51 protein-coding genes, 1 tRNA gene and 2 pseudogenes (1 of these 54 cut by a window edge) are annotated in these 56,491 nt (G+C 68.8%); 35 read left to right on the top strand and 19 right to left on the bottom strand.

Translation table 11 applies throughout. The features are described 5' to 3' along the window. On the top strand, positions 1-678 hold the 3' portion of the coding sequence (locus WC493_RS02810) for an SDR family oxidoreductase (RefSeq protein ID WP_373062294.1). 198 nt of this gene lie to the left of the window's left edge; 678 of the gene's 876 nt are visible here — the last part of the coding sequence; the start codon falls outside the window, past its left edge; the stop codon is at positions 676-678. Between the two features lie 63 nt (positions 679-741). Here the strand turns inward: WC493_RS02810 and WC493_RS02805 are convergent, their stop codons facing one another. Beyond that, positions 742-1,788, bottom strand: a complete 1,047-nt coding sequence (locus WC493_RS02805; protein WP_373062292.1) for an alpha/beta hydrolase — start codon at positions 1,786-1,788, stop codon at positions 742-744. A gap of 40 nt (positions 1,789-1,828) precedes the next feature. Continuing rightward, a complete protein-coding gene (locus WC493_RS02800) occupies positions 1,829-2,488 on the bottom strand; it encodes a TetR/AcrR family transcriptional regulator (protein ID WP_373062290.1) in 660 nt (219 codons plus the stop codon). A 241-nt stretch (positions 2,489-2,729) separates the two neighbouring features. Here WC493_RS02800 and WC493_RS02795 point away from each other — a divergent pair, with 241 nt between their 5' ends. From WC493_RS02795 to WC493_RS02785, 3 genes are read left to right on the top strand one after another with little or no spacing between them, the layout of a single operon-like run. Next, positions 2,730-5,210 (top strand): mechanosensitive ion channel domain-containing protein, encoded by a 2,481-nt coding sequence (locus tag WC493_RS02795; RefSeq protein ID WP_373062288.1) that lies wholly within the window; start codon positions 2,730-2,732, stop codon positions 5,208-5,210. Then, positions 5,207-5,719, top strand: coding sequence for a PaaI family thioesterase (locus WC493_RS02790; protein ID WP_373062286.1), 513 nt, complete (start codon positions 5,207-5,209; stop codon positions 5,717-5,719). The genes WC493_RS02795 and WC493_RS02790 overlap by 4 nt, the downstream gene beginning before the upstream one ends. Beyond that, on the top strand, positions 5,712-6,200 hold the full coding sequence (locus WC493_RS02785) for a PaaI family thioesterase (RefSeq protein ID WP_373062284.1): 489 nt from the start codon (positions 5,712-5,714) through the stop codon (positions 6,198-6,200). Before WC493_RS02790 ends, WC493_RS02785 begins: the two co-directional genes overlap by 8 nt. Here the strand turns inward: WC493_RS02785 and WC493_RS02780 are convergent. From WC493_RS02780 to WC493_RS02770, 3 genes are read right to left on the bottom strand one after another with little or no spacing between them, the layout of a single operon-like run. After that, entirely contained in the window at positions 6,191-6,673 is a 483-nt protein-coding gene (locus tag WC493_RS02780; protein ID WP_373062282.1) for a disulfide bond formation protein B, read from the bottom strand. The genes WC493_RS02785 and WC493_RS02780 overlap by 10 nt on opposite strands. Then, entirely contained in the window at positions 6,670-7,272 is a 603-nt protein-coding gene (locus WC493_RS02775) for a DedA family protein (RefSeq protein WP_373062280.1), read from the bottom strand. The genes WC493_RS02780 and WC493_RS02775 overlap by 4 nt, the downstream gene beginning before the upstream one ends. Before the next feature lie 49 nt (positions 7,273-7,321). Next, positions 7,322-8,251 (bottom strand): TraB/GumN family protein, encoded by a 930-nt coding sequence (locus WC493_RS02770; RefSeq protein WP_373062278.1) that lies wholly within the window; start codon positions 8,249-8,251, stop codon positions 7,322-7,324. 123 nt (positions 8,252-8,374) lie between these two features. Between WC493_RS02770 and WC493_RS02765 the strand changes: the two genes are divergently transcribed. The 10 genes from WC493_RS02765 to WC493_RS02720 all read left to right on the top strand — a co-directional run bounded on the left by WC493_RS02765 (position 8,375) and on the right by WC493_RS02720 (position 21,013). Beyond that, a tRNA-Leu gene (locus WC493_RS02765) sits at positions 8,375-8,460 on the top strand. A gap of 174 nt (positions 8,461-8,634) precedes the next feature. Next, entirely contained in the window at positions 8,635-8,724 is a 90-nt protein-coding gene (gene kdpF, locus WC493_RS02760) for a K(+)-transporting ATPase subunit F (RefSeq protein WP_373062276.1), read from the top strand. Between the two features lies 1 nt (position 8,725). Then, positions 8,726-10,429: a potassium-transporting ATPase subunit KdpA gene (kdpA, locus tag WC493_RS02755; protein WP_373062273.1), complete on the top strand. Its 1,704-nt coding sequence runs from the start codon at positions 8,726-8,728 to the stop codon at positions 10,427-10,429. Between the two features lie 10 nt (positions 10,430-10,439). Then, entirely contained in the window at positions 10,440-12,479 is a 2,040-nt protein-coding gene (gene kdpB, locus WC493_RS02750; RefSeq protein ID WP_373062271.1) for a potassium-transporting ATPase subunit KdpB, read from the top strand. Between the two features lie 14 nt (positions 12,480-12,493). Next, positions 12,494-13,063, top strand: a complete 570-nt coding sequence (gene kdpC / locus WC493_RS02745) for a potassium-transporting ATPase subunit KdpC (RefSeq protein WP_373062269.1) — start codon at positions 12,494-12,496, stop codon at positions 13,061-13,063. Between the two features lie 15 nt (positions 13,064-13,078). After that, positions 13,079-15,772, top strand: a complete 2,694-nt coding sequence (locus WC493_RS02740; protein WP_373062267.1) for an ATP-binding protein — start codon at positions 13,079-13,081, stop codon at positions 15,770-15,772. Next, positions 15,765-16,457 carry a response regulator gene (locus WC493_RS02735; RefSeq protein WP_373062265.1) on the top strand — a complete coding sequence of 231 codons (693 nt, stop codon included), beginning with the start codon at positions 15,765-15,767 and terminating at the stop codon, positions 16,455-16,457. Before WC493_RS02740 ends, WC493_RS02735 begins: the two co-directional genes overlap by 8 nt. A 138-nt stretch (positions 16,458-16,595) precedes the next feature. Next, positions 16,596-18,359, top strand: coding sequence for an ABC transporter ATP-binding protein (locus WC493_RS02730; protein ID WP_373062263.1), 1,764 nt, complete (start codon positions 16,596-16,598; stop codon positions 18,357-18,359). A gap of 1 nt (position 18,360) precedes the next feature. Further along, positions 18,361-20,223 carry an ABC transporter ATP-binding protein gene (locus WC493_RS02725; RefSeq protein ID WP_373062261.1) on the top strand — a complete coding sequence of 621 codons (1,863 nt, stop codon included), beginning with the start codon at positions 18,361-18,363 and terminating at the stop codon, positions 20,221-20,223. A 76-nt stretch (positions 20,224-20,299) separates the two neighbouring features. Continuing rightward, positions 20,300-21,013, top strand: coding sequence for a TetR/AcrR family transcriptional regulator (locus WC493_RS02720; protein WP_373062259.1), 714 nt, complete (start codon positions 20,300-20,302; stop codon positions 21,011-21,013). On the opposite strand, the gene WC493_RS02715 is transcribed toward WC493_RS02720, so the two are convergent. From WC493_RS02715 to WC493_RS02705, 3 genes are all read right to left on the bottom strand, one after another. Beyond that, positions 20,961-21,800 carry a universal stress protein gene (locus tag WC493_RS02715; protein WP_373062257.1) on the bottom strand — a complete coding sequence of 280 codons (840 nt, stop codon included), beginning with the start codon at positions 21,798-21,800 and terminating at the stop codon, positions 20,961-20,963. The two genes, WC493_RS02720 and WC493_RS02715, sit on opposite strands and share 53 nt — an antisense overlap. A 214-nt stretch (positions 21,801-22,014) precedes the next feature. Then, positions 22,015-22,677, bottom strand: coding sequence for a phosphoribosyltransferase (locus WC493_RS02710; RefSeq protein WP_373062255.1), 663 nt, complete (start codon positions 22,675-22,677; stop codon positions 22,015-22,017). Positions 22,678-22,718: 41 nt separating this feature from the next. Continuing rightward, positions 22,719-23,156, bottom strand: a complete 438-nt coding sequence (locus tag WC493_RS02705) for a universal stress protein (protein WP_373062253.1) — start codon at positions 23,154-23,156, stop codon at positions 22,719-22,721. A 210-nt stretch (positions 23,157-23,366) separates the two neighbouring features. Between WC493_RS02705 and pncA the strand changes: the two genes are divergently transcribed. Further along, on the top strand, positions 23,367-23,999 hold the full coding sequence (gene pncA, locus WC493_RS02700) for a bifunctional nicotinamidase/pyrazinamidase (protein WP_373062251.1): 633 nt from the start codon (positions 23,367-23,369) through the stop codon (positions 23,997-23,999). A gap of 14 nt (positions 24,000-24,013) precedes the next feature. On the opposite strand, the gene WC493_RS02695 is transcribed toward pncA, so the two are convergent. Continuing rightward, on the bottom strand, positions 24,014-24,733 hold the full coding sequence (locus WC493_RS02695) for an aspartate/glutamate racemase family protein (protein WP_373062249.1): 720 nt from the start codon (positions 24,731-24,733) through the stop codon (positions 24,014-24,016). Between the two features lie 292 nt (positions 24,734-25,025). Here WC493_RS02695 and WC493_RS02690 point away from each other — a divergent pair, with 292 nt between their 5' ends. The 6 genes from WC493_RS02690 to WC493_RS02665 all read left to right on the top strand — a co-directional run bounded on the left by WC493_RS02690 (position 25,026) and on the right by WC493_RS02665 (position 30,949). After that, positions 25,026-26,078, top strand: coding sequence for an ABC transporter substrate-binding protein (locus tag WC493_RS02690; protein WP_373062247.1), 1,053 nt, complete (start codon positions 25,026-25,028; stop codon positions 26,076-26,078). Positions 26,079-26,151: 73 nt separating this feature from the next. Further along, a complete protein-coding gene (locus tag WC493_RS02685) occupies positions 26,152-26,997 on the top strand; it encodes an ABC transporter permease (protein WP_373062245.1) in 846 nt (281 codons plus the stop codon). Further along, positions 26,961-27,788: an ABC transporter ATP-binding protein gene (locus tag WC493_RS02680; protein ID WP_373062243.1), complete on the top strand. Its 828-nt coding sequence runs from the start codon at positions 26,961-26,963 to the stop codon at positions 27,786-27,788. Before WC493_RS02685 ends, WC493_RS02680 begins: the two co-directional genes overlap by 37 nt. Further along, positions 27,785-28,630, top strand: coding sequence for a carbon-nitrogen hydrolase family protein (locus WC493_RS02675; RefSeq protein ID WP_373062241.1), 846 nt, complete (start codon positions 27,785-27,787; stop codon positions 28,628-28,630). Before WC493_RS02680 ends, WC493_RS02675 begins: the two co-directional genes overlap by 4 nt. An 11-nt stretch (positions 28,631-28,641) precedes the next feature. Then, positions 28,642-30,180: an amidohydrolase family protein gene (locus WC493_RS02670; protein WP_373062239.1), complete on the top strand. Its 1,539-nt coding sequence runs from the start codon at positions 28,642-28,644 to the stop codon at positions 30,178-30,180. A 25-nt stretch (positions 30,181-30,205) separates the two neighbouring features. Further along, positions 30,206-30,949 carry an aspartate/glutamate racemase family protein gene (locus WC493_RS02665; protein ID WP_373062237.1) on the top strand — a complete coding sequence of 248 codons (744 nt, stop codon included), beginning with the start codon at positions 30,206-30,208 and terminating at the stop codon, positions 30,947-30,949. 8 nt (positions 30,950-30,957) lie between these two features. On the opposite strand, the gene WC493_RS02660 is transcribed toward WC493_RS02665, so the two are convergent. Then, positions 30,958-31,686: a GntR family transcriptional regulator gene (locus WC493_RS02660; protein WP_373062235.1), complete on the bottom strand. Its 729-nt coding sequence runs from the start codon at positions 31,684-31,686 to the stop codon at positions 30,958-30,960. 119 nt (positions 31,687-31,805) lie between these two features. Here WC493_RS02660 and WC493_RS02655 point away from each other — a divergent pair, with 119 nt between their 5' ends. From WC493_RS02655 to hydA, 3 genes are read left to right on the top strand one after another with little or no spacing between them, the layout of a single operon-like run. Further along, on the top strand, positions 31,806-33,137 hold the full coding sequence (locus WC493_RS02655; RefSeq protein WP_373062233.1) for an amidase: 1,332 nt from the start codon (positions 31,806-31,808) through the stop codon (positions 33,135-33,137). Continuing rightward, entirely contained in the window at positions 33,131-34,396 is a 1,266-nt protein-coding gene (locus WC493_RS02650) for an allantoate amidohydrolase (protein ID WP_373062231.1), read from the top strand. Before WC493_RS02655 ends, WC493_RS02650 begins: the two co-directional genes overlap by 7 nt. Beyond that, positions 34,393-35,838: a dihydropyrimidinase gene (hydA, locus tag WC493_RS02645; protein WP_373062229.1), complete on the top strand. Its 1,446-nt coding sequence runs from the start codon at positions 34,393-34,395 to the stop codon at positions 35,836-35,838. The genes WC493_RS02650 and hydA overlap by 4 nt, the downstream gene beginning before the upstream one ends. 5 nt (positions 35,839-35,843) lie before the next feature. On the opposite strand, the pseudogene WC493_RS02640 reads toward hydA, so the two are convergent. Continuing rightward, positions 35,844-36,208: pseudogene (locus WC493_RS02640) on the bottom strand (acyl-CoA dehydrogenase family protein); the annotation flags it as partial. Positions 36,209-36,327: 119 nt separating this feature from the next. On the opposite strand from WC493_RS02640, the pseudogene WC493_RS02635 reads away from it, so the two are divergent. The 3 genes and pseudogenes from WC493_RS02635 to groL all read left to right on the top strand — a co-directional run. Then, positions 36,328-36,633: pseudogene (locus tag WC493_RS02635) on the top strand (transposase); the annotation flags it as partial. Between the two features lie 177 nt (positions 36,634-36,810). Further along, positions 36,811-37,854: a fatty acid desaturase gene (locus WC493_RS02630; RefSeq protein WP_373062227.1), complete on the top strand. Its 1,044-nt coding sequence runs from the start codon at positions 36,811-36,813 to the stop codon at positions 37,852-37,854. 64 nt (positions 37,855-37,918) lie between these two features. Continuing rightward, entirely contained in the window at positions 37,919-39,523 is a 1,605-nt protein-coding gene (gene groL / locus WC493_RS02625; protein WP_373062225.1) for a chaperonin GroEL, read from the top strand. A gap of 15 nt (positions 39,524-39,538) precedes the next feature. Here groL and mgtA read toward each other — a convergent pair whose 3' ends face one another. The 3 genes from mgtA to WC493_RS02610 all read right to left on the bottom strand — a co-directional run bounded on the left by mgtA (position 39,539) and on the right by WC493_RS02610 (position 43,519). Next, positions 39,539-42,103, bottom strand: a complete 2,565-nt coding sequence (gene mgtA, locus WC493_RS02620) for a magnesium-translocating P-type ATPase (protein WP_373062223.1) — start codon at positions 42,101-42,103, stop codon at positions 39,539-39,541. Positions 42,104-42,168: 65 nt separating this feature from the next. After that, entirely contained in the window at positions 42,169-43,164 is a 996-nt protein-coding gene (locus tag WC493_RS02615; protein ID WP_373062221.1) for a CapA family protein, read from the bottom strand. A 40-nt stretch (positions 43,165-43,204) separates the two neighbouring features. Next, complete coding sequence (locus tag WC493_RS02610) at positions 43,205-43,519, bottom strand: exopolysaccharide biosynthesis protein (protein WP_373062219.1); 315 nt, start codon at positions 43,517-43,519, stop codon at positions 43,205-43,207. Between the two features lie 207 nt (positions 43,520-43,726). On the opposite strand from WC493_RS02610, the gene WC493_RS02605 reads away from it, so the two are divergent. Further along, positions 43,727-44,611, top strand: a complete 885-nt coding sequence (locus tag WC493_RS02605; protein WP_373062217.1) for a transglutaminase N-terminal domain-containing protein — start codon at positions 43,727-43,729, stop codon at positions 44,609-44,611. A 119-nt stretch (positions 44,612-44,730) separates the two neighbouring features. Here the strand turns inward: WC493_RS02605 and WC493_RS02600 are convergent, their stop codons facing one another. The 5 genes from WC493_RS02600 to WC493_RS02580 all read right to left on the bottom strand — a co-directional run bounded on the left by WC493_RS02600 (position 44,731) and on the right by WC493_RS02580 (position 49,079). Beyond that, on the bottom strand, positions 44,731-45,030 hold the full coding sequence (locus tag WC493_RS02600) for a hypothetical protein (RefSeq protein WP_373062215.1): 300 nt from the start codon (positions 45,028-45,030) through the stop codon (positions 44,731-44,733). 32 nt (positions 45,031-45,062) lie between these two features. After that, positions 45,063-45,332, bottom strand: coding sequence for a hypothetical protein (locus WC493_RS02595; RefSeq protein ID WP_373062213.1), 270 nt, complete (start codon positions 45,330-45,332; stop codon positions 45,063-45,065). A gap of 14 nt (positions 45,333-45,346) precedes the next feature. After that, positions 45,347-45,484 (bottom strand): hypothetical protein, encoded by a 138-nt coding sequence (locus tag WC493_RS02590; RefSeq protein ID WP_373062211.1) that lies wholly within the window; start codon positions 45,482-45,484, stop codon positions 45,347-45,349. A gap of 957 nt (positions 45,485-46,441) precedes the next feature. Further along, positions 46,442-48,031, bottom strand: coding sequence for a gamma-glutamyltransferase family protein (locus tag WC493_RS02585; RefSeq protein WP_373062209.1), 1,590 nt, complete (start codon positions 48,029-48,031; stop codon positions 46,442-46,444). Between the two features lie 25 nt (positions 48,032-48,056). Further along, positions 48,057-49,079: an alcohol dehydrogenase catalytic domain-containing protein gene (locus WC493_RS02580; protein ID WP_373062207.1), complete on the bottom strand. Its 1,023-nt coding sequence runs from the start codon at positions 49,077-49,079 to the stop codon at positions 48,057-48,059. A gap of 190 nt (positions 49,080-49,269) precedes the next feature. On the opposite strand from WC493_RS02580, the gene WC493_RS02575 reads away from it, so the two are divergent. The 7 genes from WC493_RS02575 to WC493_RS02545 all read left to right on the top strand — a co-directional run. Continuing rightward, entirely contained in the window at positions 49,270-49,605 is a 336-nt protein-coding gene (locus WC493_RS02575; RefSeq protein WP_373062205.1) for a hypothetical protein, read from the top strand. Next, positions 49,602-51,857, top strand: coding sequence for a N,N-dimethylformamidase beta subunit family domain-containing protein (locus WC493_RS02570; protein ID WP_373062203.1), 2,256 nt, complete (start codon positions 49,602-49,604; stop codon positions 51,855-51,857). The genes WC493_RS02575 and WC493_RS02570 overlap by 4 nt, the downstream gene beginning before the upstream one ends. A gap of 26 nt (positions 51,858-51,883) precedes the next feature. Further along, positions 51,884-52,573, top strand: coding sequence for a GntR family transcriptional regulator (locus tag WC493_RS02565; protein WP_373062201.1), 690 nt, complete (start codon positions 51,884-51,886; stop codon positions 52,571-52,573). A 100-nt stretch (positions 52,574-52,673) separates the two neighbouring features. After that, positions 52,674-53,354, top strand: coding sequence for a TenA family protein (locus WC493_RS02560; protein WP_373062199.1), 681 nt, complete (start codon positions 52,674-52,676; stop codon positions 53,352-53,354). A gap of 70 nt (positions 53,355-53,424) precedes the next feature. Next, positions 53,425-54,927, top strand: coding sequence for an aldehyde dehydrogenase (locus WC493_RS02555; protein WP_373062197.1), 1,503 nt, complete (start codon positions 53,425-53,427; stop codon positions 54,925-54,927). Between the two features lie 286 nt (positions 54,928-55,213). After that, positions 55,214-55,972, top strand: coding sequence for an ABC transporter ATP-binding protein (locus tag WC493_RS02550; protein ID WP_373062195.1), 759 nt, complete (start codon positions 55,214-55,216; stop codon positions 55,970-55,972). Beyond that, positions 55,969-56,491 (top strand): ABC transporter permease (locus WC493_RS02545; protein ID WP_373062193.1); only part of this gene is annotated, 523 nt, incomplete at its 3' end. The genes WC493_RS02550 and WC493_RS02545, both read left to right, overlap by 4 nt.

Here is a 56,491-nt window from a genome sequence, read left to right as displayed (position 1 = left end):
GACATCCGCGTGCCGGCCGCGATCGACGAGGCGCTGGACCAGCTCTGGACCACGCGGGGCCCGCTCGACGGCCTCGTCAACAATGCCGCCGGCAATTTCATCAGCCGGACCGAGGACCTGTCGCCCCGCGGTTTCGACGCCATCGCCAATATCGTCTTCCACGGCACCTTCTATACGACGCTGGCCTGCGGCAAGCGCTGGCTGGCCGAGGGGCGCCCGGCGTCCGTCGTCTCGATCCTGACCACCTGGGTCTGGACCGGCTCGCCCTATGTCGTGCCCTCGGCCATGTCGAAGGCCGGCGTCGCCGCCATGACCAAGAGCCTGGCGGTCGAATGGGGGCCGCGCGGCATCCGCCTCAACGCGATCTGCCCCGGCCCCTTCCCGACCGAAGGCATGTCCAAGCGCCTGCTGCCGATCGACGGGCTGAAGGACGCCGGCCGTACCGTGCCGCTGCGCCGGATCGGCGAACTGCCCGAACTCGCTAATCTGGCCGCCTTCCTGATGGCCGACGAAGTCCGCTACATCACGGGCGAAGTGATGGCGATCGACGGCGGGCAATGGCTCACCGGCGGCGGCACCTTCAGCGCCCTCGACGCGGTGACGGCCGAGCAATGGGGCATGATCCGCGACATGATCAAGGCGACCAACGACCGCGATAAAGCTTCGCGAAGCGCCTGATCGCAGAAAAGACCAGGGCGGAATGAACGTTCATTCCGCCCTGACCGGCAGCTTCTTTTTCGATCAGACCGCGAGGCCGCGGCGGATTTCGCCGGCGATGTCGGACAGCGCCCGGTCGGCGGCGTCGACCACGCCGGGCAGCGAGATCATCCCGTGGATCAGCGTGTCGCAGGCGATCAGCTTGACCGGCACGCCGGCCGCGCCGAGCTTTTCGCCGTAAGCCCGGCCTTCGTCCTGCAGGGGGTCGAAACCGGCGATCACCAGGGTCGCGGGCGGCAGGCCGGAAAGATCGGCGACCGCCCCGGGCGACACCCGGGGATCGGCCATGTCGGTCCCGGCGGGCAGGAATTTGGCCATGAACCAGGTCATCAGCTCGGCCGTGAGCAGGAAGCCTTCGCCATAGGTCTTGTGCGAGGGCCAGTCCCGCGTCATGTCGGTGACCGGATAGATCAGCAACTGATGCCGGGGCAGCGGCAGGCCCAGGACTTTCGCCTGCTGCGAGACGACGGCCGAGAGATGGCCGCCCGCACTGTCGCCGCCGACGCCGATACGGGCGGGATCCGCGCCATAATCGCCCGGCATGGCCGTGACATGGCGCCAGACGGCGATGCAGTCGTCGATCGCGGCCGGGAATATATGTTCGGGCGCCAGCCGGTATTCGACCGAGAGCACGAGGCAACGCGCCTCGTCCGCCAGACGGCGGCAAGGCAGGTCGTAGGCTTCGCGGTCGCCGATCACGAAACCGCCGCCGTGGAAGAAGACGAGCAGCGGTGCCGGCCCGGCCGGCAGATTCTCCGGCACATAGAGGCGGGCGGGAATGTCGCCGCCGGGGCCCGGGATGCGGCGTTCCTCGACCCGGGCGACGCGGCGCGCGCGACCGCCGAAACTATAGGCCATGTCGCGGTAGACCTGGCGCGAGTCTTCGACCGGCAGATGGTCGAGAGGCGGGCGCTTGGCCGCCAGGGCGAGCAGGAACTGCACCTGGGGATCCAGCGTCTTGCCCTCGAGCTGCCAGGCCGGCCGGCCCGACAGGCGCACCAGCCACGAGCGGGGCAGGCGCATGAGCAGCGTCACCAGCCATTTTTCCAGAAATCGGCGAATCTTACCCACGGTCCGGCTCTCCTCGTGTGGCCCGGTGTGCCCCGGCGCTTCAGGTCCTGGTGCGGTCCGCGACGGCGGCACAGGCCCCGGCCACGCCCCCGATCAGCAGCCCGGCGGCGAAACGCGCGGCCCGTTCGACGTCGTTGTCGCCCGTCTCGATCATGCGGCCGGCCAGATTGACGGCGATGCCGTGGACCGCCAGGGTCAGGAATTCGACGTCGGTCCCCGCCGGCAGCAGGCCGCGCACGACCGCGTCCGCCACATCCTCGCGCAATTCGTCGCGCCCTTCGGCCAGTTCCGGGCTCTCGAACACCGAAGCGATGGCGGCGACATTGCGGCGGATCAGGTCGTAGGTCGGCCGATCCTCGACGACATAGCGGAAATAGGTGGAATAGGCCTGGAAGCAGAATTCGTCGAAGCTCCGCGCGGAGCGGCGTTCGGCGCGCAAGCGCTGGCGCAGGTGGCGTGCACTCTCTTCGACCACGGCGCGGAATACCGCCTCCTTGGTCGGGAAGTAATTGTAGAAGGTGCCGGAGGCGAGCGAGGTGCGCCGGATGATGTCGCGCACCGTGGTCGCCTCGTAGCCGAGTTCGGCGAAGACTTCGCGCGCAGCGGCCAGAATCTGCGAGCGATTCATCGCCTTGGTCTGGGCCCGCTTGCCGGCGGGCACGCCGTCGCCCGGCTCGCCGTCGACGGCGTCCTCGGTCATCGCCCGGTCCCCTTGCCGGGGATCGGCCGTCCCCGCCATCGCCGCGCGGAGGCCGCGTGCCTCGATATCCACCCTGTCGCCCTCAAGATCCACCGTCTCACCCCCGATGCGCGCCCATCATCACGAAAATGACGCCGTCGTCAAACGCCACGCAGGTCGGCACCCACGCGGCTTGTCGCGCGGGCGGGCGCTCGCTAGTGTCCGCACTCGATCTTCTTCCGTCGGGCCCATGATCCACCGTTTGCGTCGTCCCCTTCTGGCCCTCGCCCTGGCTGCCGCGGCGCTGGTCGCAGCACCGGCCAGCGCCCAGGACAGCCCCAGCCAACCTTTGGCCGGCGCCCCCCTGCCGACGGACGGCCGTCAGGTAACGAGCCAGATCACGACCTGGACCGGAGCCCTCGACAAGCTCGAAACCGCGCTGGCCGTCACCGGCATTTCCGACGAGGACCTGACGGCGGCGCGCAGCCAGCTCGAAAAGATCCGGAACGACGCCAAGGCGCTGTCCGACGCGGCCACGTCGAGCGTGAACGACAAGCGCCAGCTCCTCGACGCGCTCGGCCCGCCGCCCGCCGACGACACGGTGAAGGAAGCGCCCGAACTGGCCCGCCAGCGCGCCAGCCTGAACGCCGACATCGCCGATTACGACGGCCGCGCCAAGCGGGCCCAAGTGATCACCGCCCGGGCCGAGGCCCTGATGACGATTGCGACCGAAACCGCGCGCCAGCGGATCGCCGCCAAGGTGATGGCCAAGGAGACGTCTCCCTTCTCGCTCCAGCTCTGGCGCGACGGCATTCCCCAGGCGGCCGAGGCGCTGGCCGCCCTGGCCGCCGCCCCCGCCCTCTGGTGGCAGACCGAGGGCACGCCGGAGAAAGTGGCCAAGGCCTGGCCGACCGTGCTGCTGGTCAGCGTGGTCGCCACCATCCTGGGCTGGCCGATCCGGCGCTGGCTGCTGCGCCGGGGCGGACCGCGCAGCGACATCGAGGCGCCGACCTACGGCCGCCGCGTGCTCGCCGCCAGCGCGGCCGGCCTCGCCTCCTCGGCCATTCCGGTGCTGGCGCTGGTCTCGGTCTATGTCTCGCTCGAAGCCCACGGGCTCCTGTTCGGCGATCTCGAGACGATCCTGCGCGGCTTCGTCGTCGGGCTTTCGATCTTCTTCGTGATCGGCGGCTTCGCCCATGTCGCCCTGCAGCCCCATCTGCCCGCCTGGCGCGTCGCCCGCCTGACCGAGGACAGCGCCGACCGGCTCGACTCGCGGCTTCAGTTGCTCGCCGTCATGCTGGGCATCAACGGCTTCGTGTGGATCGCCTTCCACATTCCCGACGCCGACGACGCCTTCCGCGCCCTGGTCAATCTGTTCGCCAATTCGACCGTGGCCTTCGGCCTGTGGCCCCTGCTGGGCGACCGCGCCTGGCTGCGCGACGAGACCCCGGCCGAAGGCGAGGAAGAAGAGAGCGATGCCCGCGATCCCCGCCTCTATGTCGTCGCCCGGCGGCTGATCCGCCTGCTCGTCCTGGCGATACCGATCGCGGCGCTGGCCGGCTATTACAACCTGTCCGACTATATCACCCGGAACATCATCCTCGCGGGCGCCCTGTTCGGCGTCTTCTCCGCCCTGTCGACCGTGGTCGGCGAAATGACCTGGGCCATGATCGGGGCGCAGCAAGGGGCGCTGCGCCAAGTCCGCAAGGCGATCGGGCTGTCCGAGGATTCGGGGCGGATCGCACAGTTCTGGATCGCCGGTTTCTTCAACGTCGTCCTGGCGATCGTCCTGTTCCTGGTCTTCCTGCCTTCGGCCGGCGTGCCGGAAGAGGATATCGCCGATTTCCTGAGGACCGGCATCTCCGGCCTGAAGATCGGCAATTTCACCATCTCGCTGACCGACATTTTCCTCGGGATCGCCGTCTTCATCCTGGCGCTCCGCCTGACCCGCATGGTCCAGCGCCTGCTGGAGAAGCGGATCCTGCCGCAGACCCGTTTCGACCCCGGCGTGCAGAATTCGATCAAATCGGCCGCCGGCTATGCCGGGGCGACCATCGGCGTGGTCATCGCCGTCTCGGTCGCCGGCATCAATTTCTCCAATATCGCGATCATCGCCGGCGCGCTCTCGGTCGGTATCGGCTTCGGCCTGCAGAACATCGTGAACAATTTCATCTCCGGCCTGATCGTGCTGGTCGAACGGCCGGTCAAGGTCGGCGACTGGGTTGTGATCGGCGGCGCCGAGGGCACGGTGAAGCGGATCAACGTGCGCGCGACCGAGATCGAGACCTTCAAGCGCGCCACCGTGATCGTGCCGAACGGCGAGCTGATCTCGCAGTCGATCGTCAACTACACGCTGCGCAACAAGCTCGGCCGGATCGACATTCCCGTGGGCGTCGCCTATGGCACCGAGCCGCTGGAAGTCGAGAAGGTGCTGCTCGAACTGGCGGCCGGCCACAAGGCCGTGCTGTCCTTCCCCAAGCCGCGTGTCTTGTTCCAGAGCTTCGGCGCGAGTTCCCTCGATTTCGAGCTGCGCTGCTTCATTGCCAACATCGAGGACGGGCTCACGGTGCGTACCGAACTCATGTATGCGATCGAGAGCGCCTTCCGCGAGCGCAACATCGAGATTCCGTTCCAGCAGTCCGAGGTCAACTTCAAGACCCGCGACCTCGAGAAGCTCGAAGCGATCCTTCAGCGCATCCTCGATACGCGCCACCATGACGAGAAGAAGGAGCCCGAGGCATGAGCGACGGTGGCGAGGCCGAACGGCCCAAGGTGATCGGCGAAATGATCGGCGAGAACAAGCATATGCTGCTCGCCGCCATCCCCTTCGCCGTCGCCGTGGGCATGGAAGTGGTCGACGTCGGCCCGGCGCGCGCCACGCTGCGCCTGCCCTGGCGCGAAGACCTGGTCGGTAACCCCGAGACCGGGGTGCTACACGGCGGCATCATCACCGCCCTGATCGACAATGCCTTCGGCACCGCCACTGTCTGCGCCCTGACCACCCTGACCAGCGTCGCCACGCTGGACCTTCGGATCGACTATCTGAAGCCGGCCAAGCCCGGGCTCGCCGTCATCGTCGAGGCGGAATGTTATCGCATGACGCGCAGCATCGCCTTCCTGCGCGGCCTCGCCCATCACGGCGACCGGGACGACGCCATCGCCCATTCGGTCGCCACCTTCATGGTCGGCGCCAACCGGGCGGGCGGGCCCCGTCCCCCCGCTGCCGCGCGGAAGGAGCAAGCCCATGGCTGAGCAGGAAGCGCCCCCGAACCGCCTGCCGATCGCCCAGCCGATGGATGCCGACAGCCTGCGCCGCCTGATGCAGGCGATTCCCTTCGCCCGCTTCCTGGGCGTCACCGGCGCGCTGGACGACGGCGGCCGGATCGTCGCCCAGATGCCCTTCGCCGAACAGTTGATCGGCAATGCGCGGCTGCCCGCCCTGCACGGCGGCACCATCGGCGCCTTCCTGGAAATGACCGCGATCGCCCAGCTGATCGCCGACATGGCCGAGCCGGGCATTCCGAAGACGATCGACATCACGATCGACTACCTGCGTTCGGGCCGGCCACGCGACACCTTCGCCCGCGCCGTCGTGGCCAAGCACGGGCGGCGCATCGCCAATGTCCGCGTCGAAGCCTGGCAGGAGGATCCGGCCCGGCCGATCGCCACGGCCCATGGCCATTTCCTGCTGCCCGGCGGCAGCGACGCGGAAACGCCGACCGATCAGGCCTGACGGCGCCCGAACAGCACGGCGGCGAGCGCCAGGGCGGCCGAGATCAGGGCGTTCCAGGCCGCCATCGAAAGGCCGAGGAAGGACCAGGCGGCGTCGCCGCAACGCACCACCGGCGCCACCTCCAATTGGGCCAACAGGTCGGCCACGCTGGCCGCCGGACCGCTCGACCCGCCGCAGGAGGCGAGGCCCTGCCACCAAGTCTGCTCCACGCCGACGTGGAAGACCGCGATCCCGGCACTGGCGACGAGGCCGAGCACGCCGAGACCAAGGCCGATCCAGCCGAGCCGGCGCGGCAGCACGAACGCGACCATGGCGCTGGCGATCGCGCCGCCATGGGCCCAGCGTTGCCAGACACAGAGTTCGCAGGGCGCGAGCCCGCCGAAAATCTGAAAGGCGAAGGCCCCGCCCAGCAGTGCCGCGGAGCCGGCGATGACGAGCAGTGCACCCTGCCGATAAGTCCGGCCGCGCCTCACGACAGGCGACTCCGGCGCAGGCCGACCCAGGCCAGGACGAACAGGGCCAGGGCGGCGAAGAAGATGCCGGCCGCCGGCTCCAGATTCCGTTCGATCACGTTCCAATGCTCCCGCAACACGAAACCGAGCCAAGCGAGCCCGGTGACCCAGATGGCCGAGCCGAGGCCGGACCACAGAACAAAGGGCACGACGCCCATGCCCGCGAGGCCGGCAGGCACCGAGACGAAGGCGCGCAGGCCCGGCACCAGGCGCCCGAAACAGACAAAGAGGACGCCGTAACGCTCGAACCAGGCAACCGCAGTGGTGACATTGGCCGGGCGCAGCAGGAGATAGCGGCCGTGGCGCGCCGTGACTTCGGCCAGCCGTTCGGCACCCAGGCGGCGCGCGGCCAAATACCAAGGCAGATTACCGAGGGTGGTGCCGGCGATCGCCAGCAGCACCACGGTGACGAAGTCGAGCTGCCCCTTGGCCGCGGCAAAGCCGGCCAGCGGCATGATCACTTCGGAAGGCAGGGGCGGAATCAGGTTTTCCGCCACCATCAGCCAGAACACGCCGGCATGGCCGAAATCGGCCATCACACCGGCGATCCACTGTTCCATCTGCCCGGGCCCTCGAGAGCGGCGCCATGCCGCATCGCAACGATTGTTCCTAGTATCTTTCCGCCTGCAAGCCAAGCGGCGCCAGCATCGACTGCACGCTGTCCGGCCCGACCAGATGGGCCGTCCCGACGGCGATGAAACTGGTACCATGGCCTTCCGCCAGCAGGCCCTGAATGCGCTCGGCCCAGGCATGGTTCCGCCGGCGCAGCAGGGCGTCGTACAACGGACTGTTCTTGGGCGGCAGTTCGGCCGCGAGAAGGCCCTGCAGCGCCTCGACGTCGCCGGCACTCCAGGCCAAGGCGAGGGCGCGAAGGTCGCTGCCGCCTGCCACCTGCCCCTCTGGCGCCTGCCCCTCCACGGCCTGTCCCGCCGCCTCGACGGCACGGTCGATCGCCTCGCGCAGCATCGCGAGCTCGTCGGCTTCCGGCAGGTCGGCGAAAATGCGGAGCTGCTCGCTCATGGTCTCCAGCCGGCGAACCGGCTTGCCGAGCCTATGCGCCTCGGCCTCGAGCGAGACGTCGACCCCGGACGCCGCATCGAAGCCGTCGCGCTTCACCGGCGCGATTTCGAGCATGGTTGCGGCCAGCCAGGGCCGCAGGTGTTCGAGCGAGCGGAGATCGAGGCCGAGGTTCTGGGCCAGCATCGCCAGCTTCAAGGCGTAATCCGGGCCGAGCCGGGCCGAAAGCGGCGCCGACAGCGAGACGCCGTAGCGCAGCAGGGAAACCGTCGAAGTCAGGCCGAGGCTGGTATCGGTTTCGACCCAGAGCGTGTCGGCCCCGGCGAAGACCGCATCGATTCGCGCCGAACGCCAAGTGATGTCCTGCGGCAGCAGATGCACCGTGCCGAACAGATAGACCGTGGCATCGCCCTGGCGCACGACCCAGAGCGGCGGCTCGGCCCGCGCCGGACCGAACCACAGCAGCCACGCCAACGCCAAAGCCCCGAGCCGCCCGGCGATCCTGATCCCGATCCCGCTCATCGCGCCTCCACCGGTATCGAACCGGCTATAACAGCCCTGACGAGAGGCGCCAAGATCATTGACCGCCGGCCCGCGCCCGCTATCATCCCACCCTCGCCAGCCGGCCCCCGCCGGTCAGGCCACGCGGGCGTGGCGGAATGGTAGACGCAGCGGACTCAAAATCCGCCGTCCTTACGGACATGTCGGTTCGAGTCCGACCGCCCGCACCACCTCTTCGGTGTTCTCCCAATCTCATAGCGCGCCTTTAGGTTCCTCCAACCTAGCCTGCAGGCCTCAATCCAGGAGACCGGTCATGGATCTGTTCTTCGTCGGGGTGGCGCTCGCCTTTTTTGGCGTCTGCGTCGCCTATACCTATGCCTGCGACAGGCTTTGAGGGCGCGGTCATGGAAACCGATTTCGTCCTCGGCGGTGTCTTTGCCGCCTTCCTCCTCGTCTATCTCGTGATCGCCCTGATCAGGCCCGAAAGGTTCTGACATGACCCAGAACGGCTGGCTGCAGATCGCCGTCTTCTGCGCCCTCGTCCTCGTGCTCGTTCGCCCCCTCGGGGGGTACATGGCCCGTCTCTTCACGGGCGAGCGCGTCTTCCTTTCCCCCGTCCTCGGCCCGGTGGAGCGCGTGCTCTATCGCGCATCCGGCATTTCCGCGACGCAGGAACAGAGCTGGATCGCCTATGCCCTGTCCATGCTCGCCTTCAACCTGGCCGGCTTGCTGGTCACCTATGTCGTGCTGCGCTTCCAGGACGTGCTGCCCTTCAATCCGCAAGGGTTGCCGGCGGTGCCGCCCGACCTCGCCTTCAACACCGCGGTGAGCTTCACCACCAATACCAACTGGCAGGCTTACGGCGGCGAATCGACCATGAGCTATTTCAGCCAGATGGTCGGCCTCACCGTGCACAACTTCACTTCGGCGGCGACCGGCATCGCGCTGGCCATCGCCTTCATCCGCGCCTTCTCGCGCGCCTCGGTGAAGTCGCTCGGTTCCTTCTGGGTCGACCTGACCCGCTGCACCCTCTACGTCCTGCTGCCGATCGCGCTGGTCTTCGCCCTGGTGCTGGTCTGGCAGGGCATGCCGCAGAATCTCGATCCTTACGTCGCCGCGACCACGGTCGAGGGCGCGCAGCAGACGATCGCCCAGGGACCGGTGGCGTCCCAGGTCGCGATCAAGATGCTGGGCACCAACGGCGGCGGCTTCTTCAACGCCAACGCGGCCCATCCTTACGAGAATCCGACTCCGCTCTCGAACCTGCTGCAGATGGTGGCGATCTTCGCGCTCGGCGCGGGGTTGACCAATACCTTCGGCCGCCTGGTCAAGGACGAGCGCCAGGGCTGGGCCATCCTGGCCGCCATGGGCGTGATGTTCCTGGCCGGCGTCGCCATCGCCTATGGCGCGGAAGCCGGCGGCAACCCGCTGATGGCCGCGATGGGCATCGACGGCGGCAACATGGAGGGCAAGGAGGTCCGCTTCGGCATCGCCAATTCGGCCCTTTTCGCGACCGTGACCACCGATGCCTCCTGCGGTGCCGTCAACTCGATGCATTCGAGCTTCATGCCCTTGGGCGGCCTCGTGCCCCTGATCAACATGCAGCTCGGCGAGATCATCGTGGGCGGCGTCGGTGCCGGCTTCTACGGCATCCTGCTCTTCGTCGTGCTGGCGGTCTTCATCGCAGGCCAGATGGTCGGGCGCACGCCCGAATATCTCGGCAAGAAGATCGAGAGCCGCGAGGTACGCCTGGCATTCCTGGCCCTCCTCGTGCTGCCGCTCGCCATGCTGGGCTTCACCGCGATCGCCTCGATCCTGCCCGAAGCGCAGAAGAGCTTGGCCAATGCCGGCCCCCACGGCTTCTCCGAGTTCCTCTATGCCTATACGTCGGCCGGTGCCAACAACGGCTCGGCCTTCGCGGGGCTCTCCGCCAACACGCCCTTCTTCAACCTGACGCTGGGCCTGACCATGCTGATCGGCCGTTTCCTGATGATCGTGCCGATGCTGGGCGTCGCCGGCTCGCTGGTGGCGAAGAAGCGCCTGCCCCCTTCGGCCGGCACCTTCCCGACCCATACCCCCCTGTTCGTCGGCCTGCTGGTCGGCGTCATCCTGATCGTCGGCGGGCTCGAATTCATGCCGGCCCTGGCCCTCGGCCCCGTGGTCGAACATTTCGCCCTCGCCGCCGGCCAGACCTTCTGAGGAACCCCCCATGTCCATTACACACGACAACCGCAGCCGTTCCATGCTGGACGGCGCCATCGTGGTCCGGGCGCTGGGCGACAGTGTCCGCAAGCTCGACCCACGCACGCTGATCCGCAACCCGGTGATCTTCACCGTGGAGGTCGTCTCGGTGCTGGTCACCGTGGTCTTCCTGCGCGATCTCGCCGGCGGCGGTCCTGCCGGCTTCAGCGGCCAGATCGCCGCCTGGCTCTGGTTCACCGTGCTGTTCGCCAATTTCGCCGAAGCGGTCGCCGAAGGGCGCGGCAAGGCGCAGGCGGATTCGCTCCGCCGGACGCGGTCGGAGACGGTGGCCAAGCGGCTCGCCGACGACGGTTCGGTCGAACGCGTGCCGGGCACCAAGCTCCGCGCGGGCGACGTGGTGCTGGTCGACGCGGGCGACATCATCCCCTCCGACGGCGAGGTGATCGAAGGCATCGCCTCGGTCGACGAGAGTGCGATCACCGGCGAATCCGCCCCCGTGATCCGCGAATCCGGCGGCGACCGTTCGGCCGTCACCGGCGGCACCCGCGTGCTCTCCGACCAGATCAAGGTGCGCATCACCGCGGCACCGGGCAACACCTTCCTCGACCGCATGATCGCCCTCGTGGAAGGCGCCAAGCGGCAGAAGACGCCGAACGAGATCGCGCTCTCGATCCTGCTCGCCGGCCTCACCATCATCTTCGTGATCGCCACGGTGACGATCGAACCCTTCGCCCTCTATGCCGGCGGCACCGTCTCGATCGTGCTGCTCGCCGCCCTCTTCATCACCCTGATCCCGACCACCATCGGCGGGCTCCTGTCGGCGATCGGCATCGCCGGCATGGACCGGCTGATCCGCTTCAACGTGCTGGCCACCTCGGGCCGCGCGGTCGAGGCGGCGGGCGACGTCGACACCCTGCTGCTCGACAAGACCGGCACGATCACGCTCGGCAACCGGGTGGCGACCGAATTCATCGCCATGCCGGGCACCGACCTCTTCGACCTCGCCTCGGCGGCGCAGCTCGCCTCGCTCCGCGACGAGACGCCCGAGGGCCGCTCGATCGTCGTCCTGGCCAAGGAGAAATACGGCATCCGCGCCCATGAGATGAGCGAGCTGCACGCCCGTTTCGTGCCCTTCACCGCCCAGACCCGGATGAGCGGCGTCGACCATGGCGACGTCTCGATCCGCAAGGGCGCGGTCGACGCCATCCAGGCCCTGGTCGACGGCACCGCCGTGCCCAAGGAATGGTCGGTCGCGGTCGAGCGCATCGCGCGTTCCGGCGGCACGCCGCTGGGCGTCGCCCGCAACGGCAGGCTGCTCGGCGTCATTCACCTGAAGGACGTGGTGAAGGGCGGCATCCGCGAGCGTTTCGCCGAACTCCGCGCCATGGGCATCCGCACCGTGATGATCACGGGCGACAATGCCCTGACCGCTGCGGCGATCGCGGCCGAGGCCGGCGTCGACGACTTCCTGGCCCAGGCGACGCCCGAGAACAAGCTCGACCTGATCCGCCAGGAACAGGGCCAGGGCCGCCTGGTCGCCATGTGCGGCGACGGCACCAACGACGCCCCCGCCCTCGCCCAGGCCGACGTCGGCGTGGCCATGAACACCGGCACCCAGGCCGCGCGCGAGGCCGGCAACATGGTCGACCTCGACAGCGATCCGACCAAGCTGATCGAGATCGTCGGCATCGGCAAACAGATGCTGATGACCCGCGGCAGCCTGACCACTTTCTCGATCGCCAACGACGTCGCCAAATATTTCGCCATCATCCCGGCGATGTTCGCGGCGACCTATCCCCAGCTCGGCGCCCTCAACGTCATGGGCCTGGCCACGCCCGAGAGCGCCGTCCTTTCGGCCATCATCTTCAACGCGCTGATCATCATCGCGCTGATCCCGCTGGCGCTCCGCGGTGTGCGCTATCGGGCCGTCGGGGCGGCTTCGCTGCTCCGCCGCAACCTGGCCGTCTACGGCCTCGGCGGCGTGCTGCTGCCCTTTGCCGGGATCAAGGCGATCGACCTTCTGGTCACCGCCCTCGGCCTCGCTTGAGCAAGGAGGTAACCATGCTCTCGATTCTTCGTCCCGCCCTCGTGCTGGTCGTGGCCCTGACCGCGATCACCGGCGTTCTCTATCCCGCCGTGGTCACCGGCATCGCCGGGGCGGCCTTCCCCGACCAGGCCCATGGCAGCCTGGTGGCCGACGCCAAGGGCCAGGTCATCGGCTCGCGCCTGATCGGCCAGGGCTTCGCCGGTGCCGCCTATTTCCATTCCCGCCCCTCGGCCGCGGGTGCCAACGGCTGGGATGCCGCGGCCTCCTCGGGCTCCAACCTGGGGCCGACCTCGAAGCCCCTGATGGACCGCGTGAAGCAGGGCGTCGACGCCCTCCGTGCCGACGCCGAAGGGCCGATCCCGGTCGATCTCGTCACCACTTCGGGCTCGGGCCTCGACCCCGACATTTCGCCCGCGGCGGCCTATTTCCAGGCCGCCCGGGTGGCCCACGCCCGCGGCCTGGACCAGGCCCGGGTGCGCGAGTTGATCGCGGCCCATATCCTGGGCCGGCAGTTCGGCGTGTTGGGCGAGGCGCGTGTCAATGTGCTGGAGCTGAACCTCGCCCTTGATAAGATGGCGCCCTGATCCCAGGAGCCCATCTTGCAGGACGAAGACGCCCGCCCGGCCCCGGAAGCCTTGCTCGCCGAAGCGGCGGCCGAGCGGCGCGGCAAGCTGAAAGTCTTCCTCGGCGCCGCCCCCGGCGTCGGCAAGACCTACGCCATGCTGGAGGCGGGCCATGCCCGCCGCCGCGACGGCGTCGACGTCGTCGTCGGCGTGGTCGAGACCCATGGGCGGCGTGAGACCCTGGCCCAGCTCGCCGACCTCGAAGTGGTGGCGCGCCGCCAGGTCGACTACCGCGGCCGCATGATGGACGAAATGGATCTGGACGCCGTCCTCGCACGGCGTCCCCAGCTCGTCCTGGTCGACGAGCTGGCCCATACCAATGTGCCGGGATCGCGCCATCCCAAGCGTTACCAGGACGTCCAGGAACTGATCGCGGCCGGGATCGACGTCTATACCACGGTCAACATCCAGCACCTGGAGAGCCTGAACGACATAATCGCCCAGATCACGCGGATCCGGGTGCGCGAGACCCTGCCCGACAGCGTGCTGGAAAAGGCCGACCAGATCGAACTGGTCGACCTCACGCCGGAAGACCTGCTGAAGCGGCTCCGCGAAGGCAAGGTCTATCTGGGCGACCAGGCGAGCCGGGCGGTCCGCCATTTCTTCTCGCCCGGCAATCTGACCGCGCTCCGCGAGTTGGCGCTGCGCCAGGCGGCGGCCCGGGTCGACGACCAGATGGTCCATTACATGCGGGCGCATGCGATCGCCGGGCCCTGGCCGGTCGGCGAGCGCCTCATGGTCTGCGTCGGGCCGAGCCCGTCGTCCGCCCGCCTGATACGCGCCGCGGCCCGCATCGCCGAGCGGCTGCACGCCCGCTGGTTCGCCGTCCATATCGAGACCCCGGGCAGCGAACGGATGGACGATGCCGCGCGCGACCGCCTGGCCGAAACCCTTCGCCTGGCCGAGCAGCTCGGCGCCGAGGCGCTGTCGCTCCCCGGCACCGATGCCGCGGAAGCCCTGGTCGCCGCCGCGGCCGAGCGCAATGTGACGCGCATTGTCATCGGCCAGTCGCAGCGCAGCCGCTGGAAGGCGCTCATCTCCGCCTCGCCGGTCTCGCGCCTGCTGCGCATCGCCGGCCCGATCGAAATCCATGTCCTGCCCGACCTCGAGGCGAGCGAGAAGCCGGCCGCGCCGAAGCCCCGCGAACGCCGGGCCATCGATCCACGGCCCTATGCCTGGAGCGCGCTGATGGTCGCGGGCGTCACCGGCGCCGCCCATCTGGCCTCCGGGGTCAGCGAGAATTCCAATTCGATCCTGTCCCTCGTCTTCATCGCGGCGGTGATCGCGGCCGCGTTGAATTTCGGCCTGCTGCCCTCGCTCGCCACCGCCGTGCTGGCGACACTGGCCTTCAATTTCTTCTTCATGCCGCCGCTCTACCGCTTCACGGTGGCGGACCCGGCCAATATCGTCACCCTCTTCGTCTTTCTCGGCGTCGCCGTGCTGCTCTCGGGCCTCGCCGCGCGCAGTCGCCTGCTGGCCGAGACGGCCCGGAAGCGCGAGGCCGCGGCTTCCGCCCTCTATTCCTTCGCGCGGAAACTGGCGGGGGTCAGGGCGCTGGACGACCTGCTCTGGGCCGTCGTCTATCAGCTCGCCATGATGCTGAAGGTCAAGGTGGTGATCCTGCTGCCGGACGAGACGGGTTCGCTGACCATCCGTTCCGGCTATCCGCCGGACGACCACCTGACCGAGGCGGAACGCGCGGCGGCGCAATGGTCGTGGGACCATGGCCGTCCCGCCGGCAAGGGGGCCGACACGCTGCCCGGCGCCGAACGCCTGTTCCTGCCGTTGCAGACCGCTTCCGGCCCGGTCGCGGTGATCGGCATCGAGGGGGAGGAGTCGGGGCGGGCGCTGTCGGCCGACATGCGGCGCCTGGTCGACGCCCTGTGCGACCAGGCGGCGGTGGCGATCGAGCGGGTCGCCCTGGTCGACGAATTGGACGAGGCGAGCGTGAAGGCGCAGTCGGAACACCTGCGTTCCCTCCTCTTCGCCTCGATCAGCCACGACCTGCGCACGCCTCTCGCCTCGATCCTGGCGGCGGCGACCACGCTCCGCCGCGACCACGACAAGCTGGAGCCGCTGGTGCGCGATGAATTGCTGGCGACGGTCGAGGAAGAGGGCGAGCGGCTGAACCGCTTCGTCGGCAATCTCCTGGACATGACGCGCCTCGAAGCCGGCGTCCTGGAGCTCAAGCGCGACTGGACCTCGATGGCCGACGTGGTGGGCACCGCCTTCCGCCGGGCCGGCCAGATCCTTCGCCATCACAAGGTGGCGATCGACATCGAGCCCGGGTTGCCGCCGCTCCGCCTCGACCATGCGCTGATCGAGCAGGTGCTGATCAACCTTCTCGACAACGCCCGCAAATATTCGCCCGAAGGCAGCCTGATCACGGTCGCCGTCACCCGCGCGGGCGATTTCGTCGAGACCGCGGTGACCGACCAGGGCAGCGGCATCCCGGAAGGCGAGCGGGACCTGGTGTTCGACAAATTCTACCGCGCGCGGGCGGGCGACCGGCAGGTCGCCGGCACCGGCCTCGGCCTCGCCATCTGCAAGGGCTTCGTCGAAGCCCATGGTGGCCGGATCGAGGCGCTGGCGGGGCCCGGCGGAGTCGGCACCCGGCTCTGCTTCGCCCTGCCGATCGAGCCCTTGGCGGAGGCGCCGGCGGATGACTGAGCCGACCGTCCTGGTGGTCGACGACGAGGTACCGATCCGCCGCACGCTACGCACGGTTCTCGAGACCCACGGCTACCGGGTGCTCGAAGCGGCGACGGCGGCCGACGCGCTGCGCCGCCTCGGCGCAGAGCGGCCCGATCTCGTGCTGCTCGACCTCGGCCTGCCGGACCGCGACGGCATCGAGGTTCTGCGCGAGCTGCGCGCCTGGTCCGCCGTTCCGGTGGTGATCCTTTCGGCCCGGGGCGACGAGGCGGCCAAGGTGAAGGCCCTCGACCTCGGCGCCGACGATTACGTGATCAAGCCCTTCGGCACCGGCGAATTGCTGGCGCGGCTCCGCACGGCGCTGCGCCACCGGGCGCAGAGCGCGCCCGAGCCCGTGTTCGAGAGCGAGAATCTGCGCATCGACGCCGCCGCCCGCACCGCCACGGTGAACGGCCAGGCGGTGAAACTGTCCCGGCGCGAATGGGATGTGCTGCGTGTCCTGGTGATGGATGCCGGCAAGGTGCTGACTCACCGCCAGATCCTGCTCAAGGTCTGGGGTCCGGCGCAGGAGGAACAGACCCAATATCTCTGGGTCTATATCGGCCACCTGCGCGACAAGCTGGAGCCCGATCCGGCGCGGCCGCGCTATATCCTGACCGAACCCGGCATCGGCTATCGCCTGGTCCGGGCCGAAGAGGGCTGAGGCCGGCGGTCGCATTCCGCCGCGGGCAGGATAATATGGGCAGGGCCGTTCCATCCCCGCCACCGGCCGCCTTTCGGAGCCCGCCTTGAGAAGCCTCGCGATCCACCCGCCGACCTCGCCGATCAACGGTGGCTCGCCATGGCGGTGATCGCGGCGGTGCCTGAGGGCCGCCTCGCCCTGTGGTGGCGGCTGTGGGCGCCCTATCGGGGCGCGCTCGTCCTGCTTCTTCTCTGCCAGGTGGTGCAGGCACTGGCCGCCCTGACCCTGCCGACCCTGAGCGCCCGTGTGATCGATCTGGGCATCCTGCGCCACGACGGCGCCTATGTCCTGCGCAGCGGGGGCCTGATGCTGCTGGCCGCCCTGGTCCAGATCCTGTTCTCGGTCGCGGCAGCCTGGGCGGGCGCCCGGATCGCCATGGGTTTCGGCCGCGATCTCCGCTCCGCCGTCTTCGCCCGGGTGCAGGATTTCTCGCTGCACGAGATGCGGCGCTTCGGCACGCCCTCGCTGATCACCCGCAGCACCAACGACGTGCTCCAGGTCCAGAGCTTCCTGGTCATGGTGCTGACCACCATCACCACGGCGCCCATCATGGGGATCGGCGGCATCGTCATGGCGATCCGCCAGGACGCCGGCCTGTCCGACATCCTGGTGGTCAGCGTGCCGGCGCTGGCCGTCATCGTCGGCGTGCTGCTGAGCGCGGCCCTGCCCCTCTTCGCCCGGATGCAGGGCCAGATCGACCGCATCAACCAGATCGTGCGGGAGCAGATCCTGGGCCTTCGCGTGATCCGCGCCTTCGTGCGCGACGATTGGGAGCACCAGCGTTTCGCCGGTGCCAACGAGGCGTTGACGGGAACGGCGCGCAGGGTCGGGCGGATCATGGCACTCAACATGCCGCTCGCCCATCTGGTCATGCATCTCTCGACCATCGCGCTGGTCTGGTTCGCGGCGCGGCGGATCGCGGCCGGTACCCTCGAAGTGGGCGCCCTGGTCGCCTTCCTCGCCTATATCATGCAGATCCTGATCTCGGTCATGATCGCCTCGATGCTGATCGTGATGGCGCCGCGCGCCCTGGTCAGCGCAGGCCGCATCCGCGACGTCCTGCTGAGCGCGCCCGGAATCGTCGAGCCGGCCGCCCCCGCGGCCCTGCCGGCTCGGCCCGGCGGCGGGGTCGAGATCGAATTCCGCCATGTCGGCTTCGCCTATCCGGGGGCGGAGCGGCCCGTGCTGGACGACGTGAATTTCCGCCTGGAGCCGGGCAAGACGGTCGCCGTGATCGGCGCCACCGGCTCGGGCAAGACCACGATCGTCAACCTGATCGCCCGCCTGTTCGACGTGACCACGGGTGCGGTGCTGATCAACGGCGTCGACATCAGGACGCTGCCGCTGGCCACCCTCTGGTCGCTGATCGGCTTCGTGCCGCAGGAGAGTTTCCTGTTCTCCGGCACGATCGCCGACACGCTCCGCTACGGCCGGGCGGAGGCGAGCGACGACGAGTTGTGGCAGGCGCTCGAGGTCGCCCAGGCGCGCGATTTCGTCGCCGCCCTGCCGCTCGGCCTGGCGGCGCCGGTCGCCCAGGGCGGCGGCAATTTCTCCGGCGGCCAGCGCCAGCGCCTGGCGATCGCCCGCGCCCTGGTCCGCCGCGCCCCGCTCTATCTCTTCGACGACAGTTTCTCCGCCCTCGACTATGCGACCGACGCCCGCCTGCGCGCGGCGCTGCCCGGCCACCTGGGGGCGGCCGCCGTGCTGATCGTCGGCCAACGGGTGAGCAGCCTCCGACACGCCGACCTGATCCTGCTGCTCGACCAGGGCCGGGTCGCCGCCGCCGGCAGCCACGAGAGCCTGCTGCGCGACAGTGCCGCCTATCGCGAGATCGTCGCCTCCCAACATGCGGAGGAAGGCTGACATGGCCGGCCGCGACCTTTCCGCCGGCTCGGCGCCATTGCCCGGCCCGCAGCCCCTGCCCGGCCCCCGCGGCGGCATGCCCGGCCTCGGCGCTGTTGCCCGGGCGCGCGACCTGAAGGGTACCCTGACGCGCCTGTTCCGCCTGATCGGTGCGCATCCCGTCGCCATCACCGCCACGCTGGCCTGCACCGTCGCCAGTGTCGCGGGCTCGAGCCTGGTGCCCTGGCAGCTCGGCCGGGCGACCGACTATGTGATCGGCGCGGTCGCCGCCGGGGTGCCGGTCGAGCTGTCGGTGCTGACCCGGCGCCTCGGCCTCGCCGCCGGACTGCTCCTCGCCGGTGTCCTGCTCAATATCGTGCAGGCCTGGCTCAGCAATGCGATCGTGCAGGCATTGAGCCGCAACCTGCGCGACCAGGCGGCCCTGAAGCTGGCCCGTCTGCCGCTCGCCTGGTTCGACCGCCAGCCCCATGGCGAGGTCCTGAGCCGGATCACCAACGACATCGACAACGTGAGCCAGAGCCTGCAGCAGCTCCTGAGCCAGCTCCTGATGTCGGCCCTGCAACTGGTCGCCGTGCTGGCCCTGATGTTCGCGCTCTCGCCTGCGCTTGCCGGCATCGCGGTCGTCTCGCTCGTCCTCTCCGTTCTGCTGTCGCGGCTGCTCGCCGCCCGCTCCCGGCCTCATTTCGTCGAGCAGTGGCGGCGCACCGGCACGCTCAACGCCGACGTCGAGGAGGATTACAGCGGCCACACCCTGATGAAAGTGTTCGGCCACCGCGAGCGGGCGCGGGCGGTTTTCGAGGACGACAACGAGGCCCTGCGGGCCAGCGCCTTCAAGGCGCAATTCCTCTCCGGCATCATCCAGCCGGTCATGCTCTTCGTCGGCCAGCTCGGCTTTGTCGCGGTGGTGGCGGGGGGCGCCCTGCTGATCCTGGCGGGCGGCCTGTCGATCGGCGTGCTGCAGTCCTTCATCCAATATATCCGCCAGATCAACCAGCCGATCGGCCAGATCGCCGGCGCCGCCTCGGTGCTGCAATCGGCCTCCGCCTCGGCGGAGCGGGTGTTCGAACTGCTCGACGCGCCCGAGATGAAACCGGACACGGCGGCGCCGGCCAAGCTGGCGGCGCCGCAAGGCCATGTCGTCTTCGACCATGTGACCTTCCGCTACGAGCCCGGCCGGCCGCTGTTCGAAGACGTCAGCCTGGAGGCGAGGCCGGGCCAGACCGTCGCCGTGGTCGGGCCGACCGGCGCCGGCAAGACCACGCTGGTCAACCTGCTGATGCGCTTCTACGAGATCGACGGTGGCGCCATCCGGCTCGACGGCGTCGATACCCGCGACCTGACGCGGGCGGACCTGCGCCGCCATTTCGGCATGGTGCTGCAGGATTCCTGGCTGTTCAGCGGCACCATCCGCGAGAACATCGCCTACGGCAAGGACGGCGCCAGCGAGGCCGAGATCCTGGAAGCCGCCCGCGCCTGCCATGTCGACGGCTTCGTGCGCAAGCTGCCGGAGGGTTACGACACGCTGGTGGACGAGACCGGCGGCGTGCTCAGCACCGGCCAGAAGCAGCTCCTGACCATCGCCCGCGCCTTCGTCGCCCGGCCGAGCGTGCTGATCCTCGACGAGGCGACCAGTTCAGTCGACACCAGGACCGAACTCCTGGTCCAGCGCGCCATGGCGCGGCTGCGCGAGGGGCGCACCAGCTTCGTCATCGCGCATCGCCTGTCGACCATCCGCGACGCCGACCTGATCCTCTACATGGAAGACGGCAACATCCTGGAAGCGGGCGACCATGCCGCCCTGATGGCGCGGCGGGGCCGCTACTGGCAACTCTACCAATCCCAGTTCGGCGCGCCGGAGAGCTGACGGCGGGGCATCCCACGGCGGCGCTTTCCCGCTATGCTGGGGAGGGACAGCGTGCAGCCAGCGAGGGGGATCCGCCATGCCCGATCAGTCCGCCCGGGGTCCGGGACGGCCCCGGGTCCTGTCCCGCGAGGAACGCCGCGCGATCATCGTCGAGGCCGCCGAGGCCCTGTTCCTGACCCGTGGCTACGGCGAAACCTCGATGCTGGACATCGCACACGCCAGCGGCATGTCGAAGCGCACGGTCTACGAAATGTTCGAGACCAAGGAAGTGCTGTTCTCCGCCATGGTCCTGGCCCAGCACAGTTTTGCACCGTCCTTCGCGCCGCCGCTGCCGGGGGGCAGCGCGGCCGGGGATCTGGCCGCCGTGCTGACAAGGATGGGCGATTTCGTCCTGGCACCGACCCAGCTCGCGGTGATCCGGATCGTCATCGCCGAATCGGCCAAGGTGCCGGAACTCGCCCGCGCCTATTACGAGCAGGGGGTGGCACGCGCCCAGGCGGTCCTGGCCGAGAGTATCGCCGTCCTGGCGAAGCGCCACGGGCTCGCCGTCGACGATCCGCTGGAGACGGCGAATTTCCTGTTCGGCGCCGTCTTCTGCGAGACCTTGCTGTTGTCCCTGGTCGGCTGCGCCGAGGCGCTGCCGGAGGGTGTCCTGGCCAAGGGCGTCCTGGCCGGGCGGATCGAGCGCGTGCTGGCGGTCATGGGGCCCGGCCTCGGCATCGGCGGGGCCGGGTCACTCAATGGGCGATCAGCAGGGGCACCGGGCTCGAGCGGATCAGCGAGCGGGTGACGCCACCGAACACCACTTCAGTCATGCGCCCGCGGCCATAGGCGCCGAGCGCGATCAGGTCCGCGCGAAGCGCCACCGCGGCATCGGCGATCACGTCCGCGACCTTGGCGCCGTCGGAGCCGAGGCGCAGCACTTCGGCCGTCACGCCGTGGCGGCCGAGGAAAGTGGCGAGATCTGCGCCCGGCTCCTCGCCGTGGAATTCGCGCTTCTCGGCATCGACCACCAACAGGGTCACCAGTTCGGCGGCGCGGAGCAGCGGCAGAGCGTCGGACACCGCGCGCCGTGCCGCCCGGCTGGCGTTCCAGCCGAGCAGGATGCGGCGCGGCGCTTCCGCCCGCCAGCCGTCCGGCACCAGCAGGAAGGGGATCCCGGTCGACATCAGGAAGACATCGGCGGCCCCGCCCTCCGGCAAGCCGTTCAGACGGCCGGCGCCGACCACGATCAGGTCGGCATGTAGGACATGGTGGCGGACCTCGGCGAGCGAGACGCTCTCGCGCAGGACACGGCATTCGTGGGGCACGCCGGCCTTCGCGCACAGGGCCTCCATCGCCTGCCGGGCCTCGGCCGCCGCGGCTTCCTCCCGCTCGTCCTGGCGGCGGATCAGGCCGTCGATGGCGGCCCGGCCGATGGCCAGGGTTTCCGCCGGATCGGTGGCCTCGAAGGGGGGCAGCACCAGCAGACCGACCAGGCGCGCCTGCTGCGCCTCGGCCAGGGCGACACCATAGGCGAGGCGCGCGGCCCCGGCCGGCGTGGCGTCCAGGAACACGGCGATGGTCTTGACGGACATGATGCTCATCCTGCCGCGACGGCGGTGCGCCGGTGCAGCCGCAGCGGCTGCCCGTCCTGCAGCGATCGGCTGTCACGCACCCGGATCGTCGCCCCTCAATAACGGTACTAACAAGTTTCCTTATTTGAATACTGCTTTGCCCCGCCCGTCAAGCGCAGGTGCCGATGTCGCCGGCCAGCGGCCGGCTCGACGGTCGATCCAGGGTGGTTTCCCCTCAGTCCTTCACCCCGGCGGGGGCCGAGAAACGCGCCATCGTCTCGATCACCGCCGCATCGGCGAGCTGGTCGAAACGATCGTAGAAGCGCCCGATGGCGTCGAAGGGCGACGGCGTCGACAGGCAGACCACGGCATCGACCTCGCGCGCCAAGTCGGCCAGCGTCTCGGCCGGGGCGACAGGCACCGCCAGCACCAGCTCCCGGGGCTCGCGGCGCGCGACGGCACGGAGAGCCGCCTTCATGGTCGCCCCGGTGGCGATCCCGTCGTCGACCACGATCGCCACCCGGCCCGCCAGCGGCACCGGCGGCCGGGTGCCGAGATAGCGCTGGCGGCGGCGCTCGATCTCGGCGAATTCGGCGGCGCTGGCGCGTTCGAAATCCTCCGCCGTGATGTCGCAGGCGCGGATCACGTCCTCGTTCCGGACCACGATCGGCGGCGTGCCGGCGACCACGGCGCCCATGGCGACCTCGGGCTCGAAAGGCACCCCGACCTTGCGCACGATCAGCAGGTCGAGCGGCGCGCCCAGGGCCGCGGCGACCTCGGCCGCGACCGGCACGCCGCCGCGCGGCAGCGCCAAGACGACGGCATCCTGGCCGGCATAGCGGGCTGCCAGCACGGCCGCCAGCCGGCGCCCGGCATCGCTCCTGTCGGCGAAACGCATGACGCTAGCCCCTTTTTACCGTCCCCATGCGGGGCCTCCGGTCACCGATAGACCAGCACCGGCAGGCTCGAATGGGTCAGCACCTTGGTCGTCTGGCTGCCCAGCAGCACGGCGGCGACGCCGCGCCGCCCGTGGGAGGCCATGGCGATCAGGTCGCAGCCCGCCCGGCCGGCGACATCGATGATCGCCCGATAGGGTTCCTGCCCCTCGGCCAGGACAGTATGGCAGGCGACACCGGCGGCCTTCGCCTTCGCCTCGACCTCGGCCAGGATGCCGGCCGCTTCCTCGCGGGCGCGGCGGTCGTGTTCCGCCTTGCTGCGGCCGATCTCGTCGCTGTCGGCCCAGAACAGATGGAAGGGCTCGGCCGCGGTGACGACGGTGACCTGCGCCCCGGTCTCGCGGGCGAGATCGAGGCCCTTGTCGACCGCACCGTTCGCCAGGGGCGAACCATCGGTGGACAGAAGAATGTGACGAAACATGATTTTCTCCCCTTGGCCGGGCCGACCTGCGGCGCGGGCGGTCTCGACGCCGATCGGCCTTCGGCGCCCGCCTCTTTTTTTGGCATGCCGACAATACGACCGGACCGCCAGGGATGCCTTGACCTCGGTCAAACAAGCACCGCCGATCCCTGCTTTGACCGCCGCCGCAACGGCCTGCATCATGCAGGCGGCGACGACGGGGACAGGCCCATGCTGGAAATCCATCCCGAGACCGACCTCCTCCTGGTGGTCGACGTACAGAATGATTTCTGCGAAGGGGGCCGGCTGGCGGTGCCCGGCGGGAGCGAGATCGTCGCCACGGTCGGCCGGCTGATGGACGCCTTTCCCCATGTCGTGCTGACCCAGGACTGGCACCCGCCCGGCCATCTCTCCTTCGCCTCGTCCCACCCCGGCCGCCAGCCCTTCGAACAGATCGAGGTCGCCTATGGGCCGCAGACCCTGTGGCCGGATCACTGCGTCCAGGACACGGCGGGCGCCGCCTTCCATCCGGGGCTCGATACCGCCAAGGCGGACCTGGTGCTGCGCAAGGGCGCCGACCCCGCGCTCGATTCCTATTCCGCCTTCGTCGAGAACGACCGCCGGACTCCGACCGGCCTCACCGGCTATCTGCGCGAAAAGGGTGTCGAGCGGGTCTTCCTGGCCGGTCTCGCCTTCGACTATTGCGTCGCCTGGTCGGCCGAGGATGCGCGGCGCGAAGGCTTCGCCGCGGTGGTGATCGAGGACGCCTGCCGGGCCATCGACCTGGCGGGCTCGGCCGCCGCCGCCCGCGACCGCCTGTCGGCCGCCGGCGTCCGGCTGATCCGCGCCGCCGCCCTGGTCTGAACCGCCGCCTTGCCTCAGCGACCGGCGAGCAGGCGCCCCCAGCCGGGCACGCCCGTCGTGACTCCGGCGATCCGGAACGACGACCAGAGGGCGGTCAGCACCGAATCATAGATCGGCAGGCCCAGTTCCGCCTCCAGCCGGGCGACCAGGGGTGCCGCCTTCATATTGGTGCAGATGACCGCGACGGCGTCGGGCCCGGCCGCGGCGACGCGCCGGATCATGCCCTCGATGGTGCCCGCCTCGATCCCGGCGAAGGCGTGGTTGACGGTCAGGCCGCAATGTTCCTCGGCCACGCAGGCAATGCCCTGGCCCTCGAAGGCGGCGACGATGGCGGTCTGCACCGGGTCCTCGTAAGGCGTCACCAGGCCGAGCCGGCGGTGCCCGGCGCCCGCCAGGATCTCGTCGAGGGCGAGCATCGAGGTGGTGGCCGGAATGCCGGTCTCCGCCGTGATCGCCCGGCACAGCGCGCGGTCGCTGTCGAGCCCGAGCCAGCCGGCCGAGGTGCCGTTCCAGCAGATCACGTCGACCTTGGCATCGGCGAGCAGGCGCGCCGCCGCCAGCATGGGGGCCGGATCGAACTGGCCGAGGGCCCGGGGCTTCAGGGAAATCTCGGTCACCGGGACCCGGGCGAAATGGACCGAGACGCCGTCGAGCGGCACCGTGACGGCGGCGCAGACGGGCTCCAGAACGGTGTTGGACGAGGGCGTGATCATGCCCAGGCGGCGGTTGGTCATGGCTTCTCCTTCGCAGCGAAACGGCGCATCCGGCGCCGCCAATTATTGTGCACAATAGCATATGAATTGTGCACAATGCCCAAATCCTATGCCACCGCAATCGGCAACCCGTTACCCCGAATTTAACCAACCCATTGTTTTTCCTGAATTTCCGGATCTGGCACGATGCCTGCTATGACAAGAGGTGAGGCGGCGCGCCGGCAGAGACCGGCAGTCGCCGCCGCTGAACCGTCGGAACGGCGGAACCAGGTTCACGAGGCCGCGCGGCGAGAGGCGCGGAACGGAGGCTTAGATGTGTGATCGGAATGGTACCTTCTATCGCGACTTCTCGCGCCGGAGCTTCCTGCGGACCGGGGCCAAGGCGGGCACCGCGATCGCCCTGACCCCGGCGCTGGCCGCCCTTCTGAAGCCGCAGGGCGCCTTTGCCGCCACCACGGTGAAGGCGACCCACGGCACGGGCTTCTGCAACCTCGGCTTCTTCCTGGCCAAGGAACGCCACCTGGCCCAGGTCGAGGGCGTCGACATCGACTTCGTGGTGACGCCGTCCAATGCCGACATCGCCACCCTGTTCGGCGCCGGCATCGTCGACATGTCGATGATCCCCTATTCCAACTTCATGACCCTCTATGACGCCGGCGCTCCGGTGCGCATCGTCGCCGGCGGCGGCGTCGAGGGCTGCATCATCCTGGGCCGCGAAGGGATCAAGACGCCGGCCGACCTCAAGGGCAAGACCTTCGGCACCTTCCAGGCCGACACGCTGGAAGTCCTGCCCTTCGACTGGCTGAAGAAGGCCGGCATGAGCTTCAAGGACGTCGACGTCCGCTACATGAACACCTCGCCCGAACTGGCTCAGGCCTTCATCGCCGGCGCCCTCGACGCGATCTGCCATATCGAGCCCTATGCCACCCAGGCGCTCGAGTCGACCCCGGGCTCGACCCTGCTCTCGGACGGTACCGACGTCTACGGCAAGGGCTATTCGGACTGCGTTCTGGCCGTGCGCACGCCGCTGCTCGAAGAGAACCCGGGCGCCGTCAAGGCGGTGATCAAGGCCCTGTTCGAGGCCCAGGCCTCGGTCGAGGCCGATCTCGACAGCGCCCTGAAGGAAACCGTGGGCAGCTACTACAAGACCACCTTCGATGCCGCCAAGAAGGCCTCGATCCGCCAGCCGGTGGTGGTCGACCAGCGCAACCAGACCGATTTCATCGTCGCTCGCGGCGAGTCGATGAAGGAACTCGGCTACGTGAAGAAGCTGCCCGACGCCAAGGCCTTCGACTGGGGCCCGCTCGAAGCGGTGATCGCGGAAAACAAGGACCTCTATGGCAAGCTGAAGCGGAAGTCGGCGTAACACTCCCCGCCGCGTCAGACGGGGTGCCGGGGCATGGAGCCGCCGGCACCCCGAAGCCAAGAAGTGAGGTTCGATGTCGCTCAATCGCAGGGTCGCGGCCGCCGCGCCGGCCTTTCTCTGGGGGGTCGTCTCGGTCGGCATCTTCGCCGGTCTCTGGGAACTCGCCTGGGCTCTCGGCTATGCCAATCCCTTGCTGCTGCCGCCGCCGCATATCTTCCTGTCCGACATTCCGGGCACGCTCAGATATTTCGACACCACCAATACGGTCGGTTCCAATGCGACCGGGGGCGGCCTTGTGGCGCTCGCCACCACGATCGGCTGGACCACGCTCCGCGTCGTCCTCGGGCTCGCCATCGGTTTCGTGCTGGGGGTCGGCTCGGGCGCGCTGATCGGCTATTTCGCGCCCTTCCGCAATCTCATGCTGCCGCTGGTCACGCTGCTGGCGCCGGTCTCGCCGGTCGCCTGGCTGCCGGTCGCGATCTTCCTGTTCGGCATCGGCGACGTGCCGGCGATCTTCCTCGTCTTCATCACGGTCTATTTCGCCATCGTGCTGTCGACCATCGCCCAGATCGAGAGCGTGCCGGTCAACTATCTCCATGTCGCCCGCATCATGGGGGCGACGCGCTGGCAGAGCTTCTACCGGGTTGTGCTGCCGTCGGTCCTGCCGGCCCTGTTCATGACCCTGCGCCTCAACCTCTTCGCCGCCTGGATGGTGGTGCTGATCGCCGAGGCGATCGGCGTCGGCTCCGGCCTCGGTCAGATCGTCTCGGTCGCCCGCTCGACCTTCAACGCCAAACTGGTCTTCTTCACCATGGGCATCATCGGCGTCGCCGGCTTCCTGTTCGACTATGCGCTGCGCCAGGTGCAGCGGAAGGTCCTGTGGTGGATCTCGACCAACAGCTCGAAAGCTGCGCTATGACCCCGGCGATCTCCTGCACCCGAGTCGGCAAGATCTGGCGGTCGGCCGACAGCGCCAATGATGTCGAGGCGCTGCGCAACATCAGCTTCACCGTGATGCCGGGCGAATTCGTCGTCCTGCTCGGCCCGTCGGGCTGCGGCAAGAGCTCGCTCCTCTACATGATCGCCGGGCTCGAACAGCCGACCGAGGGAACCCTGCTCGCCCACGGCCGGCCGGTCGCCAGTCCCGACGCCGACCGCAGCCTGATCTTCCAGGACGCCTCGCTGTTCCCCTGGCTCACGGTCGGCGAGAATGTCACCTTCGGCCTCTCGCTCCGCCGCGAGAGCAAGGCGAAGCGGCGCGAAGTGGCGGACGAGATCCTGCGCAAGATCGGCCTCGCCGACGCCGCCGACAAGCGGCCGGACCAGCTCTCCGGCGGGATGCGCCAGCGCGTGGCGGTGGCCCGGGCGCTGGCCATGCGGCCCTCGATCCTGATGATGGACGAGCCCTTCGCGGCGCTCGACGTGCAGACGCGGGCCAAGATGCAGGACTTCCTGCTCACGGTCTGGAAGGACAGCGGCGCCTCGGTGATGCTGGTCACCCATTCGATCGACGAGGCGATCGCCCTGGCCGACCGGGTCCTGGTGTTCACCGCGCGCCCGGGCAAGATCAAGACAGAGGTGCCGATCGACCTGGAACGCCCGAGGTCGCCCCGCGACCCGCGCTACCGCGAACTGCACGACCTCTTCGCCGACCTCCTGGCCGACGAGGTCGACCGCGCCTTCGAGCAGCAGGAGGCGGCGGCGGAATGACCGCGGCCCTGGCCGTCGCCGGCCTGCATCTGCCGCCGGCGCAGGCGGACGGCGGCCCCGACCTCGCCCCCGCCACCACGGCGATCGAGGCCGCGGTGGCCGAGGGCGCCCGCCTCGTCCTGCTGCCCGAACTCTTCGCCTGGCCCTGTTTCACCGGCGAGGCGCCGGGCGCCTGGCGCCATGCCGCCGAGACCCTGGCGGGGCCGACGGTCACCTGGGCCGCCGCCCTGGCCGACCGGCTGGAGACCGCCCTGCTGGTGCCCCTGGCGCTGGCCGAGGGTGATGGCGTCTTCAATGCCGCGGTGCTGGTGCGGCCCGGCCGCGCCCCCGTGGTCGCCGCGCGCAAGATCCACCTGCCGCCCCCCTCGCCGGGCGACGGCTTCGGCGAGGCCGATCATTTCGTCCCCGGCCCGGCCGAAGTCGCCTGTTTCGACCTCGACGGCTTCCGCATTGCCAGCTTCATCTGCTTCGACCGCCGCTTCCCCGAGAGCTGGCGGGCGGCGCGGGCGGCGGGCGCCGATCTCGTGCTTTGCCCGGTAAACGGCCCGGCGGACGAGCCGGACGACTTCTTCCTGTGCGAACTCCGCACCCATGCGCGGGAGAACGGCGTCTACGCCCTCACCGCCGGGCGGAGCGGCATGGAGTACCTGCACGGCCGGACGATCGCCCACATGGCGCCGACGGCCCTGGTCGGACCGGACGGCGGCACCATCGCCTGCCGGCTCTCGGACGCCCCGCCCGGCCACGTCATCCACACACTGACGCGCGACGGCCTGTGCCGCCTGCGCGCCTCTTCCCCTTTCGAGCGGCGCCGGGCGATTGCCGGCACCGTGATCTGCTGAAGGACTGAATCATGGCCGAATTGATCGTTCAGGCGAAATGGATCGTGCTCGGGGTCGTGGACCGCCATTCGGTCGACATCCTGGAGGACGGCGCCATCCTGCAACGCGATGGCATCATCGTCGCGACCGGGGCACTCGCCGAATTGCAGAAGCTGGCGCCCACGGCCGAGATCCGCCGCTTCCCGCACCACATGATGCTGCCCGGCTTCGTCAACAGCCATCACCACGTCGGCCTGACGCCCTTGCAGCTCGGCTCGCCCGATCATCCGCTCGAAATGTGGTTCGCCAGCCGGATCCCGGCGCGTTCCGTCGATCTCTATCTCGACACGCTCTATTCCGCCTTCGAGATGATCGCCTCCGGTATCACCACGGTGCAGCATATCCATGGCTGGATGCGCGGCGGCTTCGACGCGATCGAGGGCGGCGCTTCCAAGGTGCTCGCCGCCTATCGCGCGATCGGCATGCGCGCCTCCTATTGCTTCGCGCTGCGCGAACAGAACCGCATGGTCTATGAGGACGACGCCGCCTTCTGCGCCCGCCTGCCGGGTGACCTGGGGAGCCGCCTGGCCGCCCACCTGAAGGCCCAGGTCTTCGACCTCGACGACAATCTGAAACTGTTCGACCGCCTGACCGCGGCCAATGCCGGCCAGCGCCTGACCCGCATCCAGCTCGCCCCGGCGAACCTCCACTGGTGCAGCGACGACAGCCTGATCGCCCTCGCCGAAAAGGCCGAATCGGCGGGCGTTCCCATGCATATGCATGTGCTGGAAACCGCCTATCAGAAGGAATACGCCCGCCGGCGCAGCGGCAAGACCGCCGTCCGCCACCTCTATGATCTCGGCGTGCTCGGGCCCCGGATGACCATGGGCCACAGCGTCTGGGTGAACGAGGAGGATGTCGAGATCGCGGCCGAGACCGGCACCTGCATCTGCCACAACTGCTCGTCCAATTTCCGCCTGCGCAGCGGCGTCGCCCCGCTCAATCATTTCGCCGCCAGGGGCGTCACCGTCGCCATGGGGCTCGACGAGGCGGGCATCAACGACGACCGCGACATGCTGCAGGAAATGCGCCTGGTGCTGCGCGTCCATCGCACCCCGGGCATGGAGGACGACGTGCCGACCTGCCCGCAGGTGCTGCGCATGGCGACCGAACACGGCGCCCTGACCACCGCCTTCGGTGCCTCGGTCGGCAAGCTGGAAGCCGGGCGTTTCTTCGATGCCGTGCTGATCGACTGGAACAAGGCGACCTATCCCTATCAGGACGCCGATATTCCGCCCCTCGACGCCGTCATCCAGCGCGCCAAGACCCAGGCCGTCGACACCGTCTTCTGCGACGGCGAGCCGATCTACGAGCAGGGCCGCTTCACCAAGATCGACCGCGACGCCGTGCTGGCGGAGATCGCCGGCATCCTGTCCGGCCCGCGCAACGCCGACGAGATCGCCCGCCACGCCCTGGGTCACGAGCTGCTGCCCCATGTGAAGCGCTTCTACGACGGCTATCTCGAGCGCGAGCGGCGCGTGCCCTTCTACCAGCCGTCGTCGCGCGTCTGAGCCTGGCCGTGCCGGAAGCGACATCATGCGTCTCCTGCTGCTGAACGGCAATACGACGCCGGAGATTACCGCGCGTTGCGCCGAGGCGGCCCGGGCGGTCGCCCGCCCGGGGACCGAGGTGGCGGCCTTCAACGCCAGCCGCGGCCCCCGCATCATCACGACCAGGGCGGAAAACGCCCTGGCCGAGGCCGCCATGGTCGAGCTCCTGGCCGAACATGGTGCCGGCGCCGATGCCGTGCTGGTGGCGATTTCCTTCGACACCGGCCTCGAAGCCCTGCGCGAGGCGGCCCGGGTGCCCGTGGTCGGCATGACCGCGGCCGCCCTTCACGTCGCCGCCCTCAGCGGCGGGCCGATCGGCTTCATCGGGCCGGGCCGGCGGGCGCTCAACATCTATCGCGATACCGCCGTCCGCAGCGGGCTCGACGGGAGGATCGTCGGCTATCGCTGCATCGACATGGCGCCGGAAGACTATCTCACCCCCGGCCCGACCCTGCCCCGCATCGCGGCCCTGGCGGCGGAGCTGATCGACCGCGGGGCGGAGAGCATCGTGCTGGCCGGCGCCGCCATGGCGGGCCTGACGCCGGAGATTCAGGCGAGCGTGCCGGTCCCGGTGATCGACGGCATCAAGGCCGGCGTCGCCCTGGCGGAGGCACTGGTGGCGCTGGGCCTGCCCAAGGCGACGATGGGCAGTTCCGCCGCCCTGCCCCGGCGCGAGATCCTGGGCGCCGGCCCCGCGCTGGCCCGGTTGTTCGGCGGGGGACCCGAATGACGGCGGGTTCAGCCGGCCGGCTTTTCCGCCCGGTCCGCCTGCCAGAGGCGGATCTCGTCGAGGATGACGTCCTCGATATCGGTCGGGGCCGGCGGTTCGGCCTTGGGGCGGAAGCGGGTCTCGACTTCGGAGAGATGGGACGTCATGGCACGCACCGCGGCCCGGCCGTCGTGACGGGCCAGGGCATCGACGATGGCGCCATGTTCCTCGATACCGCAGTGATTGACGAAATCGACGTCGAAATAGGCGTCCAGCATGGTGGTGCGGATCACCAGTTCCTGCATCTGGCGCATGATGAAGGGATTGGCCGTCATGCGTGCCAGCACCATGTGGAAACCGCCGGAGAGCTTGGTCGACTGGACCCGGTCGCCGCTGTGATGGGCGGCGTCCTCGGCCGTCACATGCTCGCGCAGGAGCTGGACCTGGCTCTCGCTCGCCCGTTCGGCCAGGCTCGCCACGATGCCGGCTTCGACGATCCGGCGCGCCTCGTAGACCAGGCGGGATTCGTCCAGGGTCGGATTGACCACGAAGGCGCCGTGATTGGGCACCATGTCGATCAGGCGGACGGTGCCCAGGCGTTGCAGGACCTTGCGGATGCGCTCGCGCGTGACACCGAAGGTGTCGGCCAGCTTCTGCTCGCCGAGGCGCGTGCCGGGGGCCAGCCGCGCCGACAGCAGCGCGTTGGTCATCACCTCGAAGATCGCGTTTTCGTCCAGCGAGCGGACAGCGGAATCCATCTGCGACATGCTTCCCGGCCAAGTCCCGGCCGCGCGTCGGCACGACCGGATCGCGCTTTGATGCCGCAAGGGCGGGGCGAACGCAAGTGCGCCCAGGCCCCGGCGACGAGTGACCGGCGATGACGCCCCCGCCGCCGAACGAGCTGACCATGGTCGAGGCGCTGGCCCGCATCCGCGCCGGCCGCCTCGCCCCCGCCGAGCTGGTCGAAGCCTGCCTCGACCGCATCGCCCGCCGCGATCCCGAGGTGCGCGCCTGGCTCCATGTCGACGCCGATGCGGCCCGGGCGGCGGCCCGGCAGGCCGACCCGGCGGCCCCGCTCGCCGGCATTCCGGTCGGCATCAAGGACATCATCGAGACGGCGGGCATGCCGACGACCTGCAATTCGCCGGTCTATGCCGAACGCTGGAGCAGCGAGGACGCTTCCTGCGTCGCCGTGCTGCGCCACTTCGGCGCCATCGTGCTGGGCAAGACCGATACCGTCGAATTCGCTTCGGGCGGGCGCCGCGCCCTGACCCGGAACCCGCATGATCTCCGCCACACGCCCGGCGCTTCCTCTTCGGGTTCGGCCGCGGCGGTAGCGGATTTCATGGTGCCCCTGGCGCTCGGCACCCAGACCGCGGGCTCGATCATCCGGCCCGCCGTGTTCAACGGCGTCTATGGCTTCAAGCCGACCTTCGGGGCCGTGAACCTCGAAGGGATCAAGACGGCGGCCCCGAGCCTCGACACCGTCGGCTGGTTCACGCGGAGCTGCGAGGACCTCGCCCTGGTCGCGCAATGCCTCAGGGTCGGCGACTGGACCGATTTCGCCGTGCCGGCGCTCGAGGGACTGCGCGTCGGGTTCTGCCGCTCGCCCTATTGGGCGCGGGCCGAGGCGGCGGGCCGCGACGGGCTGGCGGCAGTCGCCGGCCGCCTCGCCGAGGCCGGCGCCCGGGTCCGCGACCTCGTGCTGCCGGCGCCCTTCGACGGTCTGGCCGAGGCGGTCGACATCATCATGGGGCACGAGGGGCAGAGCAGCCTGCTGGCCGAATATCTGGTCCATTACGACAAGCTGGCGCCCGATTTCCGCCTCCGCGTCGAGAACGCCCGCGGCATCACGGCGCGGGATTTCACCGCGGCCCAGGACCTGGCCGCCCGCTGCCGGGGCCTGTTCGACCCGCTGTTCGGCGATGGGCTCGACGTCATCCTCACGCTGGGTGCTCCCGGCCTCGCCCCCCGCATCGAGGCGGGCACGGGCGATCCCATCTTCTGCTCGCTGTGGAGCGCGCTGCACGCCCCCTGTCTCGCCGTGCCGGCCGGCTTCGGCGCGGGCGGCCTGCCCTTCGGCGTGCAACTGGTCGGCCCGCGTTTCGGCGACGCAAGGCTGATCGGCCTCGCCGCCGCGATCGCCGCCGTCATCGACCCCGGCCAGGCCGAGGCCCGCGCGCGGCAGGAGGTACCGGCGACATGGTGACGCCCACGCCCGCAACGGCCGAACTCGGCCGTCTGGTGATCGAGCGCTGCGACGCCCTGGCCGCCCTCAGCGAGCGCCCGGGCGAATTGACCCGCCGTTTCCTGACCCCGTCGCACCGGGCCTCGATCGAGCTGGTCGCGGGCTGGATGCGGGAGGCCGGCATGGCCACGCGGCTCGATGCCGCCGGCACATTGATCGGCCGCTACGACGGCGACGGACGGGAGAGCCGGCCACTCCTGGTCGGCAGCCATCTCGACACCGTCTGCAATGGCGGGCGTTACGACGGCATGCTGGGCGTGGTCGCCGCCATCGCCTGCGTCGACCAGCTGAAGCGGGCCGGCCACCGCCTGGCCTTTCCGATCGAAGTCCCCGCCTTCGGCGACGAGGAGGGGGCACGCTTCGGTATCGCCCTGATCGGCAGCCGGGCCATGGCCGGCACGCTGCCCGCCGACTGGCTGGGCCGGCGCGACGGCGACGGCATTTCGCTGGCCGAGGCCCTGGCCGGCTTCGGCCTCGACCCCGCGCGTCTCGGCGAAGCCGCGCGCCGGCCGGGCGACCAGCTCGGCTATCTCGAACTCCATATCGAACAGGGCCCTGTGCTGGAGGCGGAGGGGTTGCCGCTCGGCGTCGTCACCGGGATCTGCGGGGCGACCCGCGCCGAAGTGGTCTTCGCCGGACGCTCCGGCCATGCCGGCACGGTACCCATGGCAGCCCGGCACGACGCCCTGGCCGGGGCGGCCGAATTCGTCCTCGCGGCCGAGTCGATCGCGCAAGCCTCGGCCGGCGCCGTGCTCGCCACCGTCGGGCGGATCGGGGCGGAACCCGGCGCCGCCAATGTGATCGCCGGGCGCTGCGGCGTGACGCTCGACGTCCGCGCCCCGACCGACCCGGCCCGCCGCGCCGCCGTGGCGCGGATCCTCGAGTCGGCCCGCGCGATCGCCGCGCGCCGCGGCCTCGAGGTTTCGATCGACGTCTTCTACGACGCCGATGCGGCGCCCTGCGACCCGGCGCTCACCGCCGATGTCGCGGCGAGCCTGGCGGCGCGAGGCATCGTCGTCCGCTCGCTCGCCAGCGGGGCGGGGCACGACGGCATGGCGCTGGCCGCCGTGATGCCCTACGGCATGATCTTCATGCGCTGCGCCGGCGGCATTTCGCACCACCCGGCGGAGGCGATCACGGCCGAGGATGCGGCCGAAGGCACCGCCGCCCTGCTCGACCTCCTGTACCGCCTCGATCACAGACTGGGGAGAAACCCATGACCCGTTACGACCTCGTCATCCGGGGCGGCACGGTCGCCACCGCCGCCGACGTGACGACCTGCGACATCGCCGTGTGCGACGGCCGCATCGTCGCCCTGGGCGAGGACCTGGGCCCGGCGGAAGAGGTGATCGACGCCCGCGGCATGGTGGTGACGCCGGGCGGGGTGGACGCCCATTGCCACCTCGACCAGCCGACCAGCGACGGCTCGCGCTTCGCCGACGATTTCGCATCCGGCACCATCTCGGCCGCCTTCGGCGGCACCACCACGGTGATCCCCTTCGCCCTGCAGATGCGCGGCCAGAACCTGCGCGACGTGGTCGCCGACTATCACGCCAAGGCCGCGGGCAAGGCGGTGATCGACTACGGCTTCCACCTGATCCTGTCCGACCTGACACGGCCGGAAATCATGCAGGAACTGCCTGCCCTGATCGCCGAGGGTTACACATCGTTCAAGGTCTATATGACCTATGACGACCTGAAGCTGAGCGACCGCGACATTCTCGACGTCCTGGACCTGGCCCGGCGCGAAGGCGCCATGACCATGATCCATGCCGAGAATACCGACTGCATCGCCTGGCTGACCGAGCGGATGCTGCGCGAAGGCAAGACCGCCCCCCTCTACCACGCCCTCTCGCGCCCGGCCGCGGTGGAACGGGAAGCGACGCACCGGGCCTGCACCCTGGCCGAGATCGTGGGCACGACCGCCCTGATCGTCCATGTCTCGGCCGGCGAGGCGATCGAGCAGATCCGCGCCGCCAGGGCGCGCGGCCTCCGCATCCTGGCCGAGACCTGCCCGCAATATCTGTTCCTCACCATCGACGACCTGGGCGGCCCCGGCGCGCAGGGCATGAAATGCATCTGCTCGCCCCCGCCGCGCGACAAGGCCAACCAGGAACTGGTCTGGCGCGCCCTGGCCGACAATACGTTCGACATCCTGTCGTCCGACCACGCGCCCTTCAGTTTCGACGATGCCGCCGGCAAGCAGCGCCGCGGTCCGGACACCCCCTTCACCCATGTCCCGAACGGCGTGCCGGGGATCGAGACGCGGATGCCGCTGCTCTTTTCCGAAGGCGTGCTCAAGGGCCGGATCGGCCTTTCCCGCTTCGTCGCCCTGACCTCGGCCAATGCGGCGCGGATTTACGGCCTGCCGCGCAAGGGCTCGCTCGCCGTCGGCGCCGATGCCGACATCGTGATCTGGGATCCGGAACGCGAGGTGATGATCACCAACGGCAGGCTGCACCACCGGGCCGACTATACGCCCTACGAGGGCCGCATGGTGACCGGCTGGCCAGCAGTGGTGCTGTCCCGCGGCACCGTGGTCTGCCGCGACGGCGCCCTGCTCGCCCGCCCCGGCCAGGGCCGCTTCCAGGCCCGCAGCCGGCCACTCACGCCAGCCACCGGCGGCGCCGCGGACGGCTATCGAGGCCGGCCCCGGGGGTGACGGGCTCAGAAGAAGGCCTGGATCCCAGTCTGCGCGCGGCCGAGGATCAGGGCGTGGCGCATGATGTGGTAACCGATCTGGATATCATTGCCGCCGTGCATGTCGCGGGCCGTGCGGACGATGTCCAGTGCCTTGCCGCAATTGTTGCGCTTCACGATCGAGACCATCTCGGACGCCAGTTGCCCTTCGTCGAACAGCCGCCCGACGCCGAGCGAGGCCTGCAGCCCGAGGGCGATTTCGGTCTGCATGTCGGCGAATTTCTTCTGGAAGAGCTGGGTGCCGGCCAGCGGACGGCCGAACTGCTTGCGGTCCAGGCCGTAGCGCATGGTGCCCAGCAATCCTCGGCGGCCCCGAGCGCCCCCCAGGAAATGTTGATGTGAGTCCAGAAAACTGGATCGTTTGAAGTTAGAGTTTTTCCGGTCTGTTTTCTCTTAGGCGGGAGGAGCAGAAGACCTGAAGCAGGGGGTGGACGGTGTGCCGGCGAGCCGTCCGAACGATGTCTGGGCGATGGACTTCGTGCATGACCAGCTGGCGACGGGCCGGAAGATGTCGTGGCGACGCTGGAAAGGGTCTGCGCCCGGGCAAGCCGACGGACAATGCCTTCATCGAGGCGCTCAACGGCCGGTTCCGGAGCGAGTGCCTGAACGCGCACTGGTTCCTTTCGCTTGCCGATGCGGAAAAGATGGAGGCTTGGCTCAAGTCCTACAACGAGGATCGGCCCCATGGGCGATCGGGCACAAGGTGCCGTTCCTGCTGCAAAATCCCGGTGGCGCAACCAGCCCGCCACCGCGATGAAGCCCGAAAACTCTAACTTCGGGCGGCCCAAAATTGGGGCCCAGATCAGTCCAGACGAATGAAATTTGTTTGGCGCCTGAAAGAAAAACCGAGAAATATCAGAAGTGAATCCCATATATTACTTATATCAAATTCGATATTTTGCGCCCGTTTTCGGGATCTGACACGGAGGCCGACGTGATTGTTCGGGCTGAAAACAAAAATCCGGGCGAGCCGGTGGTCGCCGCTGAAGCCGGAAACGGCCGGGTGCGGGCGATCCTGATCGACTATCAGCGACCCGTCGTCTGGCGCAGCCTGACGCAGTTGGCGATCTCGCTGGCGCTGTTCCTGGCCTTCGAGGTGGCGCTCTACGCCACTTTCGGCATCTCCTACTGGCTGACCCTGGCGCTGGCCGTGCCGGCCGCAGCCATGGTGGTGAAGCTGTTCATCATCCAGCACGACTGCGGCCACGGCGCCTTCATGCCGAGCGCACGCGGCAACGACCTGATCGGTCATCTCTGCAGCCTGGCGACCTTCACACCCTATCTGCATTGGCGCCGCCAGCATGCCGGGCACCATGCGGTCTGGAACGATCTCGACCGCCGCGACAGCGGGGTGGACCTCTATTCGGTCTGCATCACCCTCGATGAATACCAGGCCCTGTCGCCCTGGGGCCGGCGGCGCTATCGGCTGATGCAGCATCCCCTGCTGGCCCTTGTGCTGTTGCCGCCGTTGATCTTCCTCGTGGTCTATCGCTTCGCCTTCGACACGCCGGCGAGTTGGTGGCGCGAGAGGCGCAGCGTCCATCTGACCAACGCCGCTCTGCTGCTGCTCTACGGCGGGCTCGGCCTGGTCTTCGGTTTCGGCACCGTGGCCGCCGTGCAGTTGCCGGTGATCGCCATGGCCGCGCTGGTCGGTGTCTGGCTGTTCTCGTCGCAGCATCGCTTCGAGCATGTGGTCTGGCGCCGCCATGCCGACTGGGATGCGACGACGGCGGCGCTCCGAGGCAGTTCCTTCCTGAAGCTGCCGCGCTTCTTCGATTGGGTGACCGGCCATATCGGCTTCCACCACATCCATCACCTGAGCGCCCGCGTGCCCAATTATCGCCTGCGCGCCGCCCACGAGGCCCTGGCGCCGGTGACCGAACTGGCGCCGCCGCTCGGCTTCCTGCGCTCGCTCGGTGCCTCGCGCTTCGCCGTCTGGGACGAAGCCAACGGCCGCATGATCCGCTTTCCCCACTGAGGGGCCCGCCTGCAGACGCCCGCACAGTCGTTCGGTCGCTGAAACCAACCATCGGAGACCGATCATGGCTGCCAAGGATATCAAGTTTCACGGCGACGCCCGCGACCGCCTGCTGCGCGGGGTGGAAATCCTCGCCGACGCGGTGAAGGTGACCCTCGGGCCCAAGGGGCGGAACGTCGTCATCGCAAAGGGCTACGGCCCGCCGCGCATCACCAAGGACGGCGTCACCGTGGCCCGCGAGATCGACCTCGCCGACCGCTTCGAGAACATGGGCGCACAGATGGTGAAACAGGTCGCGACCCGCAGCAGCGACATGGCCGGCGACGGCACCACCACGGCGACCGTGCTGGCCCAGGCGATCCTGCGCGAGGGGGCGAAGGCGGTCGCCGCCGGGCTCGACCCGATGGAGCTGAAGCGCGGCATCGACATGGCCGCGGCGGCCGCGGTGGCCGAGATCGCACGCCTGTCCCGCAAGGTCTCGACCAGCGCCGAGATCGCCAATGTCGGCCGCATCTCGGCCAACGACGACCGCGAGATCGGCGACCTGCTGGCGAGCGCCATGGAAAAGGTCGGCCGGGAAGGCGTGATCACCGTCGAGGAAGGCAAGTCCCGCGAGACCACCCTCGACACGGTCGAGGGCATGAGTTTCGACCGGGGCTATGTCTCGCCCTATTTCGTCACCGATGCCGAGAAGATGGCGGCCATCCTCGATCAACCCTACATCCTGCTGCATGAGCAGAAGCTGCCCGGCATCCAGGCCCTGTTGCCGCTCCTCGAGCTGGTCGCCAAGAGCGGCCGCCCCTTGCTGGTGGTGGCCGAGGACATTGCCGGCGAGGCGCTGGCGACCCTGGTGGTGAACCGCTTGCGCGGCAGCCTGAAGGTCGTCGCGGTCAAGGCCCCGGGCTACGGCGACCGCCGGCGTGCCATGCTGGACGACATGGCCGTGGTCACCGGGGGCGAAGTGATCACCCAGGACCTCGGCACCAAGCTCGAGAATGTCACCCTGGCCATGCTCGGCCAGGCCCGCATGGTCCGGGTCGACAAGGAGAAGACGCTGATCGTCGACGGCGCGGGCGACAAGACCGCCATCGCGGCCCGCTGCGCCCAGCTCCGCCGCCAGATCGAGGATGCGGACTCGGACTATGACCGCGAGAAACTGCAGGAACGCCTGGCGAAACTCGCCGGCGGCGTCGCCGTCATCAGCATCGGCGGCGGCAGCGAAACCGAGGTGAAGGAGCGGGGCGACCGGGTCGACGATGCCCTGCACGCCACCCGCGCCGCGGTCGAGGAGGGCATCGTCGCCGGCGGCGGCGTCACCCTGCTCTATGCCGGCAAGGCGCTGGACGGGCTCAACCCGGCCAATGCGGACCAGAAAGTCGGCATCGACATCATCCGCCGTGCGCTCCAGGCGCCGGCCCGCCAGATCCTGCTCAATGCCGGCGAGGAAGCTTCGATCATCGTCGGCAAGCTGCTCGAGGCCGGCGACACCACCCGCGGCTTCGATGCCCAGGCGGGCGCCTTCGTCGACATGATCGCGGCCGGCATCGTCGACCCGGCCAAGGTCGTGCGCCTCGCCCTGCAGGGGGCGGCCTCCATCGCCGGCCTGATGATCACCACCGAAGCCCTGATCGCCGAAAAAGTGGCCGACACCGAGGATCTGGCGGCCTGACAGGAAGGCCGCCGGTCAACGCCCGGCGGCCGAACGGTAGAAGAAGAACTTCGCCACCTCGACCAGCCCGAGGTAGAGCACTGTGGTGCCGAACAGATAGGCGAAGAACAGCGGCGGCGGCGCCACGAAGCCGAACCAGCGGCCGAGCCCCAGAAAGGGCAGGGCGATCGCGACGGCGACCGCCCCCGCCGCCATCGCGGCCAGCAACGGGTGCGGCCGGCTTCGGAACAGCCGGCGCCGGGTCCGGATGGCGAAGACCACCAGCACCTGGGTGGTGATCGATTCGATGAACCAGCCGGTCTGGAACAGGGCCTCGCCCGCGCCGAACAGATGCAGCAGGGCATAGAAGGTCAGGAAATCGAAGACCGAACTGAGCGGCCCGAAGACCAGCATGAAGCGCTCGATCAGGCGGACGTCCCAGGTCACGGGCTCGGCCGTCGCCTCTGCGTCGACCCGGTCGAAGGGGATGGCGATTTCCGAGACGTCGTAGAGCAGGTTGTTCAGCAGGATCTGAATCGGCAGCATAGGCAGGAAGGGCAGGAACAGCGCGGCGCCCGCCATGCTGAACATGTTGCCGAAATTCGAGCTCGATCCCATCAGCGCATATTTGGAGACGTTGCGCACCGTGCCGCGGCCGCAGACGATCGCGTCATGGATGACCGAAAGATCGTGTTCGAGCAGGATCAGGTCTGCCGCCGCCCGGGCGACATCGGCGGCACCGTCGACCGAGATCCCGACATCCGCGGCATGCAGCGCCGGTGCATCATTGATGCCGTCGCCCAGGAAGCCGACGACATGACCCGTCCGCTTCAGTGCCAGCAAGATCCGATGCTTCTGCTGCGGGTTGACCCGGCAGAACAGGTTGACCTGCGGCAACCGGCCGATCAGCGCCTCGTCCGACAGATGCGCGAGCTGGTCGCCGGTCAAGACGCCGGTGATCGGCACGCCGATCTCGGCGAAGACGTGGCGGGTTACCTGTTCGTTGTCGCCGGTGAGCACCTTCACGGCGACCCCGGCCGCAGCCATGGCCTGGATCGTCGCCCCGGCGCTCGCCTTGGGCGGATCGAGGAAGACGGCGAAGCCCGAGAAGACGAGTTCGCTCTCGTCGGTGATCGCCGCCGTGTCGTGGCTGGCGTCGACCGGCCGGCTGGCGATGCCCAGAGCCCGGAAGCCCTGGGCGCCGAGCCCGTCCAAGGTCGCGGCGAAAGCCCGCCGCGTCTCGTCGTCGAGCGGTTTCTCCTCCCCAGCGGCGTTCTCGTAGCGGCCGGAGAGCCGCAGCAGGTCTTCCGGCGCCCCCTTGACGATCAGGCGGCGGCCGGCCTCGTGCTCGACGAGGATCGAGACGCGCCGACGCTCGAAATCGAAGGGTACTTCGTCGATTTTCTTCCAGTCCGCCATGTCGAAGGGATGGGCGGCGACGATCGCCTCGTCGAGCGGACTCTTCATGCCGCTCTCGAAATGGCTGTTGATGCAGGCATAGGCATAGGCCCGCCGGCTTTCCGCGCCGGTGCCGTCCATGACGCGCATCAGCTTGATCGTGGCTTCGGTCAGTGTGCCGGTCTTGTCGGTGCACAGCACATTCATGGCGCCGAGGTCGTGGATCGCCGTGAGACGCTTCACGATCACTTTCCGCCGGGCCAGGTCCATCGCCGCGCGAGCCAGCGTCACGGTCACGATCATCGGCAGAAGCTCGGGCGTCAGGCCGACGGCGAGGGCCAGCGCGAACATCAGCGATTCCAGCGCCGGCCGGCCGAAGGAGATGTTGACCACCAGGACGAACAGCACCATGAGGATGGTGAAGCGCATGATCAGCATACCGAAGCGATGAATGCCGACGGCGAAGGCGGTGGCCGGAGGCTTTTCCGCCAGGCTGGTGGCGAGATGGCCGAGCGCCGTTGCCGCGCCGGTCCGGCAGACGACGATGCTGGCCGTGCCGCTGATCACCGAGGTGCCGGAAAACACCGTGTTCGAGGCCCCGGCCGGGCTCTCGGCGCCAAGGGCGGTATCGGTCGCCTTTTTTTCGGCCGGATAGGGCTCGCCCGTGAGCAGGGCCTGGTTGACGAAGAGGTCGCGACTTTCGATCAGCCGGGCATCCGCCGGCACCAGGTCGCCGGCGATCAACTCGACGATGTCGCCCGGTACCAGCTGGTCGATCGGGACGGAGTGGAAGGCCCCGTCCCGTCGCACCGTCGCCCGGACAGCGACGGAACGGCGCAGCGCCTCGACCGCGCTCTGGGCGCGGGTTTCCTGCACGAAGTCGAGCGCCATGCTCATCATCACGATGGCCACGACGACGAGGAAACTGGACACGTCGCCGGTTGCGGCGGAGAGGCCGCTGGCGACCAGCAGGATGATCACCAGCGGATTGCGGAAACGGGACAGGAACTGGAGCCAGAGCGGCGGGCGCCCTTCGGCCGCGGCGGTATTGAGGCCGTGGATCGCCTGCCGCGACCGCACATCGGCGTCGGCGAGGCCCGCCGGCGTCGTTCCCAGTCGTGTCAGCAGACGGTCGAGCGGTTCCTGCCAGATCTCTTCGGTGGGCGACCGTCCCGCGTCCTCATGGCCAGGGCCGGCCTCCATCGGTGATCGTCCTTCCATGTGACGCGGCTCATTGTAGCGCGAATGAAGCAACGGCCGAACGGCATTCATGGTCGGGACAAGGGTATTTCCAGCCCCTCGGGCGTGTCGACGAGCGGCGTGCCAAACCCGGCGCAGAGCGACACCATGCGTGCCTTGATCGCCTCGAGGGATCGTCCCCTGGCGAGGCTGAGCGGGGCGGAATGGATGCGCACCGGCACCAAGTCGAGCCGCACGGGCCTGCCGGCCTCGACGTCGAGCTGGAAGACGAAGGAGGTGATCGTGGCGCGGAAGGGGAACTTCCAATAGTCGTCGATCACATTGCCCGTGTCGTAGAGGATGACGCCCTGGCCGTGGCGTTCGACCGCCTGGACGACATGGGCGGAATGGCCGTGGATGACATCGACGCCGCGTTCGACCGCGGCATGGGCGAAGCGGCGAAACGACCGGGGCGGCGACAGGCGCATGTTGGGACCCCAGTGCAAGGACAGCACGACGAGGCCGGCGCCGGCTTGGCGCAATGCGCGCACCGACCGTTCGACCCATTGGAGTTGCTCCGGCCCATCGGTCATCTCGATGTAGTTGGTGCCCGGCCGGTCCGGGGCGGCGGCGAAGTCCCGCATGTTGTCGGTGGCGGCCATCAGGCCGACCGTCAGTCCGGGGAGTTCGAGGATGGCCGGCGCCGCCGCCTCGGTGGCGTCGCGGCCGGCGCCGGTGTGGCCGATGCCGGCAGCGTCGAGGGCGCTCATCGTGTCGAGCAGGCCGGCTTCGCTGAAATCCAGCATATGGTTGTTGGCGAGGCAAACGAAACGGACGTTGCCGCACTGAAGAATGCGGACGGCGTCCGGATCGGCCCGGAAGTGGAAGGCCTTCCAACTTCGCCGCCAGCGCGTGTCGCTGTTGGTGATGGGGCCCTCCAGATTGGCGATCACCGCATCGGCCCGGCCCAGCATGGGCAGGACATCGCCCCAGAACCATTCCGGCGGGTGGTCGCGCAGCGCCCGGCTCACCCCCCGGCCCAGCATCAGGTCTCCGAGGAATATCAGTCTCGCTGATTTTCTCATGCCGCGTCGCCCGCCGTGGAGAGTCGTGTCGGAGATTAACTCAAAAGGCTCCCCAAACCGTGGCGAATGCCGTCTCGAGCAGCAGGAAGGCGGCCAGACAGGCGATGCCGAGCAACAGTCCGTCCCTTTCGAGGTCGGCGAAGGAGATCAGCGTGATCGCCAGTGCCGGGGCGATGCCGGTCAACGGGATCGGTGACAGCATCGTGACGCCCAGGAGGAGCATAACCAGGCCCGTGATCCGCCGGGTCGTCCCGGCGGGCGGGCGCCAGCGGGGATGGACCAGTTTTTCCAGAAAGCGGGCCGCCGGAATGGCGCGGCGGAGCAAAGCGACGAAGGGGCGCGATTCGCCCTGCATTCCGGGTTCGCCCCGCGTTCCGGCTGGACCGCCTGAGCCTGTCGGCGACATGCGGCCTATCGGTGGCCAGTCTTCGCAACGGGTCGGTAGTTTGTCACGGGGCCGGCGGAGCCTCGACCGGGTCGTCGGAAATTTGCGGGCGTCGAATCCGTCTTGTGAACGGTAAGGTAATGACACGCTCAACGGCATCGTGGGATGGGGGCTATCGTGACCACGCTCGGCATTCGTCATCGGACGGCCTACCGCTACCAGTCGCCGGTCGCGCTGGGGCCTCATCGGCTGATGCTCCGCCCGCGGGAGAGCCGCGAACTGCGCCTGTGCGCCTTCGAGGTCGAGGTCACGCCGGTCGCCAGCCTCGCCTGGGCCAATGACGTCTTCGGCAATGTCGTGGCGACGGCCTATTTCCAGGGGCTGACCGATCACTTGGAAATCCTCTGCCGGTCGACGATCGAACTCGACGCGGTGGCCTGGCCGGTGTTCGACATCGATGCGGCCGCGATCCACTATCCCTTTCGCTATTCGGCCGACGAGGTGATCGATCTCGGCGCCCTGGCTGTTGCAGGCCATCCGGACCCGACGGGCCGGTTGCGCGCCTGGGCCGGCAGCTTCGTTCGCGGCAATCCGACGGATACGCTGGCGCTGCTCAAGGACATGTGCACGGGGATCTCGGCCTGGATCTCCTATCAGGACCGGGACGACGAGGGCACCCAGGCACCGCTGGAAACCCTCGACCGGGGCTGGGGATCGTGCCGTGACTTCGCCCTGCTCTTCGTCGAGGCGGTGCGCAGCCTGGGTTTCGGCGCGCGCATCGTCTCGGGTTACCTGGACAATTCGCGGTCGGGCAATGCCGGCGCGGTGGGGGGCGGCTCGACCCACGCCTGGGCCGAGGTCTATGTGCCGGGCGCCGGCTGGATCACCTTCGATCCGACCAACCGCAGCGTCGGTGGCCTCAATCTGATCCCGGTCGCGGTCGGCCGCGACATTCGTCAGGTGATGCCGGTCGCAGGCAGCTTTGTCGGCGCCGCCGGCGCCTTCCTGGAGATGACGGTCGACGTGCAGGTGGCCCCCGCCCCGGCCTTCGTCGGGGACTGACCGCCGAGGCGAGCGTCAGGGGTTCTTCCTGCCAGTGGCAATCGATCTGTACGCATGAGTGAAGTGGGAACGCCGGACTGTCCGCGAAGCCGGGCGATCGCCTGAAGGCCTCCCCGCGCTCAGTACTGCGCGTGCAGCACCCGCTGGCCGACGACGTCGACATGGGCCGCGTCGCTGGCCGGCGCCAGCTTCCGTTCGGAGAATTTGAGTTGCAGGAGCTGCCCGTCGTCGGTGAGCAGTTCGACATCCGGGCGGCCGAAGAGGCCGGCCAGCGCCGCGCTGGGAAGCCTGATCTCGCCGCAACGGGTGATTTCGCCCGATTTCTGGGCGTAACTGTCGAAATCATAGGTGGCGCGGACGACGTCCGCGCCGGCACATTTCAGGATACCGCTGCCGGTCGTGCCACCGAGATAGCGCATGAGAAACCTCCTTGGACCGTGAGGGCGGGGGATCACGACGGCGGGATCTGGCTGTCGGCTTCGAGCGCCGAGGCCAGTTCCGTCGGATCGACCGTGACCACCTGGCGGGCCCGGCTGGTGACCGACAGAGCCGGCACATGCAGCATGGTGGCGATCCGCTGGAAGGCGACGAAGGACACGCCCAGGATCTGCTCTTCGTCCGTCACCAAGCGATAGGTTCCCGCCGGGTATAGGCCCTCGAGCGCAGTGAGGGTGAAGGGACGGGTGAAGGTGACCGAGCTTTCGGTGGTGCGGGTCGACATGGCGCCCTCCCGCCTCAGTGCTTCTTCTTCGGCGGGCTGACCGGGGTGGACGAGCCCTTGCTCAGCAGGCCCGAAGTCTCGGCCACCGGTGCCGGCCTGACGGCCTTGGGTTTCTTGGCTTCACGATTGCCGCGTTTCTGGGCCTTGGCCATGGAAAATCTCCTGTGCACCGGGTCGGTGCTGTCGAACGAAAATATTGCGGCGAACTGCCGCTCTGCGCACCGTCGTGACCCTGTCGGGTCCTCGGGTGTCATCGAATTTTGAAGAAATCGTCACAGCGATATTAGCACGATCGGCGGTCGATCGCCGCGTCTGCAGAAATTTATTTGATCGATTTCAATAATTTCTTTTCCAGCCACCTTGATCAGTGAAGAGGCGCCGGGTTCGCGTCAGTCAGACGAGACCGATGTCGTCATTGGCCAGGGCGAACAGGAGCACGGCCAGGCGAGTTCGCGCATCATGGCCGCGGCCGCGCCGAAATCTGCCAGCGTCAGTGCGCAGCCCCGCCAGCACGCCTTGCCCCCGTCGACGCCGCAGCGACAGGATCGACAGACGGCGCCGCCACAATAGCGCATCCCGCAGTTCGGTTTCCGGTTGCCGACGAGAAACATCGGATGGTGCAGCGGACCGGGCCGACTCGGTTCTCTGATGAGAATCGCGATTTGAAGCGGCGGCACGACCCCGCAGGCAATTCTTGTCCGCTTGATGTCGACCGCTGCCCCCACTGTAGGCGTCAGATCTCTGGTCTGTTGCGGGGGCAGGATTTCATTTGGACTTGCTGTTCAGCGCGGCCGCGTAGCGGTCAGTCGGAAGCTTTGCTGTGCATTCGGCTTGTCCGTGGGCGCACGGCCCCCTCGCTGCGATGATGCGTCTTTCCGCTCCAGATGGAGGCTCGGCCCCAAGGCGTCGCATGGTGGCGGCACCGCCCAAGCCGTCACCTTTGCCGCGGACCATTGCCTGCCCATCGACACGCGATGAGGAGGCCGCCATGACCGAGGCCGAACGCCAGCGCATCATCGAAAACGTGATTACCGACTGCGGTCCCCTGGTGGCAGCCTTGGGCGAGCCCTTGCTGGTGGTGCCCTATTCGGGCGATTGAGGCCCTGGTGTTACCAGGCGGCCACCGCCCCGTCGCTGCGCGGATCGGTGGCGCCTTCGATCACGCCGTCGGCATGGCGGACCAGGGCGCCGGCATGGCCCATGGTCTCGGTGAAATCGGCCGTCAATTCGACCGCATGGCCGGCGGCCCGCAGCGCCGCCACCACCTCGGCCGGGACGCGGGATTCGAGCTTCAGGGAAACGCTGTCCTCGCCCCAGGTCCGGCCGAGCAGCCAGCGCGGCGCCGTCACCGCCTGCTGCAATTCCTGGCCGAAGAAGGCATAGCGGGAGAAGACCGCGGCCTGGGTCTGCGGCTGGCCCTCGCCCCCCATGGTGCCATAGACCATGGTGCGGCCGTCGTCGAAGCGGGCCAGCGCCGGATTGAGCGTGTGGAAGGGCAATCGGCCGGGCGCCAGCACCCGAGGCCCCGCCCCGTCGAGGGCGAAGGAACAGCCGCGGTTCTGCCAGTTGAGCCCGCTTTCCGGCAGGACCAGGCCGGAGCCGAATTCGAAATAGATGCTCTGGATATAGGAGGCGACGGCGCCGTGACGGTCGACCGCGCCCATCCAGGTGGTGTCACCGGCCGAGGGCGGCGCCGGCCAGGGCAGAGCCCGCGCCGGATCGATCCGCGCCGCCAGCCGGTCCAGCACTTCGGGCGCGAGGAGATCGCCCGGCGCGACCGTCATCGCCGCCGGATCGCCGACATGGCGGTCGCGCAGCAGAAAGGCCTGTTTGGTCGCCTCGACGAGACCGTGGATGTGCTCGAAGCCTTCCGCGGCCGTGACGCCCAGGCGATCGAACAGGGCGAGGATCAGCAGCGAGGCGACACCCTGGGTCGGCGGCGGCTGGTTATAGAGCGTGGCGCCGCCGACGCGGACCGACAGGGGCGCGCCCGTCCAGGCGCGATAGGCGGCGAGATCGCCGGCCGTCACCGGCGCGCCCAGGCGGGCGAGATCGGCGGCGATGCCGGTCGCCAGGCGGCCGCGATAGAAATCGTCCAGCCCTGCTTCCGCCAGGCGGCGCAGGGTGGCGGCGATCGCCGGGCGCTTCAGGACGGCACCGACGGCGGGCACCGCGCCCCGGTCGAGGAAGGTCTCGGCGAAACCCGGCTGGTCGCGCAACCCGTCGAGCTTGGCCGTGGTGGTCTCGTGCTGGCTGCGGGTCACCACATAGCCGTCCTCGGCATGGGCGATCGCCTCTTCGAACAGGCGGCCGAGGGGCAGGCGGCCGCCCCAGGCGGCACTGACGTCGAGCGCGGCGCGCCAGCCCTCGACCGCCGCGGCAACCGTGTTGGCCGCGAGCGGCCCGCGCCAGGGAATGGTGGAATGGCCGGCGTCACGGTAGAGCGCCGGGCTCGCCAGGCTGCCGGCCGGCCCTGCGGCGCTGATCGCTACCGGCGCGGCCCCCGGGGCCGCCACCAGCCAGAAACCGTCGCCGCCGATCCCGGTCATATGGGGATAGACGACGGTCAGGGTCGCCGCCATGGCGACCACCGCCTCGATCGCCGTGCCGCCCTCGCGCAGCACGGAAAGCCCCGCCTGGCTCGCCAGATGATGCGGCGCGGTTACCATGCAGCGCCTGCTGCGCGGCGTGTTCAGCATGACGATGCCCGATCTTTCACGGCCGTCAGGGTTGCAGGACGATCCGGCCGAGGGTGGCGCCGGCCTCCAGCGCGGCCAGGCCTTCCTCGTAACGGTCGAGCGGCAGGCTGCGGTCGATCACCGATTTGACCGCGCCGCGCGCCACCAGGTCCACGATGTCATAGGCATCCTGCAGGGTCGAGCCGACCGAGCCCAGAACCTTGATCTCGCGCACCAGGATCTCGACCGGGTGGACGTCCAGCCGGTCGGCCGAATAGCCGATCAAGACGTAGCGCCCGCGCCGCCGCAGCATGGCGACCGAAGCCTTCATGGTGGCGGCGATGCCGACCAGTTCGAAGACCACGTCGGCGCCGCCGCCGGTCAGGTCGATCACCCGGGCGGCGACATCCTTTTCGACCGCCGCATCGATCACATGTTCGGCGCCGAGGGAGGCGGCGAGTGCCAGCCGCTCCGCCCCGAGGCCGATGGCGATCACCCGGCCGCCCGCGACCTTGGCATATTGCGCCAACGCCAGGCCGACGCCGCCGGCGCCGTGGACGACGACCCAATCGCCCGGCGCGATCTCCGCCATCTTACCGGCATGCACCGCCGTCGTGCCGGCGCAGCCCATCGGGGCGATCTCGGCCAGGGAGACATGAGCGGGCACCGGCACGCAGTTCCGCGCCCGCACCACCATCATCTCGGCATAGCCGCCGTCCGTCGTGAAGCCCGGCTGGCCGACGCAGGCGGGGCACAGATGCTCGTCGCCCGAACGGCAATATTCGCAGCGCCCGCACCCCTCGTAATAATAGACCAGGACGCGCTCGCCCACCGTAATGCCGGTGGTATCAGGCCCCAGCGCCTCGACGGTGCCGGCGATTTCGTGCCCCATGGTGAAGCCGCTCTTGCCGAGGTTGAGCAGGCCGTCGCGGAAATGCAGTTCGGTGTGGCACATGCCGCAGGCGGCGATGCGCAGCAGCACCTGGCCCGGGCCGGGCTTCGGCACTTCGACCGACTGCATCTCGAACGGCCGCCCCGGCCCCAGATAACGCACCGCCCGCATCGCCATCGCTCGACCCCACACAGACACAGAACATATGTATACATAAAACCGAAGTTCTTCCCCTCCGGCAAGATCCAGATCGACGTCGGACAGCGAATTTTCCGCATTTCCGCCGGGGCGGCGCCAGGCGAAATTCCGAATTGCCGTGCGGGATATGATGTGTGTATACACAAAGGATATGGTGACGGGATCCGCGATGTATGCTTTCGACCCAGGGGCGCTGCACCTCGCCCGTGAATTCCGCGCCCGGCCGATCGGCCGGCGCAGCCCGGAACTGGAACGCCTGCTGACCCTCATGCGCGGCGAGCCGATGGCCGGGAAATATTGCGTGATCTGCACCAGGCCGCACGAGCAATGGGTGCTCGCCCGCCTTTCCGGCATCCGCGGCGTGCCGCCGACCCTGATGGAAAACCACGTCTATCACTCCATCGAAGAGGCGGAGTGGGAGGTCTTCAAGCTGCGCTGGCAGCGGCTCGGCGGCGGCGACCTCGACGCCGCGCTGGCGGCGGACGAGCAGGAGAACGCGCGATGAAAACGATCGTCGGCTACAGCGACGAGATCAGCGTCGAGCCGGGCCAGGCCATCTCCTTCATGATCAGCAGCGAGAAGGGCCTGCCCTTCGAAGCACGCGTGGTGCGCCTGATCCACGGCGACACCAATCCGGCCGGCCCGGGCTACCGCGAGGAAGCGGTGCCGGGCGCCGCCGATGGCACCTATCCCGGCACAAGGCGGCCGATCCACGCCGGCTCCTGCGCCCTGATCCCGGCGGGCGCCACGCCCTGGAACCTGGACAGTTTCACCTTCCAGGCGATGATCTGGCCGACCCGCCCCGACGGTGGCCGCCAGGTGATCGCCAGCCTGCGCGACGGCGCCGCCGGCTTCGAACTGGCGATCGACGAGGCGGGCCACTTGGTCGGCCGGATCGAGCGGGCTGGCATGGAAGCCCTGGTCCTGACCGGCGAGCGGCCGTTGCTGGCGCGCCGCTGGTATCTCGTCGCCCTGTCCTTCGACGGGACGAGCGGCGAGGCGCGCCTGCTGCAACACCCCCGCAAGACCGAAGCCCTGATCCGCGACGATGCCGCGGCGGAAGGCGCTGGCACGCCGGGCGGCCTCGGCCTCGGCGGCGGAACCCTCGTGCTCGCCGCACGGGCGGCGCAGGCGCGGCCCCATGAAGCCCATTACAACGGCAAGATCGACAGCCCCCGCCTCTATGCGCGGGCGATGGAACTGGTCGATTTTCCGCCGACTGCCCAATTGGGCCTGCATACGCCCGGCCTCGCCGGTGCCTGGGACTTCTCGCAGGACATCGGCGGCATCAGTTTCGCTGACCGTTCCGCCTTCGAGCGCGGCGGCAGCCTGCACCAGCTCCCGACCCGGGCCCTCACGGGTTACGACTGGCGCGAGGAGACGCGCTGCTTCCGCGACGCGCCGGAGCAATACGGCGCCGTCCATTTCCACGACGACGACATCTATGACGCCGGCTGGCCCGCCGACGTGACCTGGACGGTACCGGAAGGCCAGGCCAGCGGCCTTTACGCCCTTCACGTCACGACCGCGGAGGACGAGGATTACATCCCCTTCGTGATCCGCCCCGGCGCTGCCTCGCCCCGGGCCAAGGTGCTGTTCCTGGTGCCGACCGCGAGCTATCTCGCCTATGGCAACGAGCATCTGGCGGTCGATGCCGCGCTGGCCGAGCGGGCGCACGACATATTGACCGTGTTCAACGCGAACGATGTCTTCCTGATGGAACACCGCGAATATGGCGGCTCGCTCTACGACACCCATTCGGACGGCAGCGGCATCTGCTATTCCTCGCGGCTGCGCCCGCTGCTCAACATGCGGCCCAAATATCAGTCGTGGCTCGGCGGCTCCGGCTCCGCGCTGTGGCAACTCAATGCCGACACCCATCTGCTCGACTGGATGGAGCACGAGGGCATCGCCTACGACTGCATCACCGACGAGGACCTGGACCGCGACGGCGTCGCCGCCCTCGCCCCCTACCCTTGCGTGATGACCGGGACCCATCCCGAATATTATTCGACCCGGATGTGGGACGCGCTCGAAGCCTATAAGGCGCGGGGCGGCAGCTTCATGGCCATGGGCGGCAATGCCTTTCACGCCAGGATCGCCTATCACCCGAGCCTGCCCGGGGTGATGGAAGTGCGCCGCGCCGAGATCGGCAATGGCTGGATGTGCGCCCCGGGCGAGGGCTTCCACGCCTTCACCGGCGAATACGGCGGTCTGTGGCGGCGCATCGGCCGTATGCCGCAGACCATGGCCGGCACCGGCTTCGCCGGCCAGGGCTTCGACATCTCGTCCTATTTCCGGCGCAACCCGGACAGTTACGCGCCGCGCGCCTCCTTCATCTTCGAAGGCGTCGAGGACGAGATCATCGGCGATTTCGGCCTGATCGGCGGCGGCGCCGCCGGCATCGAGCTGGACCGCGCCGACTATGCGATGGGCACGCCGCCCCACGCCCTGATCCTGGCGACGTCCGAGAACCACACCAGCATCTACATGCTCTCGACCTGCGAGATGTATATCAACATCCCGGGGCTCGACGCGACCCAATGCCCGCAGGTCCATGCCGACCTCGTCTTCTACGAGACGCCGGCCGGCGGCGGCGTGTTCAGCACGGGCTCGATCGCCTGGGCCGGCAGCCTGTCGCACCGGGATTACGACAACAACATCGCCCGCATCACCGGTAATGTCCTGCGCCGCTTCGCCCTGGGGGGGAGATTTCCGGTTGCAGCGACGGCGCCGGCTGCGACAATCGGGGATTAGGCATTGCTGCGTTCGAGGGGGGCTCGATGCAATCGACGGCCAGGACACGCATGAAGAAGCGCAAGGTGCCGACGCTCGCCAGCATCATTCAGGCCCGTCTGCTCGAAGAGATCACCCAGTCGAAGATCCAGCCCGGCACCCGCCTGGAAGAGATCGAGCTGGCCGAACGCTACCAGGTCTCGCGCACGCCGGTGCGCGAGGCGCTGCGCCAGCTCTCGGCCATGGGGATGCTGAAGGTGACGCCGCGGCGCGGCGCCATCGTGGTCGACCAGTCGGCCAACAACGGCCTGCAGGAGACGCTGGAGGTCATCGCCGAACTGGAGGCGGCGGCGGCGCGTTTCGCGGCCAAGCGCATGAGCGCCGACGACCGCGCCCGCCTCGCCACCATCCACGGCGAAATGAGCCTGATCGTGGAGGCGGAGGACGTGGTCGCCTTCGACCGCAAGAACGGCGAATTGCACCACCACATCCATCTGTGCGCCGGCAACGGCCTGCTGCTCGATTCGATCTCGCAGATGCGGGTCCGCATCGTGCCCTATACCCGCGCCGAATATATGAGCCAGCACAGCCGCATCGTCACCTCGCACCGCGAACACGATGCCTTCGTGCAGGCGATCCTGCGCAGCGACAGCGAGCTCGCCTATCACGCCATGCGTTTCCACGTGATGCATGCCGGCGAGCTGGACGAGGACCTGGAAGCCCGCCTGAACCGCTGAAGGCGGGATTGGCACGCCCCTTGCTGGTGCAATGGCGCCACCGTGTATACCTGCGCACAGGCAGGCCGGTGGCGAGAGAAGCACCAACAAGGACAAAGCCATGGCAACCATCGATTTCGACCAGGGCCTGTTCGGCCGCCTGCGTGCGGCCGCCGGGATCGAATGGCAGCGATATGTCAACCACCCCTTCGTCAAGCAACTGGGCGCCGGCACCCTGCCCGAAGCCTGCTTCAAGCGTTTCCTCTCGCAGGACTATCTGTTCCTGATCCATTTCGCCCGCGCCTACGGCCTGTCGGTCTACAAGAGCCGGACGCTGAGCGACATCCGGTCGGCGGCCTCGGGCCTCGAAGCGATCCTCTTCGAAACGCCCCTTCACGTGACCTATTGCACCGACTGGGGCCTGACCGAGGAAGCCATGGCGGCCGAGCCTGAAGCGCCGCAGACCATGACCTATACGCGCTTCGTGATCGACTGCGGCCTGGCCGGCGATCTGCTGGAACTGACCTGCGCCCTGCTGCCCTGCGTCGCCGGCTATGCCGAGATCGGCAAGATCCTGATGAGCGACCCCGCCACGGTGATCGACGGCAACCCTTACGGTGACTGGCTGCGCAACTACGACAGCCCCGAATACGAGGCGAGCGTGGTGGCCGCCATCGCCAAGCTGAACGACCTCGGCGAGCGCTTCGGCGGCGAGGCCCGTTTCGCCCATCTCTCGTCCGTCTTCAACACCGCGACCCGGCTGGAGACCGATTTCTGGCAGATGGGGCTCGACGCCGCCTGAGCCGCAGCGCGGCACGAGTCTTGCTAATTAAAATCTCGTTTGTATACACGCGTCCCTCGAGGAGATCGCCATGACCATCGCTTTCCCGACCCCTTCCGCCATCAGCCCGAAAGTCGCCGACTTCGTGAAGAGTCCGCACCGCCTGCTGATCGGCGGACGCTGGTGCGACGCCGTCGCAGGCGGCACGATCGACGTCTACGACCCGGGCATGGGAGAAGTGATCGCCAAGGTCCCGGCCGGCCAGGCGGCCGACGTCGACCTCGCGGTCGAGGCCGCGCGCAAGGCCTTCGACCAGGGCCCCTGGCCGACCATGGATGCCGCCGAACGGGCCAAGATCATGCTGCGCCTGGCCGATCTCCTCGAAGCCAATGCCGAGGAACTGGCCGAGCTCGAAGCCTATGACACCGGCCGCCCGATCACCGAATGCCGCATCGTCGACATTCCGGGCTCCTGCGTCATGCTGCGCTACATGGCGGGCTGGACCACCAAGATCAACGGCGAGACCTTCAACACCTCGACGCCCTGGGAGATGTTCGCCTACAGCCTGCGCCAGCCGATCGGCGTCGCCGGCATCATCGTGCCCTGGAACTATCCGCTCGAACTCGCGGTCTGGCGCATGGCGCCGGCCCTGGCGGCCGGCTGCACCGTCGTCCTGAAGCCCGCGGAACAGACCCCGCTCAGCACCCTCCGCCTCGGCCAGCTCGCCGAAGAGGCGGGCTTCCCGCCGGGCGTGATCAATGTCGTCACCGGCCTCGGCGAGGTCGCGGGCGCCGCCCTGTCGAGCCACCCCAAGGTCGACAAGATCTCCTTCACCGGCTCGACCGAGACCGGCAAGCTGATCGTCAAGGCGGCCGCCGGCAACCTGAAGAAAGTGACGCTGGAACTGGGCGGCAAGAACCCCGCCGTGGTCTTCCCCGATGCCGATCTCGACGTCACCATCCCCGGCATCGCCGGCGGTATCTTCTGGAGTTCGGGCCAGGTCTGCACCGCGAGCTCGCGCGTGCTGATCCACAAGAAAGTCTTCGACAAGGTGGTGGAAGGCCTGATCGCCCGCGCCTCCACCATGCGGATCGGCCACGGCCTCAACGCCGAGACGGAACTCGGCCCGCTGGTTTCGGCCGAACAGTTGAGCCGCGTCAGCGGTTACCTCGAACGGGGCCTGGCCGATGGCGCCGAACTGCTGACCGGCGGCGCCACGCTCGACAGCGCCGGCTATTTCCTGCAGCCGACGATCCTGGCCAATACCGGCACGAAGACCCCGCTCTACCGCGAGGAAGTCTTCGGCCCGGTGCTCTGCGCCGTGCCCTTCGACACCGACGACCTGGACGAGATCGCGGCCATGGCCAACGACACCGACTTCGGTCTCGCCTCCAGCGTCTGGACCCGCGACCTCGCCACCGCCCATCGCATGGCCAAGAAGATCCGGGCCGGCAATGTCTGGATCAACATCCACAATTGCTTCGACCCGGCGCTGCCCATGGGCGGTTACAAGCAGTCCGGCTGGGGCCGCGCGTCGAGCTTCGCGGCGATCGAGGACTACACGGAACTGAAGGGCGTCGCCGCCCGCCTCTGAGCCGTCCCGGGTGTGCGGCCGCCATCGGCCGCACATCTCTTGTGTGTACACACGCACCGCAACCGCCAACGCTTCCTTGAATTATTTTAAGGCAAATTGCCTAGAGCGAAGCACAAAAACTGATCACATCGCGGCGCGGAAGCGCGCAGGAATCCGGCGACTGGCCGATAGATGGCCATCGCCCTGGAAATTTTCGCGAGCCGCCGAAATCGGCGCCGCTGGCACGATGTTTGCGTTAAGTCGGTTGTTCTGTGTATACATGGAGGCCCGATAGGTGATCCCGAAGATGAAGCCTCTCCCCGAGGCGGAAGCTGCCCCGAGGCCCCCCGGCATCAGCGTTCAAGGCCTGACCCTGCAGTTCGGTCCCCATGTCGTCTTCAAGGACCTGACCTTCGAAATCCCGGGCGGCGAATTCGTCGCCCTGCTGGGCTCGAGCGGCGTCGGCAAGAGCAGCCTGCTCAAGATCATCGCCGGCCTCGCCACCGCGACCGCCGGCACCGTCGCCGGCACGGACGGGCGGCCGATCGCCGGCCGCATCGCCTACATGGGCCAGCAGGACCTGCTGTTCCCCTGGCTCGACGTGATCGGGAACGTCACCCTGGGCGCCCGCCTGCGGCACCAGAAGCCCGATCTCGCCTGGGCCGAGCATCTGCTGGAACGGGTCGGCCTGGCCGGACGGCGCAAGGCCCTGCCCAACGCCCTTTCCGGCGGCATGCGCCAGCGCGCGGCGATCGCCCGCACGCTCTACGAACGCCGGCCGATCGTCCTGATGGACGAGCCCTTCTCGGCGCTCGACGCCATCACAAGGGCCAAGATCCAGGATCTGGCGGCCGAACTCCTGGCCGAGCAGACCGTGCTGCTGATCACCCACGACCCGATGGAAGCCTGCCGCCTGGGCCATCACCTGATGATGCTCTCGGGCCATCCGGCCACCATCGGCGCGCCGATCACGGTGGCCGGCGTGCCGCCCCGCGCGCCCGACGATCCCAACGTGCTGAAGAGCCAGGGCCACCTGCTGCGCCTTTTCGTGGAGCATGCGCAATGAAAGACCGCACCCTGCAGCGCCTGGCCACCGGCGGCCGCGGCGCCGTCATCTTCGTCGGCCTGATCCTGGTCTGGTGGGGCGTCACCCTGTTCGGCATTCCGCCCTATATGCTGCCCTCGCCGACGACGGTGGCCGAGGCGCTGTGGAAGGGCCGAGCCTATCTGACCGACCATACGCTGATCACCGCCTATGAGATCGCCCTCGGCCTGTTCTTCGGGCTCCTGCTGGGCGCCGCGCTCGCCCTGCTCATGGTCTTCTCGCCGGCGGTGCAGCGCTGGCTGATGCCGGTGCTGGTGATCAGCCAGTCGATCCCGGTCTTCGCCATGGCGCCGCTCCTGGTGCTCTGGTTCGGCTTCGGCACGCTGTCGAAGGTGGTGATGGCGATCCTGATCATCTTCTTTCCGGTCGCCGCCTCCTTCTTCGACGGCTTGCGGCGGACCGAGACCGGCTGGCTCGACCTCGCCAAGACGATGAACGCCTCCTCCTTTGCCGAGATGCGCCACGTCCGCCTGATGGCGG

Origin of the sequence: Zavarzinia sp., assembly GCF_041650655.1 — a bacterium.
Classification (GTDB): domain Bacteria; phylum Pseudomonadota; class Alphaproteobacteria; order Zavarziniales; family Zavarziniaceae; genus Zavarzinia.
This window is presented reverse-complemented; position numbering and strand designations above follow the sequence as displayed.

Bases quoted from the DNA above. Each gene is read 5' to 3' on its own strand.
- WC493_RS02725 (WP_373062261.1), top strand. From the start codon at position 18,361: ATGGCCGGCCGCGACCTTTCCGCCGGCTCGGCGCCATTGCCCGGCCCG.
- kdpB (WP_373062271.1), top strand. From the start codon at position 10,440: ATGTCCATTACACACGACAACCGCAGCCGTTCCATGCTGGACGGCGCC.
- WC493_RS02690 (WP_373062247.1), top strand. From the start codon at position 25,026: ATGTGTGATCGGAATGGTACCTTCTATCGCGACTTCTCGCGCCGGAGC.
- WC493_RS02715 (WP_373062257.1), bottom strand. From the start codon at position 21,800: ATGTCCGTCAAGACCATCGCCGTGTTCCTGGACGCCACGCCGGCCGGG.
- WC493_RS02665 (WP_373062237.1), top strand. From the start codon at position 30,206: ATGCGTCTCCTGCTGCTGAACGGCAATACGACGCCGGAGATTACCGCG.
- groL (WP_373062225.1), top strand. From the start codon at position 37,919: ATGGCTGCCAAGGATATCAAGTTTCACGGCGACGCCCGCGACCGCCTG.
- WC493_RS02675 (WP_373062241.1), top strand. From the start codon at position 27,785: ATGACCGCGGCCCTGGCCGTCGCCGGCCTGCATCTGCCGCCGGCGCAG.
- kdpF (WP_373062276.1), top strand. From the start codon at position 8,635: ATGGAAACCGATTTCGTCCTCGGCGGTGTCTTTGCCGCCTTCCTCCTC.
- WC493_RS02800 (WP_373062290.1), bottom strand. From the start codon at position 2,488: ATGACCGAGGACGCCGTCGACGGCGAGCCGGGCGACGGCGTGCCCGCC.
- WC493_RS02660 (WP_373062235.1), bottom strand. From the start codon at position 31,686: ATGGATTCCGCTGTCCGCTCGCTGGACGAAAACGCGATCTTCGAGGTG.
- WC493_RS02720 (WP_373062259.1), top strand. From the start codon at position 20,300: ATGCCCGATCAGTCCGCCCGGGGTCCGGGACGGCCCCGGGTCCTGTCC.
- WC493_RS02650 (WP_373062231.1), top strand. From the start codon at position 33,131: ATGGTGACGCCCACGCCCGCAACGGCCGAACTCGGCCGTCTGGTGATC.
- pncA (WP_373062251.1), top strand. From the start codon at position 23,367: ATGCTGGAAATCCATCCCGAGACCGACCTCCTCCTGGTGGTCGACGTA.
- WC493_RS02600 (WP_373062215.1), bottom strand. From the start codon at position 45,030: ATGCGCTATCTCGGTGGCACGACCGGCAGCGGTATCCTGAAATGTGCC.
- WC493_RS02590 (WP_373062211.1), bottom strand. From the start codon at position 45,484: ATGGCCAAGGCCCAGAAACGCGGCAATCGTGAAGCCAAGAAACCCAAG.
- WC493_RS02595 (WP_373062213.1), bottom strand. From the start codon at position 45,332: ATGTCGACCCGCACCACCGAAAGCTCGGTCACCTTCACCCGTCCCTTC.
- WC493_RS02580 (WP_373062207.1), bottom strand. From the start codon at position 49,079: ATGGCGATGCGGGCGGTGCGTTATCTGGGGCCGGGGCGGCCGTTCGAG.
- WC493_RS02575 (WP_373062205.1), top strand. From the start codon at position 49,270: ATGTATGCTTTCGACCCAGGGGCGCTGCACCTCGCCCGTGAATTCCGC.
- WC493_RS02790 (WP_373062286.1), top strand. From the start codon at position 5,207: ATGAGCGACGGTGGCGAGGCCGAACGGCCCAAGGTGATCGGCGAAATG.
- WC493_RS02585 (WP_373062209.1), bottom strand. From the start codon at position 48,031: ATGCTGAACACGCCGCGCAGCAGGCGCTGCATGGTAACCGCGCCGCAT.
- WC493_RS02775 (WP_373062280.1), bottom strand. From the start codon at position 7,272: ATGGAACAGTGGATCGCCGGTGTGATGGCCGATTTCGGCCATGCCGGC.
- WC493_RS02735 (WP_373062265.1), top strand. From the start codon at position 15,765: ATGACTGAGCCGACCGTCCTGGTGGTCGACGACGAGGTACCGATCCGC.
- WC493_RS02695 (WP_373062249.1), bottom strand. From the start codon at position 24,733: ATGACCAACCGCCGCCTGGGCATGATCACGCCCTCGTCCAACACCGTT.
- WC493_RS02685 (WP_373062245.1), top strand. From the start codon at position 26,152: ATGTCGCTCAATCGCAGGGTCGCGGCCGCCGCGCCGGCCTTTCTCTGG.
- WC493_RS02560 (WP_373062199.1), top strand. From the start codon at position 52,674: ATGGCAACCATCGATTTCGACCAGGGCCTGTTCGGCCGCCTGCGTGCG.
- WC493_RS02785 (WP_373062284.1), top strand. From the start codon at position 5,712: ATGGCTGAGCAGGAAGCGCCCCCGAACCGCCTGCCGATCGCCCAGCCG.
- mgtA (WP_373062223.1), bottom strand. From the start codon at position 42,103: ATGGAGGCCGGCCCTGGCCATGAGGACGCGGGACGGTCGCCCACCGAA.
- hydA (WP_373062229.1), top strand. From the start codon at position 34,393: ATGACCCGTTACGACCTCGTCATCCGGGGCGGCACGGTCGCCACCGCC.
- WC493_RS02730 (WP_373062263.1), top strand. From the start codon at position 16,596: ATGGCGGTGATCGCGGCGGTGCCTGAGGGCCGCCTCGCCCTGTGGTGG.
- WC493_RS02555 (WP_373062197.1), top strand. From the start codon at position 53,425: ATGACCATCGCTTTCCCGACCCCTTCCGCCATCAGCCCGAAAGTCGCC.
- WC493_RS02610 (WP_373062219.1), bottom strand. From the start codon at position 43,519: ATGCAGGGCGAATCGCGCCCCTTCGTCGCTTTGCTCCGCCGCGCCATT.
- WC493_RS02615 (WP_373062221.1), bottom strand. From the start codon at position 43,164: ATGAGAAAATCAGCGAGACTGATATTCCTCGGAGACCTGATGCTGGGC.
- WC493_RS02570 (WP_373062203.1), top strand. From the start codon at position 49,602: ATGAAAACGATCGTCGGCTACAGCGACGAGATCAGCGTCGAGCCGGGC.
- kdpC (WP_373062269.1), top strand. From the start codon at position 12,494: ATGCTCTCGATTCTTCGTCCCGCCCTCGTGCTGGTCGTGGCCCTGACC.
- WC493_RS02550 (WP_373062195.1), top strand. From the start codon at position 55,214: ATGAAGCCTCTCCCCGAGGCGGAAGCTGCCCCGAGGCCCCCCGGCATC.
- WC493_RS02670 (WP_373062239.1), top strand. From the start codon at position 28,642: ATGGCCGAATTGATCGTTCAGGCGAAATGGATCGTGCTCGGGGTCGTG.
- WC493_RS02655 (WP_373062233.1), top strand. From the start codon at position 31,806: ATGACGCCCCCGCCGCCGAACGAGCTGACCATGGTCGAGGCGCTGGCC.
- WC493_RS02770 (WP_373062278.1), bottom strand. From the start codon at position 8,251: ATGAGCGGGATCGGGATCAGGATCGCCGGGCGGCTCGGGGCTTTGGCG.
- WC493_RS02705 (WP_373062253.1), bottom strand. From the start codon at position 23,156: ATGTTTCGTCACATTCTTCTGTCCACCGATGGTTCGCCCCTGGCGAAC.
- WC493_RS02565 (WP_373062201.1), top strand. From the start codon at position 51,884: ATGCAATCGACGGCCAGGACACGCATGAAGAAGCGCAAGGTGCCGACG.
- WC493_RS02710 (WP_373062255.1), bottom strand. From the start codon at position 22,677: ATGCGTTTCGCCGACAGGAGCGATGCCGGGCGCCGGCTGGCGGCCGTG.
- kdpA (WP_373062273.1), top strand. From the start codon at position 8,726: ATGACCCAGAACGGCTGGCTGCAGATCGCCGTCTTCTGCGCCCTCGTC.